Here is a 57,446-nt window from a genome sequence, read left to right as displayed (position 1 = left end):
GGGCGGCGACCGCGACGTGGCGGCGATGCGGGCGCGCACCTGGGAGGTGCTGGACGCCGCCCGGGCGGCGGGCGTGCGGTACGTCGACGTGGCCCGGTCCTACGGACTGGCGGAGGAGTTCCTCGCGGGCTGGCTGGCCGACCGGGGCATCCGGCCCGGCGAGGTCGAGGTCGGGTCGAAGTGGGGGTACGAGTACGTCGGCGGCTGGCGGATGGACGCCGGCCGCCACGAGGAGAAGGACCTGTCGGCCGCGCGGCTGCGCCACCAGCTCGGCGAGACCCGCGAGCTGCTCGGCGCGCATCTGTCGCTCTACCAGATCCACTCCGCCACGGTGGAGAGCGGGGTGCTCGACGACGAGGAGGTGCTCGGCGAGCTGCGCGCCCTGCGCGCCGAGGGCGTCGCCGTGGGCCTGTCCACCACCGGCCCCCGCCAGGCCGCGACCATCGACAGGGCGGTCGCGACCGGGCTCTTCGACACGGTCCAGTCGACCTGGAACCTGCTGGAGCGTACGGCGGGCGAGGCCCTGGCCCGGGCGCACGCCGCAGGCCTCGCCGTGATCGTCAAGGAGGGCGTGGCCAACGGCAGGCTGACCGTCCGGGGCGCGCCCCCGGCGCTGGTGCTCGCCGCGCGCGAACGCGGCGTCACCGCCGACGCCCTGGCGCTGGCCGCCGCGCTCGCCCGCCCGTGGGCGGGGATCGTGCTGAGCGGCGCGGCCACGACCGCCCAGCTCGCCGAGAACCTGACGGCGCTCGCCGTCACCTGGGACGACGAGGCGGAGGAGGCGCTCGCCGGGCTGGCGGAGGACGCCGAGACCTACTGGTCCCGCCGCGCCGCCCTCCCGTGGGCCTGACCCTCAGCCGAGGAACTCGCCGTCCTTGAGCTCCAGCACGCGGTCGGCGAGGCCGACGAGGGCCGCGTCGTGCGTGGCCACCAGCGCGGTGACGCCCTCGCCCCGGACGAGCACCCGGAGCAGCTCCATGATCTGCCGGGCGGTCTGGGAGTCGAGCTGACCGGTCGGCTCGTCGGCGAGCAGCAGGCGGGGCCGGTTTGCCAGGGCCCTCGCGATGGCCACGCGCTGCTGCTGGCCGCCCGACAGCTCGTAGGGCCGCTGCTCGGCCTGGTCGGACAGCCCGACCAGGGACAGCAGCACCTTGACCCGCTCCTCCCTGTCCCTGGCGGGAACCCGCGCCAGCCGCAGCGGCACACCCACGTTCTCGGCGGCCGACAGCACCGGGATCAGCCGGAACGACTGGAAGACGAATCCGACGACGTCGCGCCGCAGCCGCAGCAGGCCCTCCTCGGGCAGCTCGGGCACCGGCTGCCCCGCCACCCGCACCCGTCCCTCGTCGGGCCGGTCCAGGCCGCCGACCAGGTTGAGCAGGGTCGTCTTGCCCGCCCCGGAGCGCCCGCGGATCGCGACCAGCTCACCGGGGTGAGCCTCGAAGGAGACCCCTCGCAGGGCGCGCACGCCCTTGGGATAGGTCTTGCGCAGGCCCTCGACGACGACCAGCGGCTCACTCATTCGCCTCTTCCCCCGTGTCCTCTGTGTCGTCTGTGCCGTCGCCCGCGGCCGAGGGCCAGACCCCGATGTGGTCGCGTTCGAGTTCCAGGCGCACCCGGTGCTCCATCGACAGGGCGTTGACGAACTCCCTCGGCAGCTGCAGGCGCCCGGCCCGGTCCAGCACCGCGTACTCCTCGGCGACCACCCTGCCGTCGGAGGAGGTGCGGCGGAACGTCTCGCTGGAGGTGCGGCCGTCCCGGATGCCGACGGTCCGGTCGACCTGCTCCGACACCAGCGGGTCGTGCGTCACGACGACGGTCGTGACGCCGAGCTCCCGGTTGGCGTGGCGCAGCACGCCGAAGACCGTCTCGGCGCTCTCGCTGTCCAGCTCCCCGGTGGGCTCGTCGGCGAGCACCACCTCGGGCGCGTTGGCCAGCGCCACGGCGACGGCCACCCGCTGCTGCTCGCCTCCGGACATCTCCCCGGGCCGCCGGTCCGCGCGGCCGGCCATCCCCGTCAGCTCCAGCAGCTCGTCCGTACGCGCCGACCTGGCCCGCCGGGACGTGCCGCCCGCCAGCCGCATGGGGAGCATGACGTTCTCCCGCGCGGTGAGGTACGGCAGCAGGTTGCGGGCGGTCTGCTGCCAGACGAAGCCCACGACGGAACGCCGGTAGCGGAGACGGTCGCGGGGCGTCATGGACAGCAGGTCGATCCCGGCGACCCGGGCCAGCCCGGCCGTCGGCACGTCGAGCCCCGACAGGATGTTGAGCAGCGTCGACTTGCCCGATCCCGAGGCCCCGACGACCGCCACCAGCTCACCCCTGCCGATGAGCAGGTCGAGACCCTGCAGGGCGACCACCTCGACCGCGGCGGACCCCTCGGTCTTGTAGATCCGCACGAGGTTGTCGCACAGGATGTGGGCGTCCGAGCCGAACGCGGGACCGCCCCGCGTCGCCCGGGCCTCCAGGTCAGCCAGCGTGTCCACGGCTTCCTCCCAAATAGGCGCCCACGAGGGCGACGGCGGCGACCCCGGCGGCCAGGGCACCGGCCACGGCACAGGGCAGGACGGGCAGGAGCGCGGTGGCCGTCAGCGCGCCGTAACGCCCGCCCGCGTACGCCGACAGGTCGATCCCCGGCCTGAGCAGCGCGGGCATGGCGAGACCGGCCGCCAACCCGGCGACGGCGGTCAGGACGAGCAGCGGGGCCGCCTCCAGGACGGTGACCAGTCCGGCCTGCCTGCGCGTGAGGCCGAGGGCGCGCAGCAGCCCGAGGTCCTCGGCCCGCCGGGCCGCGCCCCCGGTCAGGGCGATCGCGACGGCCGCCAGCGCGTACGCGGCCAGCGCGGCGGCGGCGACCCGCAGCGCGGTGGTCAGCGCCTTCGTCAGCGGCATCCCGGTGATCTCGGCGAGCGCGCCCGCCACGGTGGTCATCTGCGCGCCGGACGGCAGCAGCGGCCTGACCGCACCCGGGTCTCCCGCGATCAGCAGCGTGTTGACCTGCTCGGGAGCCGCGCGGAGTACGATGAGAGCGCCGTCGCCGGCCCGCACCCCCGGCATCGCGTCGACGGTCCCCGCCGGGGTGACCGTCGTCCGCGCGGGCCAGCCGATATCGAAGCTCCGCATGGCGGACAGGTCGGGCGAGACCAGCGCACCGGTGCCCGGCGGAGGCAGGTGGAGCGGGCTGCCCGCGACCAGGCGGCGGTAGGCGTCGAGATCGACCGCGACGACCGTGGCCGGCCGCCCGCCGAAGCCCACCTCGGCGACCGTCGTCCCGACCGCGGCCGGGACGACGGCCCTGACGCCGGGCGCGTGGGCGATCTGCTCCAGCGTCTCCGGCGCGATGCCCTGCGCGCGCTCCACCCTGATCTCAGCGCCGGTCCGCTCCCACGCCGCCTGCCGCTGGGCCTCCTCCAGCCCTCCGGCGGTGACCATGCCGTACGCCGCCAGCGCGACGGCCGGCAGCAGCGTGAGCACCGGCAGCGCGGCGCCCGGCACGGCCCGGGCGGCGGCGAGCCCGAGGAACGGCACGGCGGCGGCGCGCCGGGCCGCGGCCCGGAAGGCGAGGTGGATCAGGGCCGGGCCGGCGCGCAGCAGCGCCAGCGCGGCGGCCAGCGCCAGCAGCACGGGCGCCGACGCGAGGAACGCGTCGCCCGTGCCCAGGCCGCCCGTGCCCAGGCCGCCCGTGCCCAGGCCGCCCGTGCGCAGGAGCTGGACGCTCGCCACGGCGAGCACGAGCACCAGGATCTCCAGCACGATCCGGCGCAGAGCGTTCGCGGACCGCCGGCCCGTGGACCGCCGGCCCGTGAACCGGCGCGGCGCGGCCGCGGCGCAGGCGATCGCGACGGTACCCACCGCCAGCGCGGCCGGTCCCAGCCGCGCGAACGCCGTCGGTGCGCCCGGCACGAAGCCCGCGGCCAGCTGGCCAGCCGCGGCCGCCGGCACCGCCACGAGCGCGACCGCTCCCCCGCAGGTCAGCACGGCCCGGGCCAGGGACGCGCCGCGGGCGCGCATCAACAGCAGGTCGCCGCGCACCCGCCCGGCGAACAACAGCACGGCCAGGGCCGTGGTGCCCAGGCACACGACGGCCAGCCCGCTCAGGAACACCGTGATGAGCGCGCGCGTGACGGCCAGCCGGTCCAGGTACTCCCGCAGGATGCGGTCGAACCCGGTCGACAGGGTGAGTTCGAGGTCCTGCCTGCCCAGCCGGCGGTCGAACTCCTCCGTGGCGGCGAGCACGTCCGCCGCGTTGCCCGCGCCGACGCGGCCCTGCGCCGGGGTGACGAGCCATCGGAAGATCATGGGCAGCTCGGCGCCCGCGAGCCTGTCGCCGTCGGTGAGCGCGGTGACGATCAGGTCGTCCTCCATGGCGAGCGGCACGCGGTGGTGGATGACGTAGGTGAGCTCGGGCTCCAGAGCCCAGAACCGGTCGGCGGGACGCGCCGGCTCGAACAGGCCGGTGACCTTCGCGGTCAGGTCTCCGAGGCGGAGAGTGTCGCCCGTTCTGATCGACATCTCCGAGGCGGCGACCGCGGGGACGGCCACCTCGAAACGGGTGCCCGAGCCGGGGCCCGGGGGCCCGCCCTCGACGTACCGCACGTGCCGGTCCGCCCCGGAGACCCATTTCAGCGTCAGGTAGCGATGCGCCTGGTTGTTTATCAGGATCGGCGAGGAGGCGGAGAAGTCGAAGAGCGGGGCGGGATCGGCGGCCATCCGCAACGCCGTGGGGAGCAGGGCTCGCCAGGCGGTGTCCGCCCCGGCCACGTCGGCCGTCGTCCGCATCGGCCTCAGGTCGAAGCCCCGGCTGTACTGGACCGTCAGCGCGGCCGTGCCGGGCGGGACGGCGCCGATGATCGACCTGGCCGCCGCGTCGAGCGAGGACTCGACCATCCGGGGCAGGGCCGAGACGACAAGTGCGGCGCCGAACACCAGCGTGGCCAGCAGCGCCGCCACACCTCTGTGCACCCCGAGAAGGCGGATCACGACGCCTCCCCAGAACGCAGCACGGCGGCCGGCTCACGGCGGTGCAGCGACCGCGCGAGCCCCGCCACGATCACGAGGAGCACGGCGAGGACCGCGACGGCGAGCGCCGCCACCTGGAGCCACGGAACGTGGAGCAGCACCGGCAGCCCGCCTCCGGTCGCGTATCCGGCGGTCACCATCGGCGGCACCACCGCGGCGGAGACGGCCACGGCGAGCGCCACTCCGCCGGCCAGCGACAGCCCGACGACGAACGACTGCTCGGCGGCGAGCAGGCCGAGCGTCTGCCGGAAGCTCACGCCGAGCGCGCCGAGCACGGCGAACTCACCCCTGCGCTCGCGCGCCGAGACCGCCGCGTTGACCAGGAAACCCAGCACGGCGAACGCCAGCGCCGCCGCGAAGCCGAGCAGCAGCGCGCCCTGCAGGCCCGCCGCCGTGGGGTCGTCCCTGTGGCCTGCGGTCAGCGTGGCCACGTCGACGACGTCCCTGCGCGCCAGCGCGGTGGCGGCTGGTGTGGTGTCGTTCCCGTCGGCGGCCAGCCACCACTCCGTCACCGGCCAGTCCGCCCCCTGCGCGCCTTGGCCCCGCAGCGCGGCGAGGTCGGCGAGCAGGGCCGGGGTGCCCTCCGGTGTGCCGGGCATCGCCGTGACGACGCCCACGACCCGGATCGGGATCGCCACCGTGCCGGCCGTGATCCTGGTGGTGTCGGCCAGACCGGGGGTCACCACGACCGGTAGCGGCTGTCCGGCGGACCCGGCGATCCGGGAGGTCAGCGTGGCCGGCGACCGCTCCGACAGGTCGGGGCGAAGCAGCAGGACCCGGCCCAGGTGCGCCGCGTCCGCGGCGATCAGGGTGGCGTCCGCGCCGTTCGCGACGACCGTGGCTCGGTGCGCGGGCACGGCCGCCGCGACTCCCGGCAGCGCGGTGAAGGTCCGGGCGTCGTCGCCCGGGAGGGCCGAGACGCGCAGGGCGGCGCCGGCGAGATGCATGGCCCGGTCCTCCTGGGCGCCGCGCCAGGTCGCGGCCGTGGTCAGGGACAGCACGCCTATCGCCGTCGCCATCGTCAGCAGCAGCGCCGGACCGGAATAGCGGGCCGGGCGCCGGCTCACCTGCCGGGCGGCCACGGCCGGCCCGAACCCGGGGCGGCGCCGCGTCGCCCGCTCGGCGACCCTCGCGACGGCGGGCACCAGCCGGAGGGCGGCCATCCCGCCGCAGAGCAGGGCGAGCGCCGGCCCCGCCCCGACGAGCGGGTCGAGCCCGAGCTCGCCGCCGAGGCGCGTGACCTCCGGCGCGTCCTGGGCGCGCAGGCGCCAGACGGCGAGCGCCGCCAGGACGAGCAGCGCCACGTCGGCCCCGGCCCGCTGGACCAGGCCCGGCCGGTCGGCGCGCCCGAGCACCGCCTGCTCCTCGACGTACGTGCGGCGGGCGGCGAGCAGGGGCGGAGCGGCCAGCATGGCGGCGCAGGCGAGCGCGACCGCCGCCGCGACCGCGAACGTGGCCCCGTCGGGCGCGCGGGGCGGCGCCACGCCGGTGGCCTCGATCCAGGGGAAGGCGCTCATCAGCCGCAGGAGGACCGGCGCGAGGAACGGCGCCACGGGCGCACAGGGCAGCGCGATCAGCAGCGCCTCCCCCGCCGCCGTGGCGGCGAGCCGCGGCGACCCGCCGCCCCTCGATCGCAGCAGCGCCGTCTCCATCCGGCGGTGCTCGGCGAGCAGCCGCGCGGTCAGCGCCAGCGCGTACGCGCTCAGCACCAGCAGCTGGAGCACCGGCACCAGCATGGTCGAGCGGGCGACCAGGGCGCCGCGGTCGAGCCGCAGCAGCGTGCCGGACAGCGTCTCGGTGACGGTGCACCGGGGGCAGCCGGACCGCACGTCCGCGGAGACCGCGGCGACCGACGCCGAGAACGGCCGCAGCCGGTCGGAGGAGAGCCGGCGCAGGTCGGGTTCGGCGAGCCAGCGGGCCGAGACACCGGTCGCGAACCTGCCGAGGAAGGCGCCGGCCGGCACGACCAGGGGGCCGCGGGAGGTGAAGTCGCCGGTCTGCGTGCCGTAGCGCAGCAGTTCCTCTCCCCTCCAGCGCGGGTCGTCGGGGTCCCGCAGCCGGAACACGCCGGCGACGCGCACGCGGACCGATTTCCCGTCCAGGCGTCCGACGACGGTGAACTCGTCGCCGGTGGAGACTCCCATCGCCCGCGCGGCCGGCTCCGAGAGCGCCACCGCCGTTCCCTCCGTGGGCCAGCGGCCACTCACCAGGTCCGCCTGGCCGTCCAGTCCCTCGTACGCGGCGAACCGGGTCAGGACGGGCTGACCGCCGCGGTCGTCTTCCTTCAGCGCGTACGAGGCGGACTCGACGCGAACGGTGACCCGTACGGGCACCTCGCCGTGGGCGTGGGCGATCCCCGCGCGGACGGCCCGGTCGGCCGCGGCGAAGTCCCCGGCGGTGACCGAGGAGGTGACGACGGTCGCGGTGGCGGCGAGCGGCGCCGTCTCCAGGGCCCGCCGCACACCCGCCTGGGTCACCGAGCCCGCGTGCAGCAGCAGAGCCGAGATCGCCGTGGTGGCGAGCAGGATGGAGCCGAACGCGGCGGCCAGCAGCAGGGGCTCGGCCAGCGCGCGCCGGACCACCAGCGGCAGTCGCCCCCGCACCGTCCTCACCACGTTCGTCCGAGTCTCGCCACGTTCATCCCGGCATCATGGCAAGGGTGATCGAGAAGCACCAGCGCGCCATTCGTCTAGGGTGAGGGCAAGACGGGCCGAGGAGGGCTGCATGCCTGCGGTGGGGCCGCTGCTCACGGGAGATCCGGCCGAGATCGGCGGCTGCCGGCTGGAGGGCCGCCTGGGCGCGGGCGGCCAGGGGGTGGTCTACCTCGGCCGCACGGCCGAGGGCGCCCCGGTGGCGGTCAAGCTGCTCCATGAGGGCTGGTCGGGAGACGAGAACGCCCGCCGCCACTTCGCGCGGGAGATCGACGCCGCGCGGCGGGTCGCGCCGTTCTGCGTGGCCCGGGTCCTCGACTTCGACCTGGACGGCCCCCGGCCCTACATCGTGAGCGAGTACGTGGAGGGCCCCACGCTGCGGCAGGCGGGGCGGCGGTCCGGGCCCGCCCTGCACCGGCTGGCCGTCGCGACCGCGACCGCACTCGCCGCCGTGCACCGGGCCGGGATCGTGCACCGCGACTTCAAGCCGGCCAACGTGCTGCTCGGGCCCGACGGTCCGAGGGTCGTCGACTTCGGGGTCGCCCGCGGCCTCGGCGCCACCACGGCGAGCGGCGGCATCGTCGGCACGCCCGCCTACATGGCGCCCGAGCAGATCGCCGGCGAGCCGCCCACGCCCGCTTGGGACGTGTTCGCGTGGGGCTGCGTGATGGTGTTCGCCGCCACCGGCAGGCCGCCGTTCGGCGACGACGCGCTGCCGGCCGTGCTGAACCGCGTCCTCACCCAGGAGCCCGACCTGGGCGACCTGGAAGAGCCGCTGCGCTCCGTCGTGGCGCTGGCCCTGCGCAAGGACCCCGCGGAGCGCCCGGGCATCCTCGACATCACGATGCGGCTGCTCGCCGCGGCGCCGGAGGGGGCCGCCGGGGACGTCGCGGCCGGGCTCACCACCGCCGGGCGGCCCGTGCATCCAGAACCGGACACCGTCCCCCCACGGCGGAGCTCGGGCCGCCGCCGGGGGCTGCTCGCCGGGGCGGCGGCCACCCTCGCGGCCGCGACGACAGTGGGCGTGCTGCTGTCCGTGCTGCCGTCCGAAGGCGTCGCGGGCGGTGACGGGCGGCACGGGGCGGCCGCCGTCACGCCGGCGCCCTCAGCCGCCACGACACCCACACCGAGCCCCACACCGAGCCCCCTATCGAGCTCCGCGCCGACCCCCGCGCCAGCGGTCACGTCGCGCGCGCCCCTGCGCTTCACCGCACGCTTCGCGGGCGTGTGGCGCGGCAGGGTGGACTACGAGCCCGGCGCGTACGACACGCTCGTGCTGACCGTGCCGAAGGGCGGCGACACCGTCACCGAGCGGTTCGTCGACTACCGGTGCGAGGGCAGGTCCAAGCTCCAGGTCATCAGCGGGACGACGGTGCGGCTGACGCGGGTGTCGATGCGCGGCAACTGCGTGCGCAACGGCACGATCTACCTCACCGTCCACGACAACGGGACGATGACCTTCGACTACAACGGACACGGCGAGAACGCGGTGACGAAGAACGAGCCGTTCTCCATGATCGCCACGCTGCAGCGAACGTAGCGTTTCCGATATATCAGACAGACCGTACTTGCGGGACATACGGCACGAAGGTGTAAGTTGACCACCGCAAGCGACGGACGCGGAGGAAGCCGGTGTGAATCCGGCGCGGTCCCGCCACTGTCACCGGGGAGCGACCCTCACCCACGCCACTGCCCAGCACGGGCGGGAAGGCTGAGGGGAGCGCTGATCCGGGAGCCAGGATACTCCGGCCGTCGGACCTTCTACCGGGGGCGCGGACCCCCAGGGGGGACATGCCATGGCCCGGACAGGCCTGCGCAGACGCGCCTCACTGCCGGTTTCGCGCTCCACCACCTGACGTGGCGCCCGGCGGCGGCCTGCTCGTGGCGGGCACGACCTCCGACGCGGGAAAGAGCGTGCTGGTGGCCGGCCTGTGCCGGTGGCTGGCCCGGCGCGGCGTACGGGTCGCGCCGTTCAAGGCGCAGAACATGGCGCTCAACTCGACGGTCACCGCGGACGGCGGTGAGATCGGGCGGGCCCAGGCGATGCAGGCCGCGGCGGCCCGGGTCGAGCCCGAGGCCGCGATGAACCCGGTGCTGATCAAACCCGCAGGCGAGCGGCACTCCCACGTGGTCGTGCTCGGCCGCGCGCACGCCGACGTGGACGCCATGTCCTACCGCGACCACAAGATGCGCCTGCTCGACGTCGCCCTCGACGCGCTGGACGGCCTGCGCCGCCGCTACGACGTGGTGATCTGCGAGGGCGCGGGCAGCCCGGCCGAGGTCAACCTGCGCGACCGCGACATCGCCAACATGGGCCTGGCCCGCGCCGCCGGCCTGCCCGCGCTCGTCGTCGGCGACATCGACAGGGGTGGCGTGCTCGCGCATTTCGCCGGCACCCTCGCCGTGCTCGACCGGCACGACCAGCGGCACATCGCCGCCTTCGTGGTCAACAAGTTCCGCGGGGATCTCGCGCTGCTGCGGCCGGGGCTCGACTGGCTCACGGAGACGACCGGCCGCCCGTGCCTCGGTGTGCTGCCGTGGCGCTCCGGCCTGTGGCTCGACGTGGAGGACTCCCTCGACCTCGACAGCCGTCCCGGTCTGCTCACCCCGCCTGTGGGACGTGACGTGCTGCGCGTTGCGCTGGTGCGGCTGCCGCGCATGTCCAACGTCACCGACGCCGACGCGCTCGCCGCCGAGCCGGGGGTGAGCGTCCGCCTGGTCACCACCCCCGCCGAGCTCGCCGACGCCGACCTCGTCGTGCTGCCCGGCACCCGCGCCACCGTCGGCGACCTCGCCTGGCTGCGCGAGCGGGGCCTGGACGAGGCGCTGCGCCGCCGCGCCGCCGACGGCCTCCCCGTGCTCGGGATCTGCGGCGGCTACCAGATGCTCGGCGCGGTCATCGACGACGATGTGGAGAGCCGGGCGGGCCGGGTGCCCGGCCTCGGGCTGTTGCCTGCCCGCACGGCGTACGCGCCGGACAAGGTGCTCGCGCTCGCGCAGGGCGAGTGGCGCGGCCACGAGGTCGCGGGCTACCAGATCCACCACGGCCGGGTGACGCCCGACGCGGGCGAGCCGTTCCTCGACGGCTGCCGGGCGGGCCAGGTGTGGGGCACGACCTGGCACGGCCTGTTCGAGCGCGACGGATTCCGCCGGGCCTTCCTCGCCGAGGTGGCCGCCGTCACCGGCAGGGCCTGGCTGCCGGGGACCGGCACGTTCGCCGCGCACCGGGAGGCCCGCCTCGACGCCCTGGGCGACCTGGTGGAAGAACACCTCGACACCGAGGCCGTGTGGCGGCTCATCGAGCGCGGCGTGCCCGCCGGCCTGCCCCGGATCACGCTGCGGGAGGACCGCCCATGACGATGTCACCGACGGCGCCGCCGAGGATGCTGCTGCTGTCCACCGCCGACACCGAGCTGCTCGCCGCGACCCGCGGCGGGACCGGCTGGCGGGTCGCCAACCCCGCGCGTACGGCCGCCGGGGACGTGCCCGCCCTGGTGGAGGGCGTGGACGCCGTCGTCGTCCGGCTGCTCGGCGGCAGGCGCTCGTGGCCCGAGGGGCTCGACGCCGTGCTGGCGGCCGGGCTGCCCACCGTCGTGCTCGGCGGCGAGCAGGCCCCGGACGCCGCGCTGATGGCCCTGTCCACCGTGCCGTCGGGGGTCGCGGCGCAGACGCTGGCGTATCTGGCCGAGGGCGGCCCGGACAACCTGGCGGAGCTGCGCCGTTTCCTGTCCGACACGCTCCTGCTGACCGGCGAGGGCTTCGCGCCGCCCAGACCCACCCCCGCCTGCGGCGTGCGGCCCGGCCGGGCGCGCCGGGAGGGCCGTCCTCTGGTCGGCGTGGTCTACTACCGGGCGCACGAGCTGTCGGGCAACACGGCGTTCGTCGACGCGCTGTGCGACGCGGTCGAGGCGGCGGGCGCCGACGTCCTGCCGGTCTTCTGCGGGTCGCTGCGCGGCGCCGGCGACGACCTGCTCGAACTGCTGCGGCCGGTGGACGCGCTGGTCGTCACCGTGCTCGCCGCGGGCGGGGCGGTCGCCGCCGCCGCGAGCGCCGGCGGCGACGAGGACGCCTGGGACGCCGGGGCCCTGGCCGATCTCGACGTGCCGGTGCTGCAGGCGCTGTGCCTGACCACGCCCCGGTCGGTCTGGGCCGGCTCGGACGCCGGGCTGACCCCGCTGGACGCCGCGATGCAGGTGGCGGTGCCCGAGTTCGACGGGCGCCTGATCGGCGTGCCGTTCTCGTTCAAGGAGGACGGGCCCGACGGCGTGCCGGTCTACGTCGCCGACACCGAGCGGTGCGCCCGGGTGGCCGCCCTCGCGGTCGCGCACGCCCGGCTGCGCCACGTGCCGAACGCGGACAAGCGCCTGGCGATCGTGCTGTCGTCCTATCCCACCCGGCACGCCCGGGTCGGCAACGCCGTCGGGCTCGACACCCCGGCCTCCGCCGTCGTGCTGCTGCGCGCCCTGCGCGCGGCCGGGTACGACGTGGGCGACGCGCCGGACGACGGCGACGCGCTGATCCACACCCTGATCGCGGCCGGCGGCCACGACGTGGAGTGGCTCACCGAGGAGCAGATCGAGACCGCCCCCGCCCGCGTGCCGCTGCGCGCCTACCAGGAGTGGTTCGCCGCGCTGCCCGCCGAGCTGGGCGAGGCGGTGACCGCCCACTGGGGGCCGCCGCCCGGGTCCCTCTACGTGGACGGAACCGACATCGTGCTGGCCGCGCTGCGGTTCGGCAACGTCATGCTCGCCATCCAGCCGCCCCGGGGGTTCGGCGAGAACCCGGTCGCGATCTACCACGACCCCGACCTGCCGCCCAGCCACCACTACCTCGCGGCGTACTGGTGGCTGGCCCGCGAGTTCGGCGCGCACGCGGTCGTCCACCTCGGCAAGCACGGCACGCTGGAGTGGCTGCCGGGGAAGGGGCTGGGGCTGTCGGCGTCGTGCGCGCCCGACGCCGCGCTCGGCGCGCTGCCGCTGGTCTACCCGTTCATCGTCAACGACCCCGGCGAGGGCACCCAGGCCAAGCGGCGGGCCCACGCGACCGTCGTCGACCACCTGATCCCGCCGATGGCCAGGGCCGACTCCTACGGCGACCTCGCCCGGCTGGAGCAGCTGCTGGACGAGCACGCCACCGTCGCCGCCCTCGACCCGGCCAAGCTGCCGGCCGTACGCGCGCGGATCTGGACCCTCGTCCAGGCCGCCCAGCTCCACCACGACCTGCACGTGGACGAGCGGCCACAGGACGCGGAGTTCGACGACTTCCTGCTGCACGTGGACGGCTACCTGTGCGAGATCAAGGACGCGCAGATCCGTGACGGCCTGCACGTGCTGGGCCAGGTCCACACCGGGGAGGCCCGGGTCAACCTCGTGCTCGCCGTGCTGCGCGCCCGCCAGGTCTGGGCCGGCGCCGCCGGGGCCCTGCCCGGCCTGCGCGAGGCCCTCGGACTGCCCGAGGACGCCGGTGGGGCGCAGGTGGACGCGTTCGAGGCCGAGGCGCGGCGGCTGGTGGAGGCCATGGAGGACCACGGCTGGGACCCCGCGGCGGCCGGAGCGGTCACGGACGTGCCGGAGGTCGCCCGGGTGCTGCGCTTCGCGGCGACCGAGGTGGTGCCCCGGCTCGACCGGACGACGGACGAGGTGGCGCACGTGCTGCACGCGCTCGACGGCGGCTACGTGCCCGCCGGGCCGTCCGGGTCGCCCACGCGCGGGCTGGTCAACGTGCTGCCCACCGGGCGCAACTTCTACTCGGTGGACCCCAAGGCCATCCCGTCCCGGCTGGCCTGGGAGACCGGGTCGGCCCTCGCGGCCTCGCTGGTCGAGCGCTACCGCGCCGACACCGGCGAGTGGCCGCGCACGGTCGGGCTCACGGTCTGGGGCACCAGCGCGATGCGCACCCAGGGCGACGACATCGCCGAGATCATGGCCCTGCTCGGCGTGCGCCCGGAGTGGGACGACGCCTCCCGCCGGGTGACCGGCTTCGCGGTCATGCCGGCCGAGGAGCTGGGCCGCCCCCGCGTGGACGTGATCGTGCGCATCAGCGGATTCTTCCGCGACGCGTTCCCCCACGTCGTGGCGCTGCTCGACGAGGCCGTACGGACGGTCGCCGCGCTGGACGAGCCCGCCGAGGTCAACCCGCTGCGCGCGCACGTCCACGCCGACCTCGCCCGGCACGGCGACGAGCGCCGCGCCACCAGCCGCGTCTTCGGCTCCAAACCCGGCGCGTACGGCGCCGGCCTGCTGCCGCTCATCGACGCCCGCAACTGGCGCGACGACGCCGACCTCGCCGAGGTGTACGCGGTGTGGGGCGGCTACGCGTACGGCAGGGGCCTCGACGGCCGGGAGGCCCGCGCGGACATGGAGGCGGCGTTCCGCCGCATCGACGTGGCGGCCAAGAACCAGGACAACCGCGAGCACGACATCGCCGACTCCGACGACTACTTCCAGTACCACGGCGGGATGGTGGCCATGGTCCGTCACCTGACCGGCAGGTCCCCTGCGGCGTACGTGGGCGACTCGCACGTTCCCGACGCGGTGCGCACCCGGACGCTGGGCGAGGAGACACGGCGGGTGTTCCGGTCGCGGGTGGTCAACCCGCGCTGGATCGGGGCCATGCGGCGGCACGGCTACAAGGGCGCGTTCGAGATGGCGGCCACGGTGGACTACCTGTTCGGGTTCGACGCCACCGCCGGGGTGGTCGACGACTGGATGTACGAGTCGCTCGCCTCCTCCTACGTCTTCGACCCCGAGGTGCGGGAGTTCATGCGGGCGTCCAACCCCTGGGCGCTGCGCGGCATCGCCGAACGGCTGCTGGAGGCGGCCGACCGGGGGCTGTGGGCGCGCCCGCGGCCGGAGACGCTCGACGGGCTGCGCGCGGCCTACCTGGAGACGGAAGGCGACCTGGAGGCGGGCAAATGATCGTGGGATACCCCTTCAGCGCGGTGGTCGGGCACGACGACCTCAAGCTGGCGCTGCTGCTCAACGCCGTGTCGCCCGCGATCGGCGGCGTGCTCGTGCGGGGCGAGAAGGGCACGGCGAAGTCGACCGTGGTGCGGTCGCTCGCGGCGCTGCTGCCGGAGGTGGCGGTGGTGGCGGGCTGCCGGTTCTCCTGCGACCCCGCCGCCCCCGACCCGTCGTGTCCCGACGGCCCGCACGAGAGCGGCCTGTCGCCGCAGACGCGCCCGGCACGGCTGGTGGAACTGCCGGTGGGCGCGTCGGAGGACCGCGTGGCCGGGTCGCTCGACCTGGAGCGGGCGCTGACCGAGGGCGTCAAGGCGTTCGAGCCGGGCCTGCTGGCGGCGGCCCACCGGGGCGTGCTGTACGTGGACGAGGTCAACCTGCTCCACGACCACCTGGTGGACCTGCTGCTCGACGCGGCGGCGATGGGCGTGGCCCACGTGGAGCGCGAGGGCGTGTCCGTCCGCCACGCGGCCCGCTTCCTGCTGGTCGGCACCATGAACCCGGAGGAGGGCGAGCTGCGGCCGCAGCTGCTCGACCGTTTCGGCCTGGCCGTCGAGGTGCGCGCGTCCCGCGACCCGGCCGAGCGGGCCGAGGTGGTGCGCCGCCGCCTCGCCTTCGACGCCGACCCGGCCGGATACACCGGCGCGTACGCCGGCGGCGAGCGCGACCTCGCGCTGCGGATCGCGGCGGCCCGCGAGCGCTTGCCCGCCGTGACCCTGCCCGACGACGCGCTGCGGGGGATCACGGCGGTGTGCGCGGCCTTCGACGTCGAGGGGATGCGCGCCGACCTCGTGATGGCGCGTACGGCCGTCGCCCTGGCCGCCTGGGAGGGCAGGGACGAGGTCACCCCCGGCGACGTCCGGACGGCCGCCCGCCTGGCGCTCCCCCATCGGCGCCGCCGCGACCCGTTCGACGACCCCGGCCAGGGGCTCGACGAGGAGCGGCTGGAACAGGCTCTCTCCGAGGCGCTCTCCCCGGACGACGATTCCGGCGACGACGCGCCCGACGACGCGCCCGACGACGGGCCCGACGACGACGGCCCGGGCGGTGGGGGCGCCCCGGGTGGAGAGCCCGCGGACGCGCCGCCCGGCGAGGGCGGCGGGACGGGCGGCCGGAGGCCCGAGTCTCCGGGAGCGCCCTATCGGACCCGGCTCCTCGCGCCGGAGGCGGTGGGCCGAGGCGGGCCCGCCGGCCGGCGTGGCCGCACGACGGGCGAGTCCGGGCGCGCCGTCGGCGCCCGCACCCCGGACGGACGGCTGCGCCGGCTCGACCTGCCGGCGACGCTGGCCGCCGCCGCGCCGCACCAGCGCGGGCGCGGCCGCACCGGCTCCGGACTGGTGCTGCGCCGCGAGGACCTGCGTGAGGCCCTGCGGGAGGGACGCGAGTCGAACCTGGTGCTGTTCTGCGTGGACGCGAGCGGGTCGATGGCCGCGCGGACGCGGATGCGCGCGGTGAAGGGCGCCGTGCTGTCCCTGCTGCTGGACGCCTACCAGCGCCGCGACAAGGTCGGGCTGGTGACCTTCCGGGGCGAGGAGGCGACGGTCGCGCTGCCGCCGACCTCCAGCGTCGAGCTGGCCTCCGGCCGGCTGGCCCGGCTCGCCACCGGCGGGCGCACCCCGCTGGCCGCCGGGCTGCGCCGGGCGGAACGGGTGCTGGCCGCCGAGCGGCTGCGCGACCCCCGCCGCCGCCCGCTGCTCGTGGTCGTCACCGACGGGCGCCACACCAGCGGTCCCGACCCGGTGGTCACGGCCCGGCGGCTCGCCGGGGTCGCGAGCGTCGTCGTCGACTGCGAGCACGGCCCCGTACGGCTCGGCCTGGCCGGGCGGCTCGCCGCCGCGCTCGGCGGGACGGCGATCCGGTTGGAAGAGCTGGCGGCCGATCACCTGGCCGCGGTGGTGCGTGACGTCAGGAAGGTGGCGTAGATGCCGCAGGGCAGACCGGCCGGCGTGCCGGACGACGGGCTGACCACGCGCGAGCGGCGCAACCGCCCGCTGGTCATCGTGCACACCGGGGAGATGAAGGGGAAGTCGACGGCCGCCTTCGGCCTGGCGCTGCGCGCCTGGAACCAGGGCTGGCCCGTCGGGGTGTTCCAGTTCGTCAAGAGCGCCAAGTGGCGGGTCGGCGAGGAGGCCGCGCTGCGCGCCCTCGGCCGGCTGCACGAGCAGACCGGCGAGGGCGGCCCGGTGACCTGGCACAAGATGGGCGAGGGCTGGTCGTGGATCCAGCGGCCCGGCACCGAGGCCGACCACGCCGCCGACGCCCGCGAGGGCTGGGCGCAGATCAGGCGCGACCTCGCCGCCGAGACCTACGGCCTGTACGTGCTGGACGAGTTCACCTATCCGATGAAGTGGGGCTGGGTCGACGTGGACGACGTCGTCGAGACCCTGCGCGCCCGGCCCGGCCGCCAGCACGTGGTGATCACCGGCAGGGACGCCGATCCCCGCCTGGTCGAGACCGCCGACCTCGTCGTGGAGATGACCAAGGTCAAGCACCCGATGGACGCGGGACAGAAGGGCCAGAGGGGCATCGAATGGTGACGCTCGAATGGTGACGATCCCCCGGCTCGTGGTCGCCGCCCCCGCCTCCGGCGCGGGCAAGACCACCGTGGCCACCGGGCTGATGGCGGCGCTGACCGCGCGCGGCCTCGCCGTCTCGCCGCACAAGGCGGGCCCCGACTACATCGACCCCGGCTACCACGCGCTCGCCACCGGCCGCCCCGGCCGCAACCTCGACGCGTTCCTCACCGGGGAGGAGCTGATCGCCCCGCTGTTCGCGCACGGCGCGCGCGGCGCGGACATCGCCGTGGTCGAGGGCGTCATGGGCCTGTTCGACGGGCGTGGTCCCACGTCCGAGGCATCCACCGCGCACGTCGCCCGCCTGCTCGGCGCGCCCGTGCTGCTCGTGGTGGACGCGTCGTCCCAGTCGGCGTCCGTCGCGGCCCTCGTACACGGCTTCGCCACCTTCGACCGGTCCGTACGGGTCGCCGGCGTGGTGCTCAACCGGGTGGGCTCGGCCCGCCACGAGGAGATCCTCCGCGAGGCGCTGCGGCCCCTGGGCATTCCGGTGGTGGGGGCCCTGCCGCGCGACGCGGCCGTCCACGTGCCGTCGCGGCACCTCGGCCTGGTGCCCGCCGCCGAGCGCGACGCGCAGGCGCGGCGGGCCGTCGCCGCCCTCGGCGCCCTGGTCGAACGGCACTGCGACCTCGATCTCGTGCTGCGCCTGGCCTCGGCCGCGCCCCCGCTCGCGGCCACGCCCTGGTCGGCCGCCGACGCGGTCGGAACCCCGGTTTCCGGCCGGCCCGTGGTCGCGGTCGCCGCCGGCGCGGCGTTCACGTTCTCCTACGCCGAGACGGCCGAACTGCTGACCGCCGCCGGGGCCGAGGTGGCCCATGTCGACCCGCTGCGCGACGAGGCGCTGCCGCCCGGCACGCGGGGCCTGGTGATCGGCGGCGGGTTCCCCGAGGTCCACGCCGCCGACCTGGCCGCCAACGCGCCGCTGCGGGAACAGGTGGCCTGCCACGCCGCCCGCGGCCTGCCGATCGCGGCCGAGTGCGCGGGCCTGCTCTACCTGGCCGCCTCGCTCGACGGCGCGCCGATGTGCGGCGTGCTGCCGGTGGAGGCGCGGATGACCGGGAAGCTGACGCTCGGCTACCGCGAGGCCGTGCGGCCCGACGGCACCGTCGTGCGCGCTCATGAGTTCCACCGCACCGCCTGCTTCCCGCCCGCCGGCGAGTCCCCGGCGTACGTGCTGCCGGAGCGGGAGGGGTTCGTGCACGGTGGTGTGCACGCCTCCTACCTCCACCCGCACTGGGCGGGCGCGCCGCGCCTGGCGCGTGATCTCGTGGAGGCCGCTGTTTCGGAGGACGCCGCATGAGTCCCGTGCTGATCGGGGTGGGCGTCGGCCCGGGAGACCCCGACCTGGTGACGGTGAAGGCCGTGCGCGTGCTGCGCGAGTCCGACGTGGTCGTGGTGCCGGTCGCCGACACCGGCGAGGAAGGCCGCGCCGAGCGCATCGTCCGGGCCCACACCGGCCGCGAGGTGACCCGCCTGGAGTTCGCCCTGCACGACCCTCCGGGCAGCGGCCCCCGGCGCGCCACGGCCTGGGACGCGGCGGGCGCGGCCGTCGCCGCCGCGTACGACGCGGGCGCGAGCACGGTCGCGTTCGCGACGATCGGCGACCCCAACGTCTACAGCACCTTCACCTACCTGGCCGAGACCGTGCGCGGGCTCGTGCCGGAGGTGGAGGTCCGCACGGTCCCCGGCGTCACCGCCATGCAGGCGCTCGCCGCGAGCAGCGGGACCGTTCTCGTCGAGGGACGCGAGTCGCTCGCGCTGATGCCGCTGACGGCGGGGCTGGACGCCCTGCGTGGGGCGCTCGACGCCCACGACACCGTCGTCGCCTACAAGGGAGGACGCATGCTGCCCCAGGTGCTGGCCGCCGTCCGCGATTCCGGCCGCCTGGCCGGCGCGGTGTACGGGGCGTCGCTCGGACTGCCGCAGGAGGACGTGCGGCCCGCCGCCGGGCTCGACCCGGCCGAGGCCGGGCCCTACCTGTCCGCGCTGCTGGTGACCCGGGAGCGTACGGGCCGGGGAGGCAGGCTGTGAGCGGGCCGGCGGTGAGCGGCACGGTGACCTTCGTGGGGGCGGGGCCGGGCGCGCCCGACCTGCTCACGCTGCGCGGCGCGGCGGCCATCGCCGAGGCCGACATCGTGATCTGGGCCTCCAGCCTGGTTCATCCCGGCGTGCTCGCGCACGCCCGCGACGGCGCCCGGGTGGTCGACTCCGCCGCCGTGCCCCTGGAGGAGGTCGTCGCCCTGTATGAGGAGGCGGCCCGCGACGGGCTGCGCGTGGCCCGCGTGCACTCCGGCGACCCCGCCCTGTGGGGGGCGGTCCAGGAACAGCTCGACCGGTGCGCCGCGCTCGGGCTGGAGACCGAGGTCGTGCCGGGGGTCTCCAGCTTCACCGCCGTCGCCGCCGCCGTAGGGCGGGAGCTGACCGTGCCGGAGGTCGCGCAGTCGGTCGTGCTCACCCGGCTGGAGGGCGGCAAGACGCCGATGCCCGAGGGCGAGACCGTGCGCGAGTTCGCCGCGCACGGCACGACGATGGCGCTGTTCCTGTCGGCGGCCCGTGCCGGCCGGTTGCAGGAGGAGCTGCTGGCGGGCGGCTACCCGCCCGGGACGCCCTGCGTGGTCGGCTACCGGGTCACCTGGGAGGACGAGCTGGTGCTGCGCTGCCGCCTGGACGAGCTGGCGGCGACCGTGCGCGCCCATCGGCTGTGGAAGCACACGCTGGTGCTGGTCGGGCCCGCGCTGGAGGCCCACGGCACGCGCTCGCACCTCTACCACCCCGGCCATTTCCACGGCCACCGCCGTTCCGACCCGGCGGCCCGGCGCGAACTGCGCGGCGCGCCATGAGCGAGGCCTCCGAACTGCGCGGTCCCGAACTGGGCGGTCCCGAGCTGCGCGAGCCGGACCTGCCGCGCACGATGCGGGTGCGCAAACGGGCGTTGCGCACCGGGTGGACGACGGGCACCTGCGGCGCCGCAGCCGCCAAGGCCGCCAGCATCGCGCTCGCGCACGGCGACACCCCGTCCACGGTGGACACGCCGCTGCCGGGCGGCGGCCGGGTGACGCTGCCGGTCGACTCCTACGACGTGGCGGACGCGAAGGCCACGGCCGTCGTCGTCAAGGACGCGGGGGACGACCCCGACGCGACGCACGGCGCGCATCTGACCGCGACCGTGTCCTGGCGGCCCGAGGCCGGGATCGAACTCGACGGCGGCGTCGGCGTCGGTGTGGTCACCCGGCCGGGCCTCGGCCTGGAGGTCGGCGGCCCGGCCATCAACCCGGTCCCCCGCGCGCAGATCACCCAGGCCGTCGGCGAGGTCGTGGACCTGGGACGGCGCGGCGTCCGCGTGATCATCAGCGTGCCCGAGGGCGAGCGGATGGCCCGCAAGACCACCAACGCCAGGCTCGGCATCCTCGGCGGCATCTCGATCCTCGGCACGACCGGGATCGTGCGGCCGTTCTCCACCGAGTCGTGGCGTTCCTCGGTCGTCCAGGCCATCGACGTGATGGCGGCGCAGGGCGAGCGCACACTCGTGCTGTCCACGGGTGGGCGCACCGACCGGGCCGCCATGCGGCTGCGGCCCGACCTGCCCGCCGTGTGCTTCGTCGAGGTCGGCGACTTCACCGGGGCCGCGCTGCGCAGGGCCGCCGACGCGGGGCTGACCGACGTGCTCTTCGTCGGCATGGCCGGCAAGCTGACCAAGCTCGCGGCCGGCGTGCTCATGACCCACTACACCCGATCGAAGATCGACAAGGATCTGCTGGCCCGGGTGACCCGGGAGGCCGGCGGCGACGAGGCCCTCATCGGGCGGGTCGCCGAGGCCAACACCGCCCGGCACGCGTACGAGCTGTGGGAGGCCGCCGGGCTGCTCGAACCCGCCGGGCGCGTGCTGTGCGCACGGGTCAAGGACGTGCTGGAGCGGTTCTGCGACGGCACGCTCACCGCGTCGGTGATCATGGTGGATCCGGATGGCCACGCTCCGGTCGCCTCCAGCGGGGAGGGACGCGGGTGGTGACGGTCATCGGCGTCGACGGACGGCCGCTCGCCCCCTGGGCGGCCGAGCGGCTGGCCGAGGCGACGCTGGTCGTGGGCGCCGCCCGCCACCTCGTCGCGCTCCCCGTCCCCCGGCAGGCGGAGCGGGTGGTGCTGGGCCAGGTGACGGCGGGCGTGCGGGCCCTCGAGTCCCACGACGGCCCGGCCGTCGTGCTCGCCTCCGGCGACCCCGGGTTCTTCGGCCTCGTCCGCCTGCTGCGCGAGCACGGGCTGGACGTCGAGGTCGCACCGGGCGTCTCCTCGGTCGCGGCGGCCTTCGGCCAGGCCGGGCTGAGCTGGGACGACGCGGTCGTGGTGAGCGCACACGGGCGCGACCCCCGCCGGGCCGTCAACGCCTGCAGGGCGCTGGCGAAGGTCGCCGTGCTCACCGCCCCCGGCGCGGGGCCCGCCGAGATCGGCGCGGCGCTGCGCGGCTGGCCACGCCGGCTGCTGGTCGCGGAACGCCTCGGCACCGCCTCGCGGCGGGTGACCGCGTGCACGCCCGAGGAGGCCGCCGGGCGGGAGTGGGCCGACCCCAACGTGGTGCTTTCCCTCGCCGATCGCCCGTCTCCGCGCGGCTGGGCGGCGCCGCCGCGCCCGGCTCCCGAGCGGTGGGCGCTGCCGGAAGAGTGCTTCGAGCACCGCGACGGCATGATCACCAAGGCGGAGGTGCGGGCGCTGGCCCTCGCGCACCTCGGTCCCGGCCTGGGCGACCTGGTCTGGGACCTCGGCTGCGGCAGCGGCTCCGTGGCGGTCGAGGCGGCCCGGTTCGGCGCCGCCGTCGTCGCGGTCGACCGCGACCCCGGCCAGTGCGACCGCACGCGCCGCAACGCCGCGGCGTACGGCGCCGAGGTGCGGGTCGTGCACGGCGATGCCCCCGGCTGCCTGACCGGGCTGCCCGCCCCCGACGCCGTGTTCGTCGGCGGGGGCGGCGCGGACGTGGTGAGCCACGTCGCCCGTCTCGGCGCGCGGACCGTGGTCGCCGCGCTCGCCGCCGTCGACCGGGTGCCCGCCGCACGTGACGCGCTGCGCGCCGCGGCCTATGACGTGGGCGGCGTGTCGCTCGCGGCGAGCAGGTTCGCCGATCTGCCCGGCGGCGCCACGCGGCTGGCCGCGGCCAATCCGGTCTTTCTCGTATGGGGGCATCGTTGACAGTGATCGGCTTGGTGACCGCGACGAAGGCGGGCAGGACCGCCGCCGCGCTGCTGGAGCGGGCCTGGCCCGAGACCCGGTCGTATCCGGTGGCGGACCTGGCGCGGGCCTGGCGCGAGTGCGACCGCATCGTGTGCTTCCTCGCGGTCGGCGCGGCCGTACGGCTGCTCGCGCCGCTGCTGCGCGACAAGCACGACGACCCCGGGGTGGTCTGCGTGGACGAGGCGGGCCGCTTCGCGGTGGCCCTGACCGGCGGCCACGGCGGCGGCGCCAACCGGCTCGCCCACGAGGTCGCCGACGTGCTCGGCGCGACGCCGGTCGTCACCACCGCGACCGACGCCACCGGGACGGGCGCGCTCGACGCGCTCGGCCTGCCGGTCGAGGGCGACGTCGCCGCCGTGACCCGGGCCATGCTCGACAGTGTGGTCGACGGTGCGCTCGGCGGCGAGGAGGTCACGCTCACCGCGGACGTCACCTGGCCGCTGCCGCCGCTGCCCGTCACCGCGTCGGACTCGCCGCGCCCGCCCTGCGTGGTCGTCACCGACAGGATCGTGGACCCGCCGCGCCCGGCCGTCGTCGTCCGGCCGCCGAGCCTCGTCGTCGGCGTCGGCGCGAGCCGGGGCGTCGCCGCCGAGGAGGTCCTCGCGCTCATCCACGACGCGCTGGCGGAGGCCGGGCTGTCGCCCCGCTCGGTCGCGCGCCTCGCCACCGCCGACGTGAAGGCGGACGAGGCCGGGATCGTGGCGGCCGCCCGCGCGCTCGGCGTGCCGCTCGTCACCCACCCCGCGGAACGGCTCGCCGATGTCGAGGTGCCGCACCCCAGCGAGGTCGTCCGCCGGGCCGTCGGCACCCCCAGCGTGGCCGAGGCCGCCGCGCTCGCCGACGGCGGTGAGCTTCTGGTGCCCAAGCGCAGGTCGGCGATGGCGACCGCGGCCGTCGCCCGGCTGCGGCCCCGCGGCAGGCTGGCGATCGTCGGCCTCGGCCCCGGCGCCCGCGACCTGATGACCCCGCGCGCCGTCGCCGAGGTGCGCCGCTGCGGCTACCTGGTCGGCCTCGACCAGTACGTCGACCAGATCCGCGACCTGCTGCGCCCCGGCACGCACGTCATCGAGTCGGGCCTCGGGGCGGAGGAGGAACGCGCCCGCACCGCCGTACGGCTCGCGAGCGAGGGACACGCCGTCGCGCTCGTCGGCAGCGGCGACGCGGGCGTCTACGCGATGGCCGCGCCCGCCCTCGACCTCGCGGACGACACCTTCGACGTCGTCGGCGTGCCGGGGGTGACGGCCATGCTCGCCGCCGGCGCGCTGCTCGGCGCGCCGCTCGGCCACGACCACTGCGCGATCAGCCTGTCCGACCTGCACACGCCGTGGGAGGCGATCGAGCGGCGGGTGCGGGCGGCGGCCGACGCCGACCTCGTGGTGGCCTTCTACAACCCCCGCTCGCGCGGCCGCGACTGGCAGCTTCCCCGGGCGCTGGAGATCCTCGCCGAGCGGCGCGGGCCCGGCGCCCCGGTCGGCGTGGTCACCGACGCGAGCCGGCCCGGGGAGAGCGTCGCGCTGACCACGCTCGCCGGGCTCGACGTGTCCGCCGTGACCATGCGCAGCCTGGTGATCGTCGGCGCCACGTCCAGCCGGGTCGTGGCGGGCCGCTTCGTGACACCGAGGGGGTACGCGTGGCAGCCCTCGCCTACCTAGTCACGCAGGCCTGCGCCGGGTGCGGCGCCTGCCTGCTCACCTGTCCCGAGCACGCCATCCGGCCCAGTGACCGGCCCAGCGGCGCGCTCGTCGTGCTGGATCAGAGGTGCACGCGCTGCGGCGAGTGCGCCGAGGTATGCCCCGTCGACGCCGTACTGGAGGTGCGGGCGTGAGTGTCGAAACGCACGGAGCCTGGACGCCCCGCGAACGGGCCAGGATCGGCGGCATCGTCGCCGTCGTCGCCGCCCTGCACATCGCGGGCTGGGCGCTCTACCTGTACTACGCGAACGGCCTGGCCGGGGCCGGGGCGTTCGCGGGCGCCGGGACGCTCGCCTACAGCCTCGGCATCCGCCACGCCTTCGACGCCGACCACATCGCCGCCATCGACGACACGACCCGGCTGATGATGCAGCGGGGCCGCCGCCCCGTCGGCGTCGGCTTCTTCTTCGCCCTCGGCCACTCGACCGTCGTCCTGGTGCTCGCCATGGTCGTCGCCGCCGCCGCGGGAGCGGCGGCGACCGGAGAGAGCGTCGAGGAGTTCCGGCACGTCGGCGGCGTGGTGTCCCAGGTGGTCGCCATGTCGTTCCTGCTGCTCGTCGCCGTGCTCAACGCCCTCGTCCTGGCCGGGGTGATCGGCCTGTGGCGGCGGATGGCGCGCGGCACGCTCGACCGGGACGAGCTGGAGGTGCTGCTGCTCAACCGCGGCCTGCTCAACCGGATGCTCGGCCGCCGCGCGCGGGGGCTGATCCGGTCGTCGTGGCACATGTACCCGGTGGGCGTCCTGTTCGGGCTCGGCCTGGAGACCGCAAGCGAGGTCACGCTGCTCGCGCTGTCGGCCGGGACGGCGGCGCAGGGCGGGCTGCCCGCCCTCGCGGTGCTGACGCTGCCCCTGCTGTTCGCGGCCGGGATGACCGCCTGCGACACCGCCGACAGCCTGCTGATGTCGCGCGCCTACTCCTGGGCGCACCGCAGCCCCGCCCGGCGGCTCTACTACAACGCGGCGACGACCGGGATGACCGTCGTCGTGGCCGCCTTCATCGCGAGCGTCTACCTCGCCGGGCTCCTCGGCGGGCCGTTCGAGGCGTACGGGTCGCTCGCCGAGCACTTCGAAGTGCTCGGCTACGCCATCGTCGCCGCGTTCGCCGTCGTCTGGGCGGGCGCCGCCCTCGTGTGGCGGCTGTCCGGGCTCGGCAGGAGGTACGCGGAGTGAGAAGGGCCGTCCACCCCATCGAGGCGCGGTCGTACGAGATCCTGCGCTCCCGGGCCGACACCTCCGGGCTGCCGCCGCTGACCCGGGCCGTGACCGAGCGGGTGATCCATGCCAGCGCCGACCTCGACTACCTGACCGACCTGGTGGTCTCGGCGGAGGAGGACCTGCGGCGGGCCGCGCACGCCCTGCGCGCCGGGGCCCCCGTCGTCACCGACGTCGAGATGGTCGCGGCGGGCATCACCGCCGTCACCCCCGTCTGCCACGTCCGCCGGGCCGTCGCGCACGACGGCCTGACCCGCAGTGCCGCCGCCGTCCGCCTGGCGTACGACGAGGTCGGCCCGGGGGCGGTGTGGGTCGTGGGCAACGCCCCCACCGCACTGGAGGAGATCCTCCGGCTCGGTGTCCGTCCCGTGCTCGTCGTCGGCCTGCCGGTCGGGTTCGTCGGCGCCGCCGAGAGCAAGGCCGCCCTGCGCGCGTCGGCACTGCCCGCGGTCAGCAACCGCGGCGAGAAGGGCGGCTCGGCGGTCGCCGCCGCCGCCGTCAACGCGCTGCTCTACGCCCGTGACAACCAAGCCCCGAACAACCTGGAGGGTTCACTATGACCGGCTCGCCGGCGCTGCTCCTCGTCGGCCACGGCACGCGGGACGCGGCCGGAGTCCGCGACTTCCACCTTCTGGTCGAGGAGGTGGCCGCCCGCTCCCCCGTCCCGGTCGCCGGGGGGTTCATCGAACTGTCCCGCCCGCCCCTGCGCGAGGCGGTCGCGACGCTGACCGGCGCCGGGCACACGAGACTCGGCGTGGTCCCGCTCGTGCTGGTCGCGGCCGGGCACGCCAAGGGCGACGTGCCCGCGGCGCTGCAGCGGGAGGCGCTCCGCCACCCCGGCCTCGGCTACGCGTACGGCAGGCCGCTCGGACCGCACCCCACCCTGCTCCAGTTGCTCGACGAGCGGCTGGACGCCGTGCTCGACCCGTCCGAGCGCCCGGAGACGACCGTCGTGCTCGTCGGCCGCGGCTCCTCCGACCCGGACGCGAACGCCGAGCACGTCAAGGTGGCCCGGCTGCTGTGGGAGGGACGCGGCCTGGCCGGCGTCGAGCCCGCGTTCATCAGCCTCGCCGGCCCCGGCGTGCCGGCCGCGCTCGAACGGGCCCGGCTGCTCGGCGCCCGCCGGATCGTCGTCCTGCCGTACTTCCTGTTCAGCGGCGTGCTGCCGGACCGCACGGTGGCGCAGGCACGTGAGTGGGCCGCGGCGCGTCCGGAAGTCGAGGTGCGCTTCGCCGGCGTCATCGGACCCGCGCCCGCCCTGGCCGGCCTGGTGCTGGAGCGCTACCACGAGGCGCTGCGCGGCGACATCCGGATGAACTGCGACACCTGTCTCTACCGGGTGCCGCTGCCGGGTCACGAGCATCGGGTGGGCGCCGCCCAGCACCCGCACCACCACCCGGACGACCCGGCGCACGCGCACGTCTAGGAGATGCCGCGCAGAAGGGTGGTGAGGGACGCGCCGAGCGGGGCGTCGAAGGTCATCAGCGCCTCGCCGTCGCCCCGGGTCGGCCCCTGGTTGATGATCGCGACGGGGATGGAGCAGGCCGCGGCGCGCCGGACGAACCGGTATCCGGACATGACGGTCAGCGAGGACCCCAGCACCAGCAGCAGCCCGGCCCGCTCGGTCAGCGCGTAGCACTCCTCGACCCGTGACGGCGGCACGTTCTCGCCGAAGAACACCACGTCGGGCTTGAGCACGCCGCCGCAGCCCTCGCAGTCCACCATGCGGAACGTCTCGATCTCGTCCACGGCCAGGACGGCGTCGCCGTCCGGGTTGATCATCTCCGAGCTGGCCTGCCACCCCGGGTTGGCCGCGCGCAACCTGTGGTCGAGCACGCGCCGCGAGGTGCGGTGGCCGCAGTCCAGGCAGCGCACCCGATGCAGGCTGCCGTGCAGTTCCACGACCCCGTGCGCGCCCGCCGCCTGGTGCAGGCCGTCCACGTTCTGGGTGATGATCCCCGCGACCAGGCCGCGGCGCTGCAGCTCGGCGACCGCGAGGTGCCCGTCATTGGGCGCGGCGTCCACGATGTGACGCCACCCCAGATGGCTGCGCGCCCAGTAGCGCCTGCGGGCGGGGGCGCTGCTCACGAAGGTCTGGTAGGTCATCGGCTCGGCTCTGCGCCTGCGACCGGTCTCCCCCCGGTAGTCCGGGATCCCGGATTCGGTCGAAAGGCCGGCCCCGCTGAGGACCACCACCTCGCCGTCGGCCACGAGATCGGTGAGCATCCCCCACCGCTCGGCAATCCCCGCGTCGCGCACCACAGTCACGCATCCATGGTGCCCGACACGCCGTAGTTGTCAGCCCCGCCCCTCCCCCAGCCGTACGTCGAAGATGACCTCGACCTCGTCGCGCAGCTTGAGCGCCCCGAAGAACGCCGTGTAGGGGCGGATGCCCCACGCGGACTGCACGACGGTCGCCCGTCCGCGCGCCCGGCCGCCCGCGAGCGCGCCGTCGACCGTGACGGGCCGGGTGACGCCTGCGATCGTCAGGTCCCCCTCGACGTGGAACGCCTCGGGATCGCCCCCGACCCGGGTCGAGCGGAACGTGACCAGTGGGTGCTGGTCCGCCTTGAGGACCTTGTCGCGCATGTTCTTCTCGATCTCGACCCGGTCGGAGTCGGTGAGCGGCTTGACCCCGCCCGTGCCCTCCCTGACCCGCATCGAGGCCACCTCGGCCTCCACCGTCACCCGGCAGCCCGCCGGGTCGTCCGGCGTCACGACCGCCTCGCCTCGCCACCGGGTGACCTCCATCGTCAGATCGTGCCCGGCCTTTGCGCCCAGCCCGGCGCGGCCGGTGAGGACCAGGAGCCGGCCGGACCTCGGCCCCAACGCGTACGTGCCCGCCTCGACGTCCATTCCGTGGGCATTCCCGCGGAACGGACCGGAGATGTCGGTGCCGGATGACATCGTGGTGATCCAATCACCCGGAAGGAGAGGGATCATGAGTGAGCCCGGGACATTCAGCGTGCGGCCCGTCGGAGTCGTGCGGTCCGTGCTGACCGATCGCGGCGAGGCGCCGCGGCAGGGGCGCGAGGGCGCGCCGGACGCCTGGCTGGAGGTCGACCCGGCCGTCGCGGAGGCGCTCGACGGGGTGACGGCGGGCGACGAGGTGCTCGTCCTCACCTGGTTCCACCAGGCCGACCGCGAGACCCTGCGCATCCACCCACGCGGGGAGACGAGCAACCCGCTGACCGGCGTGTTCGCCACCCGCTCCCCGGACCGCCCCAACCCGATCGGCCTGCACCGGGTCACGGTCCTGGAGGCCGACCCGGCGCGGGGGCTGCGCGTGCACCCCCTGGAAGCCATCGACGGCACTCCTGTGATCGACGTCAAGCCTGTGCTCGACGCTGCCGAGCGGTGACAATCGTCCAGCGCCCTTTACATTGTAGATTCAACTCCTTGAGGGGACGCCCACGGCGAACAGACCGAGCATCCGCGCAGATCACAGAGATGGACAGGAAGCCTATACCGGGCCTATACCGCTAAGCGCTTCGCTCGTCGACATCCGTTCCGTACGAGCGAGGAAACGAAAAAATGCGTATTCGCAAGGGAATGGCAGCGGCCGCTCTTGCCCTCGGAGCCGGTGTGACCGTGCTGCCGACGGCGCCGGCTTGGGCGGCGAACTCGGAGTGCACCGTCCAGAATTTCTGGACGACCTGCTCCACGGGGAACCTTTCGGCCATCAATGGCTGGATCGAGGTGACGACCTTCGAGTCGTACATCGGCAACCCGCTGTGCGACGCGAGCGAGATCCGCTGGAAGGTCGTCGACGCCACCAACGGCCACGTCGTCGGCCGCGGCACGGGTGCCACCAACCGCTGGCGGATCTCCGGCCTGACCAACAGCTACTACGGCCGTCTGGACAACTGTCCCCGGATGACGATCCGCATCCACAACTCGTAGCCGCCTACGAGAGGGCGGAACCGACCTGATCTTTCCGGTCAGGCCGGTGGAGGAGGCGGAGGGGGTCCGGAAATCACCGCAAGCCATCGAAGACGGCCGCTAGTCACGATCACAAAGGTTCGATGTGGATGTCACACTAAAGCACGATCTTCGCTCTTATTGCTGTCCATAGTTCCAGCTGACCGGAGAACGGGGATCCACTCATGCTGACTCGCAGGGATTCGCTGCGCCTGCTCGCGGGCATCGTCATGGGAGCCGCCGCGCTGCCCGCCCGCTCGGCGATCGCGGCCGACACTCCCCCTCCCTGGACGGTCACCGGCTCGGGCTCGTTACCGCCCTTCGACGACTTGATGAGAAGCTTCATGGAGTCGCGGAGCATCCCGTACGCTTCGCTCGCCGTGGTGCGGCAGGGCAAGCTGATGCTCGCGCGGGGATACAACTCCACGTCGGGCCCTGTCCTGGCCCAGCCGACGTCGTTGTTCCGCCTGGCCAGCGTGAGCAAGCCGGTCACGGCCACCGCGATCATGAAGCTTGTCCAGGACGGCAGGCTCAGTCTGTCGGCCACGGTGGCGCCGATGCTGGGGCTCAGCACGGCCGCCGACTCCCGCCTCGGCAACGTCACCGTGCGTCACCTGCTGCAACACCTTGGCGGCTGGGATCGATCCGTATCCGGGTTCGATCCGATGTATCGGGAGGATGCCACCATCAGCAGCGCACTCCAGGTGCCGCTGCCGGTGACGCAGGCGAACATCATGGACTACGTGTCCACGCGCACGCTGGACTTCGACCCCGGCCTGAGGTACGCCTACTCGAACTACGGCTACATGCTGCTCGGCAAGGTCATCGAGACTGTCACCGGCCTGCCGTACGCCACCTACGTGCGGCAGAACGTGCTCTCCCCGGTGAAGATCACCCGGATGGCGCAGGGCCGCACGGCGCAGAGCCTACGGCGGTCCACAGAGGTCCCCTACTATTCGCCGTACAGCGATACGACCGTGATGGACAACTCCGGGGCTCAGGTGCCCCTGCCGTACGGGACGTTCAATCTCGAGAACATGGCCGCGCACGGCGCCTGGCTCTCCTCGGCCGTCGACATGGCGAAGTTCACCACGATCTTCGACGCTCCCGGCCTGCTCACCTCGTCGACTATCGGGCAGATGTTCGCCCCGCCCGACGGAGTCCCATGGAGCGGCTCTTACTACGGCATGGGCTGGTCTGTCCGCCCCATCGGCAGCGCCCTGAACACGTGGCACGACGGGGCGTATCCCGGCACCTCCACCCTCATGGTCCGGCGGTATGACGGGCTGAGCTGGATCGTGCTCTTCAACCGGTGGGACGACGCCTTGGGCCAGAACTACACCGCTGACATCGACTACCCGTTACATGTGGCGGCCGACCGCGTCACCTCCTGGCCGAATACGGACCTGTTCCCGTCCTACGGCCTGTGACCCTCGGCTGACCAGGCCGCAGCTCGCCGCTCAACGTCAGCAGCACCGCGGTGCCCAGCTGGGCGGCGAGGCGCGGCGCCCACCGGTACGGCGTGGCCGGGTTGTTCCTCACGCCGACCACGAGACCGGGATCGGACCCGGGCGTCGGCATGCCTTGCAGCGTCGTCCCCGGGCACCGGCCGGCCTTTCCCGGCATGGTGAAAGGCGTCAATGATTCGTGGGCGAACGCATGCGCCCGCGTCCCCGAGACTGCATTCCAGCCCGGACAGAGCCGGCACCGAGACCGTATTGCGCGCCGTGTCATACGCCCGGAACGTGGAAGGGCCCGCGGAGTGGCCGACCCGCGGGTAGGTGATCGGCTGGTGCCGAAGCGGGAGGAGTCCACCGAGTGCTTCCGCACCGAGCGAGGCTTCGGTCGTGACCGCCAACGGGTGCCTCTTGGCCCCGCCTCGGACGCGCTAGCGGCCGGCATGCCCTCGGATGATTGTTAGCGTTAACATTTTGACCTCGTCTTCGTCCTCCTCCACATCGAGAGATCGGCCGGTGGTGGTGGAGCGGAGCAAAGCGGAGGCGTGGGCCCGCTGTCAAGTGGCGCGATAGGTGCGGACCCGAACGCGGGAGGGCGCGAACGCGGCCCAGCTGCCGCATCAGGGAACTCTCGGAGCTTCCCGGCGACGACGGCGAATGAAACGTTCATCCGATGACTGCGCTCCCGGATCACACACCGGCCGCGGCGGTTCGAGATCACGGGATGGTTTACGCTGCGCCGGACTTTCTCAGCGGAACCCTACTCTTGACACATTTCGGCGAGGTTTCCACACTGAGCCCCGAGGCGGTCTCCCGCTGTCCGGTGGTGGTGCGCGGGGCGGAGGCCTGCCGTTCGCGACGCCCTCGTGGTGTGCACTCCTTGCCCGAGAGCACGGCGTCCAGCGCTGAATGCCCCCGCGTTTCCCCTTTCTCTGGTCGCAGTGATGGAGGCTCAGGCATGGGCGCACGCGCCGTTCCGCCGCCGGGAACCCGGCGGCCACCCGCGGACCCGTCCGCGTCCGGGCCCGGCTCGCGGAGCCGGTCGCTCCGGCGGGCGACAGGCCGGGCGATGGGCCGGACGATGGGCCGGACGATGGGCCGGACGGTGGGCCGGACGGTGGCGGCGGTGGTGGCCGTCCTCGGGCTGTTGTCGGCGGCCATCGCGACCGGCCCGGCGTCGGCCGCGGACAATCCCTTCCAGCGCGGGCCGAACCCCACCGTGGAGAGCGTCGCGGCCACCAGGGGGACCTTCGCGACCGCCCAGACCAGCGTGCCGGCCGGCAACGGCTTCGGCGGCGGAGTCGTCTACTACCCGACCGACACCAGTCAGGGGACGTTCGGCGGAGTCGCGATCGTGCCGGGCTACTCCGCCCTGTTCGCCGACGAAGAGGCCTGGATGGGGCCCTGGCTCGCGTCGTTCGGCTTCGTGGTGATCGGCATCGAGACCAACAGCCGCACCGACAGCGCGGACGCCCGCGGGACCCAGCTGCTCGCCGCCCTGGACTACCTCACCCAGCGCAGTCCGGTACGCGACCGGGTCGACCCGAACCGGTTGTCGGTCGTCGGACACTCGGCGGGCGGCGCGGGGGTCCTCAGCGCGCTGCTCCGGCGGCCCTCCCTCAAGGCCGGGGTCGGGCTCGCGCCCGGCTCTCCCGTGGGCAACTACGACCTCTACGACGACCGGGTGCCGACGATGTTCATCTCCGGGCAGCGGGACACAACCGTCACGCGGTCGTATCTCAACGGGCTGTACGGCACGCTGCCGGCCACGACGCCGAGCGCGTGGGTGGAGATCACCGGGGTGGACCACCTGTTCGCGACGCGGGCCAACACGACCGAGATGCGGGTGCTGATCCCGTGGCTGAAGATCTGGGTGGACGACGACACCCGGTACACCCGGTTCCTGTGCCCGCTGGCGGACTCCACCGGCATCTCGATGTACCGCGACACGTGCCCGTACGTGCCGCCGGGCAGGTCGTCGCCGTCGCCGAGCGCCTCGCCCTCGTCATCCCCCTCCCCCTCGCCGTCCCCGTCTCCCTCGCCGTCCCCGTCCGCCAGTCCGTCACCGCCGCCGCCGGGCGCCTGCGTGGCCGAGTACCACACGGTGAACTCGTGGCCCGGCGGCTACCAGGCGTCGGTCACGGTGACGGCGGGCCCCTCGGCGGTCCAGGGCTGGACCGTCAGGTGGACGCTCGGCAGCGGCCAGTCGATCACCCAGCTGTGGAACGGCACGCTGAGCACGAGCGGTTCCGCGGTGACGGTGAAGAACGCCTCCTACAACGGCACGATCCCCGCGTCCGGCTCGGCCACCTTCGGGTTCCTGGCCACCGGCACGCCGTCGGCTCCCCCGCTCACCTGCACCAGCCCGTGATCGATCGCGGCACGTCGCGCCGATCGATGTCCCGTTGACTCCGGACGGGCCTTGAGCGGACCCCTGGCCGGAACTGTCGAAACGATTCCGAGTGTCCCTACCCCGTGTCCCTACCCCCCATGGACTTGGAGAAGTGAATTGTCTGACTTCACCCGACGGCAAGTGCTGCGATTCGGCGCGGTCGGAGCCGGGGCCGCGCTGGCGCCGTTCCAATGGACGGCGGTCGCCCGAGCCGCGGTGGCGGCCCCTCCCGAGGTGAGCGCCGCGAACGACCTGGCCCTCTGGTACGACGAAAGCGCCGGCACCGACTGGCTGCGCGCGTTGCCGATCGGCAACGGCCGCCTCGGCGCGATGGTGTTCGGCAACGTCGACACCGAGCGGTTGCAGCTCAACGAGGACACCATCTGGGCCGGCGGCCCGTACGACCAGAGCAACACGAGGGGCGCGGGAGCGCTCGGCCAGATCCGGCAGCTGGTCTTCCAGAACCAGTGGAGCCAGGCCCAGAGCCTCATCGACCAGAACATGCTGGGCAATCCCTCGGCCCAGCTGGCGTACCAGACCGTCGGCAACCTGCGGCTCACCTTCGGCAGCAGCAGCGGAGTCTCGGAGTACAACCGTGTCCTGGACCTGACCACGGCCACCACGACCACGTCGTACCTGCAGAACGGCGTGAGGTATCGGCGTGAGGTGTTCGCGAGCGCGCCGGACCAGGTGATCGCCATCCGCCTCACCGCCGACAGGGGCGGCTCGATCACGTTCTCCGCGACGTTCGACAGCCCACAGCGGACCACGCGCTCCAGCCCGGACGGCACGACGGTGGCGCTCGACGGCGTCTCGGGCGACCAGCGTGGCCTGGCGGGCAAGGTCAGATTCCTGGCGCTGGCCAAGGCCGTGGCCGACGGCGGCACGGTCAGCAGCTCCGGCGGCACCCTCCAGGTGCGGAACGCCAACAGCGTGACCGTGCTGATCTCCATCGGCTCCAGCTACGTGAACTACAAGGACACCGGCGGCGACTACCAGGGCATCGCGCGGGGCTACCTCAACGCCGCCAACGGCAGGACCTACGACGACCTGCGCTCCAGGCACGTCGCCGACTACCAGCGGCTGTTCGGGCGCACGACGCTCGACCTCGGCCGCACCTCGGCGGCCGACCAGCCGACCGACGTGCGGATCGCCCAGCACGCGAACACCAACGACCCGCAGTTCTCGGTGCTGCTGTTCCAGTTCGGCCGCTACCTGCTGATCTCCTCCTCGCGGCCGGGCACCCAGCCGGCCAACCTGCAGGGCATCTGGAACGACTCCCTCAGCCCGTCGTGGGATTCCAAGTACACCCTCAACGCGAACCTGCCGATGAACTACTGGCCCGCCGACACCACGAACCTGTCGGAGTGCTACGAGCCGGTCTTCGGCATGATCAACGACCTCACGGTGACCGGCGCCCGCACCGCCCGGGTGCAGTACAACGCCGGCGGCTGGGTCACCCACCACAACACCGACGGATGGCGGGGCAGCTCCGTCGTCGACGGCGCGCTCTGGGGCATGTGGCAGACCGGCGGCGCCTGGCTCGCCACCATGATCTGGGACCACTACCTGTTCACCGGCGACGTCGACTTCCTCCGGCAGAACTACCCGGCGATGAAGGGCGCGGCGCAGTTCTTCCTCGAGACCCTCGTGCAGGAGCCGAGCCTGGGCTACCTGGTCACGAACCCGTCGAACTCCCCCGAACTTCCCCACCACTCGGGTGTCAGCGTGTGCGCCGGCCCGACGATGGACAACCAGATCCTGCGCGACCTGTTCAACGGCTGCGCCAAGGCCAGCGAGGTCCTCGGCACGGACGCGAGCTTCCGGAGCCAGGTCCTGGCCGCCAGGGACCGGCTTCCTCCGATGAAGGTCGGCTCGCGCGGCAACATCCAGGAATGGCTGTACGACTGGGTGGAGACCGAGCAGAACCACCGGCACATCTCGCACCTGTACGGCCTGCACCCCAGCAACCAGATCACCAAGCGCGGCACCCCCACCCTCTACAACGCGGCGCGGCGGACCCTCGAACTCCGCGGCGACGACGGCACCGGCTGGTCGCTGGCCTGGAAGATCAACTACTGGGCGCGGATGGAGGAGGGCAACCGGGCGCGCAACCTGATCGGCCTCCTGGTGAGGACCGACCGGCTCGCGCCGAACATGTTCGACCTGCACCCGCCGTTCCAGATCGACGGCAACTTCGGAGCCACCTCCGGCATCGCCGAGATGCTGCTGCAGAGCCACAACGGCGAGCTGCACGTGCTGCCGGCGCTGCCCTCGGTGTGGCCCAGCGGGAAGGTGCAGGGCCTGCGGGGCCGCGGCGGCTACACCGTGGGCGCGACCTGGAGCTCCAATGGGAACACCGAGATCCTCGTCAAATTCGACCGCGCCGGCACGGTCAACGTGCGCAACCGGAGCTTCACCGGCACCTACCAGGTGGTCGACGCCGAGACCGGCGGCGCCGTCACCGTCACCAAGCCCGAGGCCGACGTCATCGCGCTGCCCGGCCAGGCCGGCCGCACCTACCGCCTGACCGGGTCCGGCGGCGGCACCACGCCGTCGACCTACGTGCGGATCGCCAACGCCTCCACCGGCCTGGCGCTGGACAGCGGCGGCAACGTGGCGTCGGGGTCGAACCTCAAGCAGTGGAACTGGGACGGCAGCACGAACCTCCAGTGGCAGCTCGTCGACCTGGGCGGCGGCTGGTATCGGATCGTCAACCGCACCAACGGCATGGTGGCCGACAGCTGGGGCAACACCGCCAACGGCGCCAACGCCAGGCAGGCGGCCTGGAACGGCGGCAACAACCAGCAGTGGCGCCTCAACGACCTCGGCAACGGCCGCTACCAGATCGTCAACCGCGGCACCGGCACCGCCCTCGACGGCATGGGCTACACCACCGCCGGCTCCACCGTCGGCATGTGGACGCCGAACAACAACGCCAACAACCAGTGGACCATCACCGGCGTGTGACCTGGCCGGTCCGGGCAGGACGGAAGGGAGTGTCAGGGCGGCAGCGGATCCTGCCGCCCTGGGGCACCCTGCACACCGAGACGTTCGCGCCCTCCGGCGCACGCGGGCATCGCCGGTCAGGACACGCCGTCGCGGGGCCGCACGACCGCGACGGGGCAGTGCGCGCGGTGCAGCACGGCGTGGCTGACCGAGCCGATCAGGGCGCCGCGCACTCCGCCCAGTCCGCGGGAGCCGACGACCACGAGGTCGGCGACGAGCGAGGCCTCGGCCAGCGCCGGGACCGGGTGGCCGCAGACCGCCGACTCGACGAGCGGGACGTCCGGGTGCTTGTCGCGCCACGGCGCGAGCCGCAGCCGCGCCGCCCGGCACTCGTTGTCGAATATCTCCTTGAGCGCCGGCCCGTATCCGACCGCGAAGGGCGACACCATCGGCATCTCCCAGGCGTACACCGCGTGCACCCGCCCGCGCCGCGCCCGGGCCTCCTCGAAGGCGAACTGCAGAGCCGCCTCCGAATGAGGTGATCCGTCGAAGCCGACGACGACCTCGTGGTACTCGTCCCGGTGCGGTTTGCGCACCACCACGACCGGGACCTCCGCGTGACCGGTCAGGCCGAGGCCGACGGAGCCCAGGACCAGGCCGGAGAAGCCGCCCATCCCCCGGCTGCCGACCACGAGGGCGTCGGCGGCGGCCGATGCGGCGCGCAGGGTCTCGACGACCGTCCCCTCGGCGAGCTCCGTGGTCACCTCCAGGCCGGGGGCGATCTCCCGGGCGCGGGCGGCCGCCGCCGCGAGCACGCCCTCGCAGAACTCGCTGTAGGACTGGGCGAAGCCCTCGACGGCGTGGAACGGGTATTCGTGTGCCCACGGCTCTCGCACGTGGACGATCCGCAGTGCGGCCTCCCGGCGCCGCGCGTCGTCCGCCGCCCACTCCAGCGCCGCCGTCGCCGGCTTCGATCCATCGACGGCCACGACGATCTGTCCGGACATGTACTTCTCCTCCTGTGCTCAAGCGGTACGCGGACGCGCGAGGGTCAGCGCTCCCGGCCACCATCGCACCGTGTCCGCTGCCCACGGCGCAGCAGACGAAAGTCCTCAAGCGGAGGGACTTCCGCCCGCCCGGGCCCGGCGGGCTCCGCACAGCGGCCGCGGGGGGGGGGGGGGGGCCCCCCCCCCCCCCGGGGGGGGGGGGGGGGGCGGGCCCCCCCCCCCGCGGCCGGGTGTGGGCGTCGCCGGTCAGGCCCGCGACAGCCTGATCACGTTCCAGGAGACCGGCGGCAGCACGATCCGGAGCGGATCGCTCCGGTGGCTCGTGTTGGGGCGGGGCGCCACCCGATCGGGGTCGTCGGCGGTGTTGCGGGCGTAGACGTCCTCGTGGGTGAGCGTCGTCGCCTCGACGATCCGCACGGCGCCAGTGCCAGTGCCCGTGCCCGCGCCCAGCGCCCCCGCGTCGAGCTCCAGCTCCACCGGCTCGGCCGTCGACCTGTTCACCACGAACAGCGTCGTCTCCGTCTCGTCCCGGGTGGCGACCGCGTGGAGCACGGGCACCGCGCCGAACTCGGCCGTCTCGTACGTCGGGCAGACGGGCTCGACCCGGACGACGTCGCCCTTGGCGTGCCGTGCCGCCTGCGCGAACGGGTGGAAGGTCGTCTGCCGCCAGGCCCGGCCGCCCGGCTCGGTCATGATGGGCGCGATCACGTTCACGAGCTGGGCCATGCAGGCCGCCGCGACCCGGTCGCTGTGCCGCAGCAGCGTGATGAGCAGGCTGCCGAAGGCCACGGCGTCGGCGAGGTGGTAGTGGTCCTCCAGGAGCGGCGGCGCGACCGGCCAGTCCTGCCCGGGCTCCGCCGCCTGGACGCGGCTCAGGTACCAGACGTTCCACTCGTCGAAGGAGACGGAGATCTTCTTGCTGGAGCCGAGTTTGGCCCCCACCTGGTCGGCCGTGGAGACGACCGTGGAGATGAAGTGCTCCATGTCGCTGGCGCAGGCCAGGAAACCGGCGAGGTCGCCGTCCTTCTCCTCGTAGTAGGCGTGACAGGAGATGTGGTCGACCAGGTCATAGGTCTCCTCCAGGACGGTCGCCTCCCAGGTGCCGAAGGTCGGCATGGAGGAGCCGGAGCTGCCGCAGGCGACCAGTTCCAGACTGGGGTCGACCATGCGCATGGCCCGGGCGGTCTCGGCGGCGATCCTGCCGTACTCGAGGGCGGTCTTGTGCCCGATCTGCCAGGGGCCGTCCATCTCGTTGCCCAGGCACCACATGCGGATGTCGTGCGGATCCTTGGCGCCGTTGGCGATCCGCAGGTCCGACAGCGCGGTGCCGGACGGGATGTTGCAGTATTCGAGGAGGTCCACGGCCTCCTGCACGCCTCGGGTGCCGAGGTTGACCGCCATCATCGGCTCAAGGCCGGCCACCCGGGTCCACCGGATGAACTCGTCGATGCCGATCTCGTTGGTCTCGGTGCTGTGCCAGGCGAGGTCGAGCCGCCGGGGGCGCTGCTCGCGCGGGCCGATGCCGTCCTCCCAGCGGTAGCCGGAGACGAAGTTGCCGCCGGGGTAGCGCACGGTGCTCACGCCGAGCTCGCGGGTGAGCGCGAGCACGTCGCCGCGGAACCCCTCCTCGTCCGCCGTGGGGTGGCCGGGCTCGTAGATGCCGGTGTAAACGCAGCGGCCGAGGTGCTCGACGAACGTGCCGAACGTGCGGCGCCGTACGGGGGCCACACGGTGGGCGGGATCGATGGTCAGCTGTGCCTGGAGCACGAACATCTCCTTCAGCAGGCAGGGGTCTCGCGGGCTGATTGTTAGCGTTCGCATTGCCTCTGGTCAAGATCTCGCCCCGGAAAACCCGACCCTTGACGCATCCGCTGTTACCGCTAACAGTCGTAGTCGATCTCCCCTCGGGACGCCGACGGCGTCCCCTGGACCTAGCCGGCACCCTCGTGCGGGGAATGCCCGCCATCCGGCCGGGCATGCTCTCAGTCAAGGAACCTCTGGGGGCGGGAGCGCGCATCGTGACTCGCGGCGTGACGAACGGCCGGGCGGGCCGGGCCAGGTGGGCCCCCGCCGTGCTGACCGCGCTCGGCCTGCTGGCGGGCGCGTGCGGATCCGGCCCGGGGAGCGGCACGGCGACCGGCACGCCGACCGTCCGGCAGAGCAGCCCGGCGGCCACCTCCCCCACCCCCTCCGCCACAACCGCCGTGGGTTCCCTCGTGGCGGGCCGCTACCAGCCGCTGTGGCCGTTCGCCGACGAGAGACAGGCGCGGGACTGGCAGGAGAGCTACCGCTCGGGCGGCCACCAGCCCTGGCACCTGGACGCGGAGCGCACCGCGCTCTCCTTCACGCAGGGATTCCTGGGCTTCACCGGTGTCGACCGGGTGGTCAAGCGCACGGTGACCGGTGCGGACGCCCGCGTCTCGGTCGGCATCCGCGGTGAGGGCGGCGGGCGGCTTGGCATCGCCGCCGTCATCCACCTGGTCAGGTTCGGCACGGGGCCGGACGCGCCGTGGGAGGTGGTGGGCACCGACGACACCACCTTCTCCCTCACCACGCCCCGGTACGGCGCCCTCGTCTCGTCCCCCGTCACGGTGGGCGGCAGGATCACCGGGGTGGACGAGAGCGTCCGGGTGCAGGTACGCGCGATCGGGAGCACCCGCCCCCTCGGTGAGCGCTGCTGCGTCTCGGCCGGAGGGGACGACGCCCCCTGGTCGGCCACCGTGACCTTCCGCGCGGACCCGGGCCGCACGCTCACCCTCGTCGCCAGCACCGGCGGTCATGTGGCGGAGGTCGAGCGCTTCGCCGTCACCGGCGTCCGGGTGGCGCGGTAGGCGCGCGCCGCTTCGCGTGCACGACCTACTTCGCGTGCACGACGACGCTGCCGTGGGCCACGTCACCGGCTCCGTTCTGGTAGATCAGGTCGCCGGTCCTCTCGTCCCAGATCCGGACGGCGAAGCGGTCCACGCCGTCCCCGTCGCCGGTGTCGCCGTCGCGGGCGACGACCTCGAAGCCGTACCGCCCGGCGCCGCCGATCGTCCCGATGCCGCGATACCGGACCTCTCCACCCGCGACCACGAGCCAGTCGTACGCCGTGGACCGGAAGCTCAGCCGCCCGGCCTGGAACGAGAAGGTCGTGTCACCGATCGGAACCGCGTGGTCCTTGCCGGAGGCGTTCTTCACGTACCTGGCCGCGAACCCGAAGGTGGCCTGACCGGTCAGTGCGGGGTTGGCGCGGTAGGCGCCCGCGGGCGAGTCGATCCAGCCGCCGCCGGTGACGGAGCCGGCGTCCCGGTCGTACACGACCACCGGACGGCCCGTGGCCGTGGCGGTCGCGCCGTCGTCGTCGGCGACGGTGACGACGGGCTCGTACACACCGGGCTTCGCGTAGGTGCGCCGGGCCGTGCACGTCCCGCCGTCGACATCGCCGGACGAGGTGGTCCCGTCCTTCCAGTCCACCGCGCAGGTGAGCACGTCGTTCGCGCCCCGGTCGGTGACCGGGACCGAGAGGGTCACGCGCGTGCCGGCCTCGACCGGGCCGGTGGGCGTGACGACGTCCCCGGTCTTGGGAGCCGCGTTGGCGACGGTCACCTTCGCGGTGTCGCGGCTGCGGCCGGAGGTCAGCGTGACGGTGTAGGTCCCGTCGTCGTCGCAGGTGAGGGCGGTCTCGGCGGCGGTGGGATCCGAGAAGGAGCAGGTCGCGCCGGAGCCGGCGTCCTCACCGGGGGCGTAGCTCCACTTCGCCGCGCCGGTGGCCGATCCCGCCAGCCGGATGGGGGACCCCTCGCGGCCCTCGGCGTCCGGCCCGGCGTTCGCGACCGACACCGGGGCGACGCTCTCCAGCGTCGGCACGACCTTCTTGATCAGGCCGTTCTCGTCGAACTCCATCCGGTCGATGGTGGTCTCCCGGTGGGTGCCGTCGCCGCCGGGGACGGCGAAGCGGTGATAGGCGATGTACCAGTCGTCGGTGCCCGGCACCCGTACGACGGAGTGGTGGCCGGTGCCCCTGATCCCGAGGGACAGGTCCTTCTGCAGGATCACGCCCCGCTTGGTCCACGGGCCGAGCGGCGAGGCGCCGGTGGCGTACGCGACCTGGTAGTTCTCGTCGCGCGTGTCGTTCTCCGACCACATGAAGTAGTAGATCCCGCCGCGCTTGAAGACGAACGAGCCCTCGTTGTAGCCGCTCGGCTTGTACGTCTTCACCTTGGCGGGGTCGAACGACACCATGGCGTCGTTCAGCGGCACCTGGTAGGAGTTGCCGTTGCCCCAGTAGAGGTAGGCCTGGCCGTCGTCGTCGACGAACACGTCGGAGTCGATCATCTGGCCGCTGTAGGTCCCGGCCGCCACCAGCGGCTTGCCCAGGGCGTCCTTGAACGGCCCGGCCGGCGAGTCGGACACGGCGACGCCGAGGTGTTTGCCGGTGTCGCCGGTGGCCATGCCGCCGCTGAAGTAGAAGTAGTACGTGCCGTTCCGCTCGGCGATCGTCGGCGCCCACGCGCTGTTGTCGGCCCAGGTCACGTCGGGTCCGAGGTCGAGGACGACGCCGTGGTCGGTCCAGTGGACGAGGTCCTTGGACGAGAACGCGTGGAACTGCGTGCCGCTCCACGCGGCGAAGCCGTCGGTGGTCGGATACATCCAGAACGTGTCGCCGAAGACGGCGATGTTCGGGTCGGCGTACAGGCCGGGGAGCACCGGGCTCCTCATCACCCGCGCCTCGACCGTCCACGTCCGCCGGGCGCCGTCGGAGCCGGTGACGGTGTAGGTGACCGGCTCGGACAGGTCGCGCACGGTGCCGGAGGCGGGACTGATGCTCGCTCCCGGGACCAGGGTGAACGCGGGGGCGAGCCGGCTGAGGTCGGTGCCCTCCTTCACCGGCAGGACGATCCTGCCGTTCGTGCCGTCCACGATCGCCGGGACCTTGAGCTCGGGCAGCGTGGCCGCGCCGACGGCCGCCGTGTTGCCGGAGACCCGGAGCACCTCGGTCGCCGACAGCGCGTGGTCGTAGATCCGGAAGTCGTCCACCTCGCCGGCGAAGTAGGGGTCGGCCGCGTAGAGCGACTTCCCGATGTATCCCGTGTGGTCCTTGGTCGCGTCGTACAGGTCGGAGGGCGTGACCGGCACGTCGGTCGCCCTCGCCGCCTCGATGCCGTCGAGGTACATGACGGCGGTCCTGCTGTCGCCGTCGACGGTCACCGCGACGTGCTTCCAGGCGCCGCCCGGCAGGGCCGCGCCGCCGGACAGCTTCGACTCGGCCTGCCAGCCGCCCGCCGTGATCGCCGAGTAGAGGGTCTTGCCGCCGTTGTACGGCGAGGTGAACAGATACTTGGTGCTGTCCGGGCCGAGACCGTACAGCCACTGGTTCACCGCCGTGGAGGCGTTCCACTTCACGTAGGTGGCGACGGTGACGCCGCCGAGGCCCTTCAGCACGCCGTTCGGGATCTTCACGTACGGCGCGGTGGTGGACGAGGACGGCCCTCCGGACATCGCGAAGGAGCCGCCCTCGACGCCCCGGCCGAAGGCGGGCGCCCGCTCGTAGCCGCCGTCGTTGCCGTGGCCCGAGGCGTCGTGGACGACGGTGCCGCCCGTCTCGTCGAACGTGTACCGCAGCAGCAGGCCGGACGGTTCCGTCTCGCCGGCCGCGTGCGCCGGGGTCACGAGCGGGCCCGCCACCAGGGACAGCACGGCCGCGGCCGCGAGCGCGAGCCGAGGGAAGCGTGGGAGGCATCGTGGGGGGGTGGTGCGGCTGGGCATCGTCTCTCCCGACCGGCGGCCCGGGACCATCGGCCTTGTTAGCGCTAACATCAGGAGACCCGCTCCGCCCCGACGATGTCGGGAGCGGAGTGGATCGGTCTCGTGAGTGTCGGCCGCGGAGCCTGTGATCGTCAAGACCCCGCGCGAAGGCCCGGGGTTGTCAGTGGCCCCGGCGGATCCACTCGTCGAGGTGCGGCAGCTCCGCGCCGATCGTCGTGCTGTCGCCGTGACCGGTGTGGACGACGGTCTCGGGCGGCAGGGCCAGCAGGCGGTCGCGGATCGAGTCGATGATCACGCCGAAGTCGGAGAACGAGCGGCCGGTCGCGCCGGGACCGCCCTGGAACAGGGTGTCGCCGGTGAAGACGACGCCGAGGCCGGGCGCGTGGAAGCAGCAGGCGCCGGGAGCGTGCCCGGGAGTGTGGAGCACTTCGAGGCGGGCTCCGGCGACCTCGATGACCTGTCCGTCGGACAGCGTGCCGCCGGGCTCGCGATCGGGGTGGGTGAGCCGCCAGACCGGCAGGTCGTCCGGGTGCAGCAGGACGGGCGCCCCGGTGGCCTCCGACAGGTCCGGCGCGACCCGCACATGGTCGTCGTGGGCGTGGGTGGCGAGGATGGCCAGGACGCGCCGGCCCGCGATCACGTCGGTGATCGCCTTGACGTCGTGGGGCGCGTCGAACACCACGCACTCGGCGTCGTCGCCGAGCACCCAGACGTTGTTGTCGACGTCGAAGGTCTGGCCGTCCAGGCTGAAGGTGCCCGAGGTGACGGCATGGTCGATACGGGCACTCACTTGAAGATCACCACCGTGCGGAACATGACCTTATTCTGCACGTGATCCGCGGGCGGTGACGACCGGGAGGTCACGATGGGGGCTCACGGCCCCTGACGCTGGTCCTCGGCGGTCCGGGAGGGCTTGGGCGGCAGCACCGGCTCCAGGCGGAACATCCCGGCCGACACCTCCTCGTGCGGGGGCGCGGCCCCCCGCCTGCCCGCGACCGCCACGAGCACGTCGGTCACGGTGACGAGACCCTGCAGGGCGCCGGAGGTCCCGATGACCGGGACGACGTCCACCCCCGACTCCAGCATGACGTCCGCCACCGCGGGGAGCGACGCGTCGGGCGACACGTGCGGGCACCTGCGCCCGGTCAGCAACTGGCGCACCTGGCTGCTCGACTGCTCCGCCGGCCCGCCGGACCAGTGGGCCGCGATGTCCTCCCGGGTGAGCACGCCGATGATGCGGGAATTCGAATCCACAACGGGCAGGTGATGCATCGACCCGCGACGCATGAGTTCCCAGGCCATGAGCGGTGACTCGTCCGGCTTCACGGTCACGAGCACCCTGCTCATCACGTCGGCGGCGGTCATGGCTTCTACGGTCATCGTTCCTCCCGCGGGCGGCGCTGCGCCATCTCCATCCGACCACCGTGGGCGCGGCGCCGCACGGGCCCAAAGACCCGACCGCCGGGGACCTCCGGCACCTGCCCGTACGGCCCGGGCGGCGGTGGAATGACGACGACGGCGACGGACGGGGGAGGTGGGCCATGCTGGCCGCTGAGGTCATGAGCAGCCCGGCGATCACGTTGCGCCGCGACGACTCCGTGCGGCGGGCGATCCGGGTGCTGTACGACCACGACATCACGGCCGCCCCCGTGCTCGGGGAGCACGGCGAGCTGATCGGCATGGTCAGCGAGATCGACCTGCTGTGCGGCGCGTTCGCGCCGGGCGCCTCGGCGCCCCGCACCGTGGCGGACGTCATGTCGCGCCAGGTGAGCACGGTCGAGGACACCACGGACGCGCGGGTGCTGACGGACCTCATGATCGCCAAGCGGGTCAAGAGCGTGCCCGTGCTGCGCGACGAGCGGGTCGTCGGGATGGTCAGCCGCCACGACCTCATGGCGCTGCTGGCCCGGTCGGACGACGAGCTGCGCGAGGCCGTCCTGGCCGCCCTGCGGGAGCGCTACCCCTCCGACGCGTCCTGGGAGGTGCTCGTGCGCGACGGCGAGATCGACCTGCGGGGCCCGGAGGGCCAGGGCCCCGGGCACGTGGGCGACCTGCTGGAGCGGACCGTCCCGGGGGTGCGGCCGGCCCGCCTGCTCCGCTGACGCGGCGCCGGCGTGACGGCTCAGCGCGCCCTCACCACGGCCACCGGGCAGCGGGCGTGGGCGAGCACGGCGCGGCTCACCGAGCCGAGCACGGCCGCGGTGAAGGCGTTGCGGCCGTGGGAGCCGACCACGAGCAGGACGGCCCGGGACGAGGCCTCGATGAGCGCGGAGACCGGATGGGCGCGGACCATGTCCAGCTCGGCTTTGACGTCGGCGTACCCGCTCCGCCACGGCTGCAGCTCGCCGCGCGCGTAGTCCTCCGCGGCCCGCCGCATGCCGTCCAGGTCCATCCCGATCACAGGCCCGTACGGCACCGGCGGCTCCCAGGCGCAGACGACCCGCACCCGGTGACCGCGCAGCCGCGCCTCCTCGAACGCGTACGCCAGGGCGGGCCCGGACGCCTCCGAACAGTCGAACCCCGCCACGATCTCGGCCGCCGCCTCCGGGGGCTCCGGCCGTACGACGACGACCGGCACGGCCACGTGCCCGGCGACCTGGTTGCCCACCGAGCCGAGCAGCATGCCGGGGAAGCCGCCCGCGCCGTGGCTGCCGAGCACCACTTCGGAGGCGCGGGCCGCCTGGTCGCGCAGGACCCGGCCGGGACGCCCCTCGGCGAGCTCCGTCGTCACGTCGAGGCCGGGGCGCCGGTCCCTGGCGACCCGCTCGGCGTGGTCGAGGAGCTGCCGCCCGGAGGGCGCCAGCCTGTCGTAGCTGTCGGGGATGGGATAGCGCGGGCCGTCGTACGGCAGGCGCTCGACAGCGTGGACCACCCGCAGGGGCAGGCCCTGCAGGACGGCGTGTCCGGCCGCCCACTCCACCGCCCGGGTCGCGCCCGCGGACCCGTCGGTGCCGACGACCACCGGATCGCTGACCCGATCGGCGAACGGATCACTGATCGGCTCGGTCATGGCGCGATGCCTCCTCACGGTGTCGATCAACTGTCGATCAAGGTGCCGATCACGGTGCCGGGCACGGCGTGGACGGCAGCGGGACGCTCCAGCACACGCGCGTTCCTCCGGCGGCGCCGGTCTCGGCGGCGCACGACCCGCCCAGGCTCTCGGCGCGGTCGCACAGGTTGCGCAGGCCGCTGCGGCGTCCCCGCGCCGGGAGGCCGACCCCGTCGTCCTCCACGAGCAGGGTCAGCCGGTCCTTGTCCAGGCGTACGGTGACGGCGGCGCGGGTGGCGTGGGCGTGCCGCACCACGTTGGAGATCGCCTCCCGCGCCACGGCCAGCAGGTGATCGCCGACGTGGGCGGGCACGCGGGTGTCGAGCTGCCCGTCCATGCACAGGGCCGGCAGGAAACCGAGGGGCTCCCGGGCGCCCTCGACCAGCTCGACGAGCCGGGCGCGCAGCCCGGGGGCGTCGGCGGGAGCGCGCAGGGCGAAGATCGTGGAGCGGATCTGCCGGATCGTGCCGTCGAGTTCGTCGATCGCGGTCCGCAGCCGCGCGGCCGCCTCCGGGCGCTCCACCAGCCGCGTGGCGCCCGTCAGCGTCATCGCGACCGCGAACAGCCGCTGGATGACCACGTCGTGCAGGTCCTTGGCGATGCGGTCGCGGTCCTCCAGCAGGCCGAGCCGCTCGGCGTCCCTGCGCGCCTCGTCCAGTTCGAGCGCGACCGCCGCGTGCCCGGCGAAGGAGTGGACCATGCAGACCTCCGCCCGGCTGAACGGGACACGGCCGGGCCGCCTGGCCAGAGACAGCACTCCGCGCACCGCTCCCGGCGCCCCCAGCGGCACCGCGCACGCCGCTCCCGCCTCCCCTGTCGCCGTGAGGAAGTCGGTGTCGCTCAGGTCCGTGACGACGCGCGGCTCCGCACGGAGGAAGGCCTGCCCGGCCAGCGAGCCCTCGACGGGCAGCCGGCGCCTGCGGGCCGGGCCGGGCACGCCGTCCGCGATCGCGACCCGCAGCGTCAGGCCGCCGTCTTCCGGCAGGAGGATCGCCGCCGTGTCCGCGCCGGCCATCCGCCGGGCACGGCGGGCGATCAGCGTCAGCACCCGCGGCGTCTCGGCGCCGGACAGCAAACTCCTCGTGATCTCCGCCGACGCCTGGAGCCAGGTCTCCCTGCGGCGGCTGTCCTCGTAGAGGCGGGCGTTCTCGATCGCCACCCCGGCGGCGCCGGCGAAGGCCACGATGATCGCCTCGTCGTCCTCGTCGAACTCCCCTCCCCCGCGCTTGTCCGTCAGGTAGAGGTTGCCGAACAGCCGGCCCCGGACCCGTACGGGCACGCCGAGGAAGCCGGCCATCGGCGGATGGCCGGCGGGGAAGCCGTACGACCGGGGATGGTCGCCGATGCGGGCCAGCCGCAGGGGCCGGGGTTCCTTGATCAGCAGGCCGAGCAGGCCCAGGCCGTGCGGCCAGTGATCGATGCGGGCGATCTCCTCCTCGCTCAGCCCCACGGGGACGAAGCGGGCGAGGGTGTCGTCCTCGCCGATCACGCCGAGCGCGGCGTACCTGGCGTCGGCCAGCGTGGCGGCGGTCTCGACGATCCGGTGCAGCACGGTCTCCAGGTCCAGGTTCCCGCCCACGGAGACGACCGCCTCCAGCAGCGCGTAGGCCCGGTCGCGCGTCGACAGGACCGCCTGCAGCCTCGTGTGCAGTTCGGCCAGCAGCCCGTCCAGGTGCGTCTGCGGGATCATGGTCCGCTCCCCCGTCGGCGCCATGCATGCCCCCCACATTGGAGTGTCGCAAACCGGGCACTCCACGCTCCCGCCCTTTGCCAGGTCGCGACCGGCTTCTTACGGTACGTATGCGCCCATCCTCCGTCGGCCGCGGACATACTCGGATTGAGCCGAATCGGACGCGGGGGTGCGCCATGAGTGAGCCGCGTGACGGCGTCATCCGGGTCGCCTGGCACGGAGCCGACCGGTTCGACGTCCGGATCCGGCGCCACGTGGTACGCGCCGACCAGCCCGCGGACGTCGGCGGGAGCGACACCGGCCCCACTCCGGCCGAGCTGTTCGTGGGCAGCGTGGCGGCGGGCGTCGCCTGCTGCGCCGAACGCTACCTGCGCCAGCGGCAGCTGCCCGCCGGGGTGGGCGTGACCGTGCGGTACGGCCTGGGCGTCTGCCCCGGGCGGATCGACCACATCGAGCTGTCGGTGGAGGCTCCCGGCCTGCCCGCGGGGCTGCGCGCCTCACTCCTGTCGGTCCTGGAGCACTGCGCCGTCTGCACCACGCTGCGGGTGCCGCCGCGGGTCACGTTCGAGGTCCGCCAGGAAGCCTGCCCGGGGGCCGGTCAGGCCAGCCGGCCGACGCCGCCGAGGACGTAGCCGCCCTTGCTGTGCTCGATGAAGTCGCTGTCGTTGCGCCAGTCGGCCACGTCGACCAGCCCCGGCTCGACCAGCTCGAACCCCGTGAAGAACCTGGCGATGTGCTCGGGCGTGCGGTCGCGCAGCGCGGCCGTCGACTTCTCGTACACCGCCCTGGCCTCGGTGATCGTGTCCTCGCTCAGGCGGCCCTGGGTGCCGTGGGAGATGACGAGGTGGCTGCCGGGGGCCATGCGCTCGCGGAAGTACGGACACCACCCGCTCGGCGTCGTCGTCGTCCACGAAGTGCAGAACGGCGACGAACAGCACGGCCACCGGCTTGCTGAAGTCGATCAGCTCCTTAGTAACCGGGCTCTCGACGATCGCGTCCGGGTCGCGCATGTCGGCCTGCACCACGCCCGTACGGCCGGTGCCGGTGAGCAGCGCCCGCCCGTGCGCGGCGACGATGGGGTCGTTGTCGACGTAGACGACGGTCGCCTCGGGATCGACCTCGTGGGCGACCTCGTGGACGTTGCCCTGCGTGGGGACGCCCGTGCCCAGGTCGAGGAACTGCCGGATGCCCGACTCGCTGAGGAAGCGGACGGCCCGGCCGAGGAACTCCCGGTTCTGCCTGATCACCAGGCGGCCGTCGGAGCCGACCAGTTCGAGCAGTTTCTCGGCGGCGGCCCTGTCGACCGCGAAGTTGTCCTTGCCGCCCAGCCACCAGTCGTAGATCCGCGCCACGCTCGGCGTGGAGAAGTCGATGGCCTTCAGCGCTTCCTCGTCCCGGCTCACCCGCGCTCCCCTCGCCTTCCCGCTCCGCGATGATCTTACGGGAACGGGCGGGAGACGGCGGCCCGGTAGTCGCCGGCGATTCGGGCCGCGACGGCCAGCAGCGGATCGACCAGGCGGGGCAGCTCGCGCACCCGCCTGGAGGAGACCACGATGCCGACGGCCGCGACGGGCCGGTCCCCGGCCAGCACCGGCGCGGCGGCCGAGCAGGAGCCGAGCGTCATCTCCTCGTGTGTCGTGGCGTACCCCTGGGCGCGCACCTGGGTCAGCTCGCGGGCCAGCCGGCCCGGCTCGGTGATGGTGTGCGGGGTCGGCCGCTCCAGCGGTCTCGACAGGTAGGAGCTGACGAACCAGCCCGGCTCGAAGGCGAGCAGCGCCTTGCCGACGCCGGTCGGGTGCATGGGCAGGCGCGCGCCGGTCCGCGACACGATCGGCACGGCCCGCTTGCCGTACACCTTGTCCACGTAGAGCACCTCCAGCCCGTCGCGCACCGCCAGGTGGACGTTCTCCCCGGTGCCGCCGAACAGCTCCTGCAGCCAGGGGCGCGCCACCTCCTGCAGCGGGTCGGGAACGAGCTGGCCCAGCTCCCACAGGCGGCGGCCGATCTGGTAGCGCCCGTCGGCGCCGCGGCGCAGGGCGCGCCACTCCTCCAGCTCCCCGACGAGCCGGTGGGCGGTGCTCAGCGCCATGCCGGTCCGTTCGGCGATCTCCGTCAGCGTGAGCCGTGGGTGGTGGGCGTCGAAGGCGCCGAGAATGGCCAGCACCCGGGACGTCACGGAGCGTCCCGGGTCGCGCGCGCCGCCGGCCATGTGACCCCCTTCTTCCGCTCAGTAGAAGCAAAGCCTACGCGGGACGGCGGGTGCTTCCCGATGCTTGGGCCATGCGAACTCAGGTCGGGATCATCGGGGCCGGGCCGGCCGGCCTGCTGCTCTCTCATCTGCTCCATCTGCGCGGGATCGAGTCCGTCGTGCTCGAACGCCGCAGCAGGGACTACGTCGAGCGGCGGGTGCGGGCGGGGGTGCTCGAACAGGGCACGGTGGACACGCTCGTGGAGGCGGGGGTGGGCGGGCGCATGCAGGCGGAGGGCCTGCCCCACCACGGGATCGAGCTGCGGTACGGCGGAGCGGGCCACCGCATCGCCTTCGAGCGGCTGGTGCCCGGACGGGCCATCACCGTGTACGGCCAGCAGGAGGTCGTCAAGGACCTGATCGCCGCACGGCTGGCGGCCGGGGGCGACGTCCGCTTCGAGGTGGACGACGTGGCGGTGCACGACATCGATACCGACAGGCCGTACCTCACTTTCGGGGGCGAGCGGCTGGACTGCGACGTGATCGCCGGGTGCGACGGCTTCCACGGCGTGTCCCGGCCGTCGATCCCCGAGGGCGTGCTGACCGAGTATCAGCGCGACTACCCGTTCGCCTGGCTCGGCATCCTCGCGAAGGTGAAGCCGTCGTCGGAGGAGCTGATCTACTCGCGGACCGAGCGCGGCTTCGCGCTGCACAGCATGCGCACCCCGGAGATCAGCCGCTTCTACCTGCAGGTGGCCCCCGACGAGGACCTCGCCGCGTGGCCCGACGAGCGGATTTGGGCCGAGCTGCGGGCCCGGCTGGAGACCGTGCCCGGCTTCACCCTCACGACCGGCGAGATCCTCGAGCGGGGGATCACGCCGATGCGCGGCTACGTGGCCGAGCCCATGCAGTACGGCAGGCTGTTCCTGGCCGGGGACGCGGCCCACATCGTGCCGCCGACCGGCGCGAAGGGGCTCAACCTCGCGGTGGCCGACGTGCGGGTGCTGACCGAGGCGCTGGCGCGCTTCTTCGCCGACGGCTCGACCGAGGCATTGGACGACTATTCGCGGGCCTGTCTGCCCCGGGTGTGGCGGGCCCAGCACTTCTCGTGGTGGATGACGACGCTGCTGCACACGTTCGAGTCCGACGACGCCTACGCCAGGAAGCTGCAGACCTCCTATCTCGACTACGTGACGTCCTCCGAGGCGGCCGGGACGACACTGGCGGAGAACTACGTGGGCCTGCCCTACCAAGAGGAGACACCGTGACACACCCGCCCTACCTGCACCCGGACTACGCCAGCACGGTCCTGCGGGCGCCGTCCCGGCCGCCGCTGGAGATGAAGCAGGACCCGGAGGCGGCCGAGCTGACCGGCCCGGTCTTCGGCCGCGGCGAGGTGGACCCGCTCGACGCCGACCTGACCGCGGGCCACGCGGGCGAGCCGCTCGGCGAGCGCATCATCGTCACCGGACGCGTCCTCGACGCGTCGGGCCGGCCGGTGCCGGACACGCTGGTGGAGATCTGGCAGGCCAACTCCGCCGGCCGGTACGCCCACCAGCGCGACCAGCATCCGGCCCCGCTCGACCCCAACTTCACCGGGGCGGGCCGGTGCCTGACCGACGACGAGGGCCGCTACCGGTTCGTCACGATCAAGCCGGGGGCCTATCCCTGGCGCAACCACCCCAACGCCTGGCGGCCCGCGCACATCCACTTCTCGGTGTTCGGCACGGCGTTCACCCAGCGCCTGGTGACGCAGATGTACTTCCCCGGCGACCCGCTGTTCGCCTTCGACCCGATCTTCCGGTCCATTCCCGACCCGGCCGCCCGCGAGCGGCTCGTCGCCACGTTCGACCTGGGGATCACCGAGCCGGAGTGGGCGCTCGGCTACCGGTGGGACGTGGTGCTCGGCCGTACCCCCATGGAGGACGCGTGACCACCCCTTCGCAGACCGTCGGCCCGTTCTTCGGGTACGCCCTGCCGTACGCGGCCGACTGGGAGCTCGTCCCCGAGGACCACCCGGGGGCCGTCACGATCACCGGCCTGGTGCTGGACGGGGCCGGCGAGCCGGTGCCCGACGCCCTGCTCGAACTGTGGACCGGGGAAGGCGGTGATCGGGGCGCCCTGAGCCGGAGCGGGACCGGGGTCTCCGGCTTCGGCCGGTGCGGCACCGCGCCCGACGGCTCCTACCGGTTCCGCCTCGCGCCGCCGTCCCGGCCGTACGCCGCGCTGCTGGTCTTCGCGCGGGGCCTGCTCAAGCCGGTGCGCACCCGCGTCTACCTCGCCGACGTGCCCGACCCCCTGCTCGGCTCCCTCGACCCGGCCCGCCGCGCGACGTTGCTCGCCCGCCCGGAGGGGCAGGACGTCTATCGGTTCGACGTACGGCTGCAGGGCGAGCGGGAGACGGTCTTCCTTGAGTTCTGACGGAGGCGCTGATCGCGGGCTGCTCTCCCCGGTGTGGGCGGGCACGGAGGTGGCGGCGGTCACGGCCGACGACGCCTGGCTGCGGGCGATGCTGGAGGCGGAGGTGTGCCTCGCGCGGGCGCAGGCCCGCCTCGGCGTCGTCCCCGGGCGGGCCGTCGCCGCGATCACCGAGGCGGCCCGTCATGACCGCCACGACGCCGCCGGCCTCGCCCGCCGCGCCAGGGACGCCGGCAACCCCGTCGTCCCGCTGGTCAAGGACCTGCGGGCCGCGGCCGGCGAGGCCGGGTCCTGGGTGCATCACGGCGCCACGAGCCAGGACATCCTCGACACCGCGGCGATGCTGGTCGCCGCGCGGGCCCGCGAGGTGATCCTGCGCCACCTCGACCGGGTGCTCGCCGCACTGGCCCGGCTGGCCGCCGAGCACCGGGACACCCCGATGGCGGGCCGGACGCTCGGGCAGCAGGCCGTGCCCACCACCTTCGGCCTGAAGGCCGCCGGGTGGCTGACCGGCTGCCGGGACGCGCGCGACCGCCTGGCGGCGGTGCCGCTGCCGGTCCAGCTCGGCGGCGCGGCCGGCACCATGGCCGGGTACGGCGAGAGGGCGCTCGACCTGCTGCCGCTGTTCGCGGCCGAGACCGGGCTGGCCGAGCCGGTGCTGCCCTGGCACACGCTGCGCACGCCGGTGACCGACCTGGCCGCCGCGCTCGCCGCCGTGACGGGCGCGCTGGGCAAGCTCGCCACCGACGTGATCCTGCTGGCGCAGAGCGAGGTGGGCGAGGTCGCCGAGCCCGCCGCGCCGGGCCGGGGCGGCTCGTCGGCGATGGCGCACAAGCGCAACCCGGTGCTGACCACGATGATCAGGTCGGCGGCGCTCCAGGCCCCGGCGCAGGCGCAGGTCCTGCTCGCCGCGCTGGTCGCCGAGCACGAGCGGCCCGCCGGGAGCTGGCACGCCGAGTGGCAGCCGCTGCGCGAGTGCCTGCGCCTGGCGGGCGGCTCGGCCGAAACGGCCGCCGAACTGGCCGAGGGGCTGGAGGTGTTCCCCGGACGCATGCGGCACAATCTCGATCACCTGCTCGCCGTGCTGGCCGAACACGGGGAGGACCCCGGCGTCGGATCCGCGCCCGCTCTGGTCGACCGGGCTCTGGCGCACCACGAGAGAAAGGCACCATGATCCCGCACCACCGATTCGACGGGCCGCAGGACGCCCCGGTCGTCGTGCTCGGGCCCTCTCTGGGCACGACCCTCGACCTGTGGGAGCCGCAGCTCCCCGTGCTCACCCGCACCTGGCGGGTGCTCCGCTACGACCTGCCCGGCCACGGCGGCTCGCCGGCCGCCTCCGGTTCCGCGCGTGATCTGACCGTGGACGACCTCGCCGACGGGGTGCTGGCGCTGCTCGACCACAACGGCCTGGACTCGGTCGCGTACGCGGGGGTGTCGCTGGGCGGGGCCGTCGGGACCGCGCTGGCGCTGCGTGCGCCGGACCGCGTCGCGAGCCTGGTCCTGTGCTGCACCTCCGCCCGGTTCGGCACGGCGGAGAGCTGGCGCGAGCGCGCCGCGCTGGTCCGCGCCGAGGGCACGAAACCCCTGACCGAGGCGACGCGGAGCCGGTGGTTCACGGCGGGTTTCGCCGACGCCGAGCGCTACCTGGACATGCTGCGTGGCGCGGACCCCGAGGGATACGCCGCGTGCTGCGACGCCCTGGCGGTCTTCGACGTCCGCGACCGGCTCGGCGAGGTCCGCGCGCCCGCCCTGGTGATCGCCGGAGCGGACGACCCGGCGACGCCGCCGTCGGACGCCGAGGTCCTGGCCCGGGGCATCCCGGAGGCCGAGCTTGTCGTCGTGCCGGGGGCCGCGCACCTGGCCGCCGCCGAGCGCCCGGACGTCGTGAACACGGAGATCACCCGGCACCTGACCACCCGCTGGAGGACGGCATGAGCCACGAGGACGGCATGCGGGTGCGCCGCGAGGTGCTGGGCGACGCGCACGTGGACGGGGCGCAGGCGCGGACCACCGAGTTCACCGCGGACTTCCAGGACCTGATCACCCGGTACGCCTGGGGCGAGATCTGGACCCGGCCCGGGCTGGACCGCCGCACCCGCAGCTGCATCACGCTCACCGCCCTGGTGGCGCGCGGGCACCTGGAGGAGCTGGCCATGCACGTGCGGGCCGCGCGGCGCAACGGTCTCACGACCGAGGAGATCAAGGAGGTGCTGCTGCAGACCGCGATCTACTGCGGGGTACCGGCCGCCAACGCCGCGTTCGCCGTCGCCCAGCGGGTGCTGGCGGAGGACGTCCCAGGGATGAGGTGAAGTCCTTTTCCCTGGGTACGGGTGCCTCACGAGCACGAGGAGGGACCTGAATGATCGAAATCATCCCAGTCGAAACCCCCTCCCTGGGCGACCGCAGCTACCTCGTCACCGACGGGGAGGTCGCCTTCGTGGTGGACCCGCAGCGGGACATCGACCGGATGCTCCGCCTGGCCGAGCGGCGCGGCGTCGAGATCCGCCATGTCTTCGAGACCCACGTGCACAACGACTATGTGACCGGCGGGCCCGCCCTGGCCGCGGCCACCGGCGCGGACTACCACGTCAACGCGGCCGACCCCGTGGAGTTCGACCGGAGCCCGATCGAGGACGGGGACGTGGTCGAGGCCGGCCCGCGCATGCGCCTGCGGGCCGTCGCCACCCCCGGCCACACCTTCACCCACCTGTCGTACGTGCTGGAGTCCCAGGACCGGCCGCCCGCCGTGTTCACCGGAGGTTCGCTGCTGCACGGCACGACCGGGCGGCCCGACCTGCTCGGCCCCGAGCACACCGGCGCCCTGGTGCGCGCCCAGTACGCCTCGGCGCACCGGCTGGCCCGCGAGCTCGCGGCCGAGACCGACGTCTTCCCCACCCACGGGTTCGGCAGCTTCTGCTCGGCCACCCAGTCGGACGTCGCCGAGTCGACGATCGGCAGGGAGCTGCGGGTCAACCCGGTCCTGACCCGGAGCGAGGACGAGTACGCGGAGTCGCTGCTGGCCGGGCTGGACGTCTACCCGGCGTACTACGCGCACATGGCCCCGCTCAACCTGGCCGGGCCGGACGCGCCGGACCTGTCCGCGCCGCGCCGCGCGGACGCCGCCGAGCTGCGCCGCCGCCTGCGGGCCGGTGAGTGGGTCGTGGACCTGCGGTCCCGTACGGCGTTCGCGGCGGGCCACCTGGCCGGGACGCTCAACTTCGGGCTGGACGGCAACCTCGCCGTCTACCTGGGCTGGCTCATCCCGTGGAGCTCGTCGGGAACGCCGCGGATACCGGTGACCCTGCTGGGCGAGACGCCCGGGGACATCGCGCAGGCGCAGCGCGAGCTGGCGCGGGTCGGCATCGACCGCCCGGCCGCTGCCGCCACCGGAGGGCCCGCGGAATGGACCGGCGACGACAAGCCCGCGTCCATGCCGACGGCGACGTTCGCCGACATGGCGGCCGTGCGGCGCCACCGCCCGATCGTGGTCCTGGACGTGCGCCGTACGGTGGAGTGGCGCGAGTCGCACGTCTCCGGCGCGATCCACATCCCGCTGCACGAGCTGCCCGCGCGGCTGGACGAGGTGCCCGGCGGCGAGGTGTGGACGCACTGCGCGAGCGGCTACCGGGCGTCCATCGCCGCCTCGATCCTGGCCGCCGCCGGGCGGGACGTGGTGGCCGTGCACGACGCCTACGACCCCAACACCGTGATCTTGCAATTTGTCGCAGACAGCGGCGCCGACCTGGCACGGAACCATCCGTGATCATGCAATGCCGCCCGATGGGCCGCCGTCAGCCGAGGGCCAGCAGCGCGATCACGGTGCGGGCGGCCTGCCCGCCCTCCTCCTCGGCGATGGCCAGGGCGGTCGCGACGTCCAGGTCGTCCAGCAGCGCGCGCACCGCCGCCCGCTCCCCCGCCGCCGGGGCCGCGGGCCGCCCGGCAGCGGTTCGGGAGGCGGCACGGTGCAGCCGCTCCAGCCGGGCCGCGGCCTCCTCCAGGTCGCCGGGGCGGTAGTCCCAGTCGGCCGCCCACGGGTGGCCGAGGAGCAGCAGGCGCACGGCGCCGACGGGGTGGTGCCGCAGGAGGTCGGCGGTGAAGACGAGGTTGCCCGCCGACTTGGCCATCTTGGCGCCGTCCACGCGGACCACCCCCACGTGGAGCCAGGCGCGGGCGAACGGCCGCACTCCGGTCACCGCCTCGGCCATCGCGGCCTCGTAGGCGTGGTGCGGGAAGCGCAGGTCGGCGCCGCCCGCGTGCAGGTCGAGGGCCGGGCCGAACGTCGTCAGCGCCATGGCGGCGCACTCGGCGTGCCAGCCCGGCCGCCCGTCGCCCCATTCGCTCGGCCAGCCCGGCTCTCCCTTCGCCGACGGCCGCCAGACCGCGACGTCCGCCGGGTCGTCCCCGCGCGGGCCGGCCCCGCCGGAATCGGGGTCGTCGCCGAACTCCGCCAGCAGGCGGGCCGCCTCCTCGGCGCCGAGCCCGGCGCGCTCGCGCACGCCCGCGCCCCGGAAGTACACCGCGCCCTCCCGCTCGTACGCGTGGCCCAGCTCCAGCAGCGCGCGGGCGAGCGCCACGACCTGCGGCACATAGGTGTGCGCCCGCGGCTCGTACGTCACGGGGTGCACGTGCAGCGCGGCCATGTCCCTGTCGAAGTAGAACTGCTGCACGGCGGCGAAGCTGTCGTAGGGGCTGCCGGCCCGGCGCGCCGCCGAGGTCAGCACGTCGTCCACGTCGGTGACGTTGCGGCACACCTCGACGGGCACGCCCGCGTGCCGCAGCACCCGCACCGCCACGTCGGCCCACACGAACGTCCTGGCATGACCGAGATGGGTCGTGTCGTAGGGCGTGATCCCGCACACGTACATCCGGGCGCGGCCCACCACGGGCAGCGACGTCGTGCCGATCGTCAGCATGCAACCCCCTTCATCCCGGGCGGAGGAACTCCCGCAGCCGATCCAGTGGCCACGTGTTGATTACCCGGTCGGGGGTGAGCCAGCCGCGCTGCGCGGTGCCGACGCCGTACCGCATGACGTCGAGGTGTGGCACGGCGTGCGCGTCGCTGTCGATCGAGAACAGCACGCCCCGGTCGGCGGCCCGCCGGACGAGGCCCGAGGGCAGGTCGAGCCGGTCGGGGAAGGAGTCGATCTCCAGCGCCGTCCCGGTGCGCACACAGGCGTCGAACACCCTCGGCCAGTCGGCGTCCACCGGCTCCCGCCTGCCGATGATCCGCGCCGTCGGATGGCCGATGATCTTCACGTACGGGTTCTCGCAGGCCCGGATCAGCCGCCGGGTCATCTC

General features: G+C 74.1%; 49 protein-coding genes, 1 pseudogene and 1 riboswitch (2 of these 51 running past the window's edge). Of the genes and pseudogenes, 31 read left to right on the top strand and 19 right to left on the bottom strand.

The annotated features are described in order from the left end of the window. Positions 1-850, top strand: partial view of an aldo/keto reductase gene (locus tag ACIBK1_RS16305; RefSeq protein WP_030508037.1) — the 3' portion only. Its footprint begins 86 nt before the window's first position; the window shows 850 of its 936 coding nt (coding positions 87-936); its start codon lies off the left edge, out of view; the stop codon is at positions 848-850. Between the two features lie 3 nt (positions 851-853). Here the strand turns inward: ACIBK1_RS16305 and ACIBK1_RS16300 are convergent, their stop codons facing one another. From ACIBK1_RS16300 to ACIBK1_RS16285, 4 genes are read right to left on the bottom strand one after another with little or no spacing between them, the layout of a single operon-like run. Further along, positions 854-1,522 carry an ABC transporter ATP-binding protein gene (locus tag ACIBK1_RS16300; protein ID WP_030508036.1) on the bottom strand — a complete coding sequence of 223 codons (669 nt, stop codon included), beginning with the start codon at positions 1,520-1,522 and terminating at the stop codon, positions 854-856. Next, positions 1,515-2,486, bottom strand: a complete 972-nt coding sequence (locus ACIBK1_RS16295; RefSeq protein WP_081903537.1) for an ABC transporter ATP-binding protein — start codon at positions 2,484-2,486, stop codon at positions 1,515-1,517. The genes ACIBK1_RS16300 and ACIBK1_RS16295 overlap by 8 nt, the downstream gene beginning before the upstream one ends. Beyond that, the gene (locus ACIBK1_RS16290) at positions 2,470-4,980 is read right to left on the bottom strand and encodes an FtsX-like permease family protein (RefSeq protein WP_396735655.1); all 2,511 of its coding nucleotides are present in this window, start codon (positions 4,978-4,980) and stop codon (positions 2,470-2,472) included. Before ACIBK1_RS16290 ends, ACIBK1_RS16295 begins: the two co-directional genes overlap by 17 nt. Further along, entirely contained in the window at positions 4,977-7,622 is a 2,646-nt protein-coding gene (locus ACIBK1_RS16285) for an FtsX-like permease family protein (RefSeq protein WP_396735652.1), read from the bottom strand. The genes ACIBK1_RS16290 and ACIBK1_RS16285 overlap by 4 nt, the downstream gene beginning before the upstream one ends. A gap of 121 nt (positions 7,623-7,743) precedes the next feature. On the opposite strand from ACIBK1_RS16285, the gene ACIBK1_RS16280 reads away from it, so the two are divergent. The 15 genes from ACIBK1_RS16280 (at position 7,744) to ACIBK1_RS16210 (ending at position 26,752) form a co-directional block, all read left to right on the top strand. After that, the gene (locus ACIBK1_RS16280; protein ID WP_051761719.1) at positions 7,744-9,210 is read left to right on the top strand and encodes a serine/threonine-protein kinase; all 1,467 of its coding nucleotides are present in this window, start codon (positions 7,744-7,746) and stop codon (positions 9,208-9,210) included. Between the two features lie 82 nt (positions 9,211-9,292). After that, positions 9,293-9,416: riboswitch (cobalamin riboswitch) on the top strand. Positions 9,417-9,527: 111 nt separating this feature from the next. Next, entirely contained in the window at positions 9,528-11,027 is a 1,500-nt protein-coding gene (locus ACIBK1_RS16275; RefSeq protein WP_396735648.1) for a cobyric acid synthase, read from the top strand. Beyond that, entirely contained in the window at positions 11,024-14,587 is a 3,564-nt protein-coding gene (locus tag ACIBK1_RS16270; RefSeq protein WP_396735645.1) for a cobaltochelatase subunit CobN, read from the top strand. The genes ACIBK1_RS16275 and ACIBK1_RS16270 overlap by 4 nt, the downstream gene beginning before the upstream one ends. After that, positions 14,584-16,551 (top strand): putative cobaltochelatase, encoded by a 1,968-nt coding sequence (locus ACIBK1_RS16265; RefSeq protein WP_396735642.1) that lies wholly within the window; start codon positions 14,584-14,586, stop codon positions 16,549-16,551. Before ACIBK1_RS16270 ends, ACIBK1_RS16265 begins: the two co-directional genes overlap by 4 nt. Next, positions 16,552-17,166: a cob(I)yrinic acid a,c-diamide adenosyltransferase gene (gene cobO, locus ACIBK1_RS16260; protein ID WP_076434167.1), complete on the top strand. Its 615-nt coding sequence runs from the start codon at positions 16,552-16,554 to the stop codon at positions 17,164-17,166. 7 nt (positions 17,167-17,173) lie between these two features. Next, entirely contained in the window at positions 17,174-18,502 is a 1,329-nt protein-coding gene (locus tag ACIBK1_RS16255; protein WP_030508028.1) for a cobyrinate a,c-diamide synthase, read from the top strand. Next, positions 18,499-19,233, top strand: a complete 735-nt coding sequence (gene cobI / locus ACIBK1_RS16250) for a precorrin-2 C(20)-methyltransferase (RefSeq protein WP_396735637.1) — start codon at positions 18,499-18,501, stop codon at positions 19,231-19,233. The genes ACIBK1_RS16255 and cobI overlap by 4 nt, the downstream gene beginning before the upstream one ends. Further along, the gene (cobM, locus tag ACIBK1_RS16245; protein ID WP_396735634.1) at positions 19,230-20,042 is read left to right on the top strand and encodes a precorrin-4 C(11)-methyltransferase; all 813 of its coding nucleotides are present in this window, start codon (positions 19,230-19,232) and stop codon (positions 20,040-20,042) included. Before cobI ends, cobM begins: the two co-directional genes overlap by 4 nt. Continuing rightward, positions 20,039-21,211, top strand: a complete 1,173-nt coding sequence (locus tag ACIBK1_RS16240; RefSeq protein WP_396735631.1) for a cobalt-precorrin-5B (C(1))-methyltransferase — start codon at positions 20,039-20,041, stop codon at positions 21,209-21,211. Before cobM ends, ACIBK1_RS16240 begins: the two co-directional genes overlap by 4 nt. Continuing rightward, positions 21,205-22,380 (top strand): precorrin-6y C5,15-methyltransferase (decarboxylating) subunit CbiE, encoded by a 1,176-nt coding sequence (cbiE, locus tag ACIBK1_RS16235; RefSeq protein ID WP_396735628.1) that lies wholly within the window; start codon positions 21,205-21,207, stop codon positions 22,378-22,380. Before ACIBK1_RS16240 ends, cbiE begins: the two co-directional genes overlap by 7 nt. Positions 22,381-22,394: 14 nt before the next feature. Continuing rightward, entirely contained in the window at positions 22,395-24,074 is a 1,680-nt protein-coding gene (cobJ, locus tag ACIBK1_RS16230; RefSeq protein WP_396735626.1) for a precorrin-3B C(17)-methyltransferase, read from the top strand. Further along, on the top strand, positions 24,053-24,247 hold the full coding sequence (locus tag ACIBK1_RS16225; RefSeq protein ID WP_363419682.1) for a 4Fe-4S binding protein: 195 nt from the start codon (positions 24,053-24,055) through the stop codon (positions 24,245-24,247). The genes cobJ and ACIBK1_RS16225 overlap by 22 nt, the downstream gene beginning before the upstream one ends. Next, positions 24,244-25,284, top strand: a complete 1,041-nt coding sequence (locus ACIBK1_RS16220; RefSeq protein WP_030508021.1) for a HoxN/HupN/NixA family nickel/cobalt transporter — start codon at positions 24,244-24,246, stop codon at positions 25,282-25,284. The genes ACIBK1_RS16225 and ACIBK1_RS16220 overlap by 4 nt, the downstream gene beginning before the upstream one ends. Next, positions 25,281-25,886, top strand: a complete 606-nt coding sequence (locus tag ACIBK1_RS16215) for a precorrin-8X methylmutase (RefSeq protein WP_030508020.1) — start codon at positions 25,281-25,283, stop codon at positions 25,884-25,886. Before ACIBK1_RS16220 ends, ACIBK1_RS16215 begins: the two co-directional genes overlap by 4 nt. Next, positions 25,883-26,752 (top strand): sirohydrochlorin chelatase, encoded by an 870-nt coding sequence (locus ACIBK1_RS16210; protein ID WP_030508019.1) that lies wholly within the window; start codon positions 25,883-25,885, stop codon positions 26,750-26,752. Before ACIBK1_RS16215 ends, ACIBK1_RS16210 begins: the two co-directional genes overlap by 4 nt. Here ACIBK1_RS16210 and ACIBK1_RS16205 read toward each other — a convergent pair. Then, entirely contained in the window at positions 26,749-27,594 is an 846-nt protein-coding gene (locus ACIBK1_RS16205) for an NAD-dependent protein deacetylase (protein ID WP_363535124.1), read from the bottom strand. The genes ACIBK1_RS16210 and ACIBK1_RS16205 overlap by 4 nt on opposite strands. Positions 27,595-27,624: 30 nt before the next feature. Beyond that, on the bottom strand, positions 27,625-28,233 hold the full coding sequence (locus ACIBK1_RS16200; RefSeq protein ID WP_357320068.1) for a YceI family protein: 609 nt from the start codon (positions 28,231-28,233) through the stop codon (positions 27,625-27,627). Positions 28,234-28,267: 34 nt separating this feature from the next. Here ACIBK1_RS16200 and tsaA point away from each other — a divergent pair, with 34 nt between their 5' ends. The 3 genes from tsaA to ACIBK1_RS16185 all read left to right on the top strand — a co-directional run bounded on the left by tsaA (position 28,268) and on the right by ACIBK1_RS16185 (position 30,677). Further along, positions 28,268-28,687 (top strand): tRNA (N6-threonylcarbamoyladenosine(37)-N6)-methyltransferase TrmO, encoded by a 420-nt coding sequence (gene tsaA / locus ACIBK1_RS16195; RefSeq protein WP_030508016.1) that lies wholly within the window; start codon positions 28,268-28,270, stop codon positions 28,685-28,687. Between the two features lie 173 nt (positions 28,688-28,860). Further along, on the top strand, positions 28,861-29,229 hold the full coding sequence (locus ACIBK1_RS16190) for a hypothetical protein (protein ID WP_363535129.1): 369 nt from the start codon (positions 28,861-28,863) through the stop codon (positions 29,227-29,229). Positions 29,230-29,432: 203 nt separating this feature from the next. Further along, entirely contained in the window at positions 29,433-30,677 is a 1,245-nt protein-coding gene (locus ACIBK1_RS16185) for a serine hydrolase domain-containing protein (RefSeq protein WP_396735621.1), read from the top strand. On the opposite strand, the gene ACIBK1_RS16180 is transcribed toward ACIBK1_RS16185, so the two are convergent. Then, entirely contained in the window at positions 30,631-30,828 is a 198-nt protein-coding gene (locus ACIBK1_RS16180) for an alpha/beta hydrolase (protein ID WP_396735618.1), read from the bottom strand. The genes ACIBK1_RS16185 and ACIBK1_RS16180 overlap by 47 nt on opposite strands. A gap of 834 nt (positions 30,829-31,662) precedes the next feature. On the opposite strand from ACIBK1_RS16180, the gene ACIBK1_RS16175 reads away from it, so the two are divergent. Further along, entirely contained in the window at positions 31,663-33,075 is a 1,413-nt protein-coding gene (locus tag ACIBK1_RS16175) for a poly(ethylene terephthalate) hydrolase family protein (protein ID WP_396735615.1), read from the top strand. Between the two features lie 162 nt (positions 33,076-33,237). Next, the gene (locus ACIBK1_RS16170; protein ID WP_396735612.1) at positions 33,238-36,066 is read left to right on the top strand and encodes a glycosyl hydrolase family 95 catalytic domain-containing protein; all 2,829 of its coding nucleotides are present in this window, start codon (positions 33,238-33,240) and stop codon (positions 36,064-36,066) included. Positions 36,067-36,182: 116 nt separating this feature from the next. Here ACIBK1_RS16170 and ACIBK1_RS16165 read toward each other — a convergent pair whose 3' ends face one another. After that, on the bottom strand, positions 36,183-37,052 hold the full coding sequence (locus tag ACIBK1_RS16165; protein ID WP_396735609.1) for a universal stress protein: 870 nt from the start codon (positions 37,050-37,052) through the stop codon (positions 36,183-36,185). Between the two features lie 246 nt (positions 37,053-37,298). Further along, complete coding sequence (gene arfA, locus ACIBK1_RS16160) at positions 37,299-38,819, bottom strand: arabinosylfuranosidase ArfA (RefSeq protein ID WP_396723210.1); 1,521 nt, start codon at positions 38,817-38,819, stop codon at positions 37,299-37,301. A gap of 251 nt (positions 38,820-39,070) precedes the next feature. Between arfA and ACIBK1_RS16155 the strand changes: the two genes are divergently transcribed. Further along, a complete protein-coding gene (locus tag ACIBK1_RS16155; RefSeq protein ID WP_396735606.1) occupies positions 39,071-39,883 on the top strand; it encodes a hypothetical protein in 813 nt (270 codons plus the stop codon). A gap of 25 nt (positions 39,884-39,908) precedes the next feature. On the opposite strand, the gene ACIBK1_RS16150 is transcribed toward ACIBK1_RS16155, so the two are convergent. From ACIBK1_RS16150 to ACIBK1_RS16140, 3 genes are all read right to left on the bottom strand, one after another. Then, a complete protein-coding gene (locus tag ACIBK1_RS16150) occupies positions 39,909-42,800 on the bottom strand; it encodes a family 43 glycosylhydrolase (protein WP_396735603.1) in 2,892 nt (963 codons plus the stop codon). A gap of 160 nt (positions 42,801-42,960) precedes the next feature. Further along, a complete protein-coding gene (locus ACIBK1_RS16145; protein WP_030508008.1) occupies positions 42,961-43,590 on the bottom strand; it encodes an MBL fold metallo-hydrolase in 630 nt (209 codons plus the stop codon). An 83-nt stretch (positions 43,591-43,673) separates the two neighbouring features. Beyond that, positions 43,674-44,180 (bottom strand): CBS domain-containing protein, encoded by a 507-nt coding sequence (locus ACIBK1_RS16140; RefSeq protein WP_051761715.1) that lies wholly within the window; start codon positions 44,178-44,180, stop codon positions 43,674-43,676. A 161-nt stretch (positions 44,181-44,341) separates the two neighbouring features. Here ACIBK1_RS16140 and ACIBK1_RS16135 point away from each other — a divergent pair, with 161 nt between their 5' ends. Then, positions 44,342-44,902, top strand: a complete 561-nt coding sequence (locus ACIBK1_RS16135; protein WP_396735598.1) for a CBS domain-containing protein — start codon at positions 44,342-44,344, stop codon at positions 44,900-44,902. Positions 44,903-44,922: 20 nt separating this feature from the next. Here ACIBK1_RS16135 and ACIBK1_RS16130 read toward each other — a convergent pair whose 3' ends face one another. Both ACIBK1_RS16130 and ACIBK1_RS16125 read right to left on the bottom strand, forming a co-directional pair. Further along, a complete protein-coding gene (locus ACIBK1_RS16130; RefSeq protein WP_051761713.1) occupies positions 44,923-45,810 on the bottom strand; it encodes a universal stress protein in 888 nt (295 codons plus the stop codon). A 49-nt stretch (positions 45,811-45,859) separates the two neighbouring features. Continuing rightward, entirely contained in the window at positions 45,860-47,539 is a 1,680-nt protein-coding gene (locus ACIBK1_RS16125) for a sensor histidine kinase (RefSeq protein ID WP_396723201.1), read from the bottom strand. Positions 47,540-47,715: 176 nt separating this feature from the next. On the opposite strand from ACIBK1_RS16125, the gene ACIBK1_RS16120 reads away from it, so the two are divergent. After that, positions 47,716-48,171 (top strand): OsmC family protein, encoded by a 456-nt coding sequence (locus ACIBK1_RS16120; RefSeq protein ID WP_051761712.1) that lies wholly within the window; start codon positions 47,716-47,718, stop codon positions 48,169-48,171. Here ACIBK1_RS16120 and ACIBK1_RS16115 read toward each other — a convergent pair. The 3 genes and pseudogenes from ACIBK1_RS16115 to ACIBK1_RS16105 form a co-directional block, all read right to left on the bottom strand. After that, the gene (locus ACIBK1_RS16115) at positions 48,138-48,401 is read right to left on the bottom strand and encodes an SAM-dependent methyltransferase (protein ID WP_396735594.1); all 264 of its coding nucleotides are present in this window, start codon (positions 48,399-48,401) and stop codon (positions 48,138-48,140) included. The genes ACIBK1_RS16120 and ACIBK1_RS16115 overlap by 34 nt on opposite strands. A 79-nt stretch (positions 48,402-48,480) precedes the next feature. Further along, positions 48,481-48,891 (bottom strand): annotated as a pseudogene (locus ACIBK1_RS16110) (SAM-dependent methyltransferase); the annotation flags it as partial. Between the two features lie 86 nt (positions 48,892-48,977). Further along, positions 48,978-49,748, bottom strand: coding sequence for an IclR family transcriptional regulator (locus ACIBK1_RS16105; RefSeq protein WP_357324663.1), 771 nt, complete (start codon positions 49,746-49,748; stop codon positions 48,978-48,980). A gap of 71 nt (positions 49,749-49,819) precedes the next feature. Here ACIBK1_RS16105 and ACIBK1_RS16100 point away from each other — a divergent pair, with 71 nt between their 5' ends. The 7 genes from ACIBK1_RS16100 to ACIBK1_RS16070 are packed head-to-tail and all read left to right on the top strand — an operon-like array spanning position 49,820 to position 55,911. Further along, positions 49,820-50,995, top strand: a complete 1,176-nt coding sequence (locus ACIBK1_RS16100) for a 4-hydroxybenzoate 3-monooxygenase (protein ID WP_396735591.1) — start codon at positions 49,820-49,822, stop codon at positions 50,993-50,995. Further along, positions 50,992-51,660 (top strand): protocatechuate 3,4-dioxygenase subunit beta, encoded by a 669-nt coding sequence (gene pcaH, locus ACIBK1_RS16095; protein ID WP_076434148.1) that lies wholly within the window; start codon positions 50,992-50,994, stop codon positions 51,658-51,660. The genes ACIBK1_RS16100 and pcaH overlap by 4 nt, the downstream gene beginning before the upstream one ends. Further along, positions 51,657-52,148 (top strand): peptidase associated/transthyretin-like domain-containing protein, encoded by a 492-nt coding sequence (locus ACIBK1_RS16090; RefSeq protein ID WP_030507998.1) that lies wholly within the window; start codon positions 51,657-51,659, stop codon positions 52,146-52,148. The genes pcaH and ACIBK1_RS16090 overlap by 4 nt, the downstream gene beginning before the upstream one ends. Then, the gene (gene pcaB / locus ACIBK1_RS16085) at positions 52,138-53,319 is read left to right on the top strand and encodes a 3-carboxy-cis,cis-muconate cycloisomerase (RefSeq protein WP_396735587.1); all 1,182 of its coding nucleotides are present in this window, start codon (positions 52,138-52,140) and stop codon (positions 53,317-53,319) included. Before ACIBK1_RS16090 ends, pcaB begins: the two co-directional genes overlap by 11 nt. Next, positions 53,316-54,083, top strand: coding sequence for a 3-oxoadipate enol-lactonase (gene pcaD, locus ACIBK1_RS16080; protein WP_396735584.1), 768 nt, complete (start codon positions 53,316-53,318; stop codon positions 54,081-54,083). The genes pcaB and pcaD overlap by 4 nt, the downstream gene beginning before the upstream one ends. Then, a complete protein-coding gene (gene pcaC / locus ACIBK1_RS16075; protein WP_396735581.1) occupies positions 54,080-54,457 on the top strand; it encodes a 4-carboxymuconolactone decarboxylase in 378 nt (125 codons plus the stop codon). Before pcaD ends, pcaC begins: the two co-directional genes overlap by 4 nt. A gap of 50 nt (positions 54,458-54,507) precedes the next feature. Continuing rightward, positions 54,508-55,911: a rhodanese-like domain-containing protein gene (locus ACIBK1_RS16070; RefSeq protein ID WP_396735578.1), complete on the top strand. Its 1,404-nt coding sequence runs from the start codon at positions 54,508-54,510 to the stop codon at positions 55,909-55,911. Between the two features lie 28 nt (positions 55,912-55,939). Here the strand turns inward: ACIBK1_RS16070 and ACIBK1_RS16065 are convergent, their stop codons facing one another. Both ACIBK1_RS16065 and polX read right to left on the bottom strand, forming a co-directional pair. Next, positions 55,940-57,061, bottom strand: a complete 1,122-nt coding sequence (locus tag ACIBK1_RS16065; protein WP_396735575.1) for a class I tRNA ligase family protein — start codon at positions 57,059-57,061, stop codon at positions 55,940-55,942. Between the two features lie 10 nt (positions 57,062-57,071). Then, positions 57,072-57,446 carry the final stretch of a DNA polymerase/3'-5' exonuclease PolX gene (gene polX, locus ACIBK1_RS16060; protein ID WP_396735572.1) on the bottom strand. It continues 1,344 nt past the right edge of the window, so the window shows 375 of its 1,719 coding nt (coding positions 1,345-1,719); its start codon lies off the right edge, out of view — the gene reads right to left on this strand; its stop codon occupies positions 57,072-57,074.

It is taken from the genome of Microbispora rosea, from assembly GCF_044460045.1.
Lineage (GTDB): Bacteria > Actinomycetota > Actinomycetes > Streptosporangiales > Streptosporangiaceae > Microbispora > Microbispora rosea.
Note: the sequence above shows the minus strand (reverse complement) of the source record. Positions and strands in the feature narration are given on the sequence as shown.

Coding starts and splice junctions, on each gene's coding strand:
- ACIBK1_RS16165 (WP_396735609.1), bottom strand. CDS start 37,052: ATGTCCGGACAGATCGTCGTGGCCGTCGATGGATCGAAGCCGGCGACG.
- ACIBK1_RS16135 (WP_396735598.1), top strand. CDS start 44,342: ATGCTGGCCGCTGAGGTCATGAGCAGCCCGGCGATCACGTTGCGCCGC.
- ACIBK1_RS16200 (WP_357320068.1), bottom strand. CDS start 28,233: ATGTCATCCGGCACCGACATCTCCGGTCCGTTCCGCGGGAATGCCCAC.
- ACIBK1_RS16175 (WP_396735615.1), top strand. CDS start 31,663: ATGGGCGCACGCGCCGTTCCGCCGCCGGGAACCCGGCGGCCACCCGCG.
- ACIBK1_RS16115 (WP_396735594.1), bottom strand. CDS start 48,401: ATGGCCCCCGGCAGCCACCTCGTCATCTCCCACGGCACCCAGGGCCGC.
- ACIBK1_RS16120 (WP_051761712.1), top strand. CDS start 47,716: ATGAGTGAGCCGCGTGACGGCGTCATCCGGGTCGCCTGGCACGGAGCC.
- ACIBK1_RS16070 (WP_396735578.1), top strand. CDS start 54,508: ATGATCGAAATCATCCCAGTCGAAACCCCCTCCCTGGGCGACCGCAGC.
- ACIBK1_RS16125 (WP_396723201.1), bottom strand. CDS start 47,539: ATGATCCCGCAGACGCACCTGGACGGGCTGCTGGCCGAACTGCACACG.
- ACIBK1_RS16280 (WP_051761719.1), top strand. CDS start 7,744: ATGCCTGCGGTGGGGCCGCTGCTCACGGGAGATCCGGCCGAGATCGGC.
- ACIBK1_RS16210 (WP_030508019.1), top strand. CDS start 25,883: ATGACCGGCTCGCCGGCGCTGCTCCTCGTCGGCCACGGCACGCGGGAC.
- ACIBK1_RS16105 (WP_357324663.1), bottom strand. CDS start 49,748: ATGGCCGGCGGCGCGCGCGACCCGGGACGCTCCGTGACGTCCCGGGTG.
- ACIBK1_RS16100 (WP_396735591.1), top strand. CDS start 49,820: ATGCGAACTCAGGTCGGGATCATCGGGGCCGGGCCGGCCGGCCTGCTG.
- pcaC (WP_396735581.1), top strand. CDS start 54,080: ATGAGCCACGAGGACGGCATGCGGGTGCGCCGCGAGGTGCTGGGCGAC.
- cobO (WP_076434167.1), top strand. CDS start 16,552: ATGCCGCAGGGCAGACCGGCCGGCGTGCCGGACGACGGGCTGACCACG.
- cobI (WP_396735637.1), top strand. CDS start 18,499: ATGAGTCCCGTGCTGATCGGGGTGGGCGTCGGCCCGGGAGACCCCGAC.
- tsaA (WP_030508016.1), top strand. CDS start 28,268: ATGAGTGAGCCCGGGACATTCAGCGTGCGGCCCGTCGGAGTCGTGCGG.
- ACIBK1_RS16270 (WP_396735645.1), top strand. CDS start 11,024: ATGACGATGTCACCGACGGCGCCGCCGAGGATGCTGCTGCTGTCCACC.
- ACIBK1_RS16130 (WP_051761713.1), bottom strand. CDS start 45,810: ATGACCGAGCCGATCAGTGATCCGTTCGCCGATCGGGTCAGCGATCCG.
- ACIBK1_RS16240 (WP_396735631.1), top strand. CDS start 20,039: ATGAGCGAGGCCTCCGAACTGCGCGGTCCCGAACTGGGCGGTCCCGAG.
- ACIBK1_RS16140 (WP_051761715.1), bottom strand. CDS start 44,180: ATGACCGTAGAAGCCATGACCGCCGCCGACGTGATGAGCAGGGTGCTC.
- ACIBK1_RS16265 (WP_396735642.1), top strand. CDS start 14,584: ATGATCGTGGGATACCCCTTCAGCGCGGTGGTCGGGCACGACGACCTC.
- ACIBK1_RS16190 (WP_363535129.1), top strand. CDS start 28,861: ATGCGTATTCGCAAGGGAATGGCAGCGGCCGCTCTTGCCCTCGGAGCC.
- ACIBK1_RS16065 (WP_396735575.1), bottom strand. CDS start 57,061: ATGCTGACGATCGGCACGACGTCGCTGCCCGTGGTGGGCCGCGCCCGG.
- pcaD (WP_396735584.1), top strand. CDS start 53,316: ATGATCCCGCACCACCGATTCGACGGGCCGCAGGACGCCCCGGTCGTC.
- ACIBK1_RS16150 (WP_396735603.1), bottom strand. CDS start 42,800: ATGCCCAGCCGCACCACCCCCCCACGATGCCTCCCACGCTTCCCTCGG.
- ACIBK1_RS16185 (WP_396735621.1), top strand. CDS start 29,433: ATGCTGACTCGCAGGGATTCGCTGCGCCTGCTCGCGGGCATCGTCATG.
- ACIBK1_RS16300 (WP_030508036.1), bottom strand. CDS start 1,522: ATGAGTGAGCCGCTGGTCGTCGTCGAGGGCCTGCGCAAGACCTATCCC.
- ACIBK1_RS16255 (WP_030508028.1), top strand. CDS start 17,174: ATGGTGACGATCCCCCGGCTCGTGGTCGCCGCCCCCGCCTCCGGCGCG.
- ACIBK1_RS16180 (WP_396735618.1), bottom strand. CDS start 30,828: ATGCCGACGCCCGGGTCCGATCCCGGTCTCGTGGTCGGCGTGAGGAAC.